The sequence below is a fragment of the Dulcicalothrix desertica PCC 7102 genome (genome assembly GCF_003991905.1).
Taxonomy (GTDB): Bacteria; Cyanobacteriota; Cyanobacteriia; order Cyanobacteriales; family Nostocaceae; genus Dulcicalothrix; species Dulcicalothrix desertica.
The window spans coordinates 81715-139385 of sequence record NZ_RSCL01000020.1 but is presented as its reverse complement, the minus strand read 5'-3'; the positions used below and the strand labels follow the sequence as shown (position 1 = coordinate 139385).

The 57671-nt window shown below is 39.7% G+C and carries 44 protein-coding genes and 1 pseudogene; 34 read left to right on the top strand and 11 right to left on the bottom strand.

Annotated elements, in window-relative coordinates; genetic code table 11:
* Positions 1-102: 102 nt before the first annotated feature.
* On the top strand, positions 103-996 hold the full coding sequence (locus DSM106972_RS34945; protein WP_127085008.1) for an SDH family Clp fold serine proteinase: 894 nt from the start codon (positions 103-105) through the stop codon (positions 994-996).
* Between the two features lie 124 nt (positions 997-1120).
* On the opposite strand, the gene DSM106972_RS34940 is transcribed toward DSM106972_RS34945, so the two are convergent.
* On the bottom strand, positions 1121-1873 hold the full coding sequence (locus DSM106972_RS34940) for a peptidoglycan-binding domain-containing protein (protein ID WP_127085007.1): 753 nt from the start codon (positions 1871-1873) through the stop codon (positions 1121-1123).
* A 228-nt stretch (positions 1874-2101) separates the two neighbouring features.
* Here DSM106972_RS34940 and DSM106972_RS34935 point away from each other — a divergent pair, with 228 nt between their 5' ends.
* The 6 genes and pseudogenes from DSM106972_RS34935 (at position 2102) to DSM106972_RS34910 (ending at position 10325) form a co-directional block, all read left to right on the top strand.
* A complete protein-coding gene (locus DSM106972_RS34935; RefSeq protein WP_127085006.1) occupies positions 2102-3532 on the top strand; it encodes a hypothetical protein in 1431 nt (476 codons plus the stop codon).
* Between the two features lie 195 nt (positions 3533-3727).
* Positions 3728-4195, top strand: coding sequence for a ribosome maturation factor RimP (gene rimP / locus DSM106972_RS34930; protein WP_127085005.1), 468 nt, complete (start codon positions 3728-3730; stop codon positions 4193-4195).
* 293 nt (positions 4196-4488) lie between these two features.
* Positions 4489-5838, top strand: a complete 1350-nt coding sequence (gene nusA / locus DSM106972_RS34925) for a transcription termination factor NusA (protein WP_127085076.1) — start codon at positions 4489-4491, stop codon at positions 5836-5838.
* Positions 5839-5931: 93 nt separating this feature from the next.
* Positions 5932-6208: pseudogene (locus DSM106972_RS34920) on the top strand (DUF448 domain-containing protein).
* A 465-nt stretch (positions 6209-6673) separates the two neighbouring features.
* Positions 6674-9814 (top strand): translation initiation factor IF-2, encoded by a 3141-nt coding sequence (infB, locus tag DSM106972_RS34915; protein WP_127085003.1) that lies wholly within the window; start codon positions 6674-6676, stop codon positions 9812-9814.
* A 316-nt stretch (positions 9815-10130) separates the two neighbouring features.
* Positions 10131-10325, top strand: coding sequence for a hypothetical protein (locus DSM106972_RS34910; RefSeq protein WP_019494266.1), 195 nt, complete (start codon positions 10131-10133; stop codon positions 10323-10325).
* Positions 10326-10327: 2 nt separating this feature from the next.
* On the opposite strand, the gene DSM106972_RS34905 is transcribed toward DSM106972_RS34910, so the two are convergent.
* A complete protein-coding gene (locus DSM106972_RS34905; protein ID WP_127085002.1) occupies positions 10328-10798 on the bottom strand; it encodes an alpha/beta hydrolase in 471 nt (156 codons plus the stop codon).
* 308 nt (positions 10799-11106) lie between these two features.
* Here DSM106972_RS34905 and DSM106972_RS34900 point away from each other — a divergent pair, with 308 nt between their 5' ends.
* A complete protein-coding gene (locus tag DSM106972_RS34900; RefSeq protein WP_411675363.1) occupies positions 11107-12819 on the top strand; it encodes a DUF1565 domain-containing protein in 1713 nt (570 codons plus the stop codon).
* Positions 12820-12930: 111 nt separating this feature from the next.
* Here DSM106972_RS34900 and DSM106972_RS34895 read toward each other — a convergent pair whose 3' ends face one another.
* Positions 12931-14916, bottom strand: a complete 1986-nt coding sequence (locus DSM106972_RS34895; protein WP_127085000.1) for a hypothetical protein — start codon at positions 14914-14916, stop codon at positions 12931-12933.
* A gap of 638 nt (positions 14917-15554) precedes the next feature.
* Between DSM106972_RS34895 and DSM106972_RS34885 the strand changes: the two genes are divergently transcribed.
* Both DSM106972_RS34885 and DSM106972_RS34880 read left to right on the top strand, forming a co-directional pair.
* Entirely contained in the window at positions 15555-16883 is a 1329-nt protein-coding gene (locus DSM106972_RS34885) for an efflux RND transporter periplasmic adaptor subunit (RefSeq protein ID WP_127084999.1), read from the top strand.
* Positions 16884-16955: 72 nt separating this feature from the next.
* Positions 16956-20180, top strand: coding sequence for an efflux RND transporter permease subunit (locus DSM106972_RS34880; RefSeq protein WP_127084998.1), 3225 nt, complete (start codon positions 16956-16958; stop codon positions 20178-20180).
* A 37-nt stretch (positions 20181-20217) separates the two neighbouring features.
* Here DSM106972_RS34880 and DSM106972_RS34875 read toward each other — a convergent pair whose 3' ends face one another.
* A complete protein-coding gene (locus DSM106972_RS34875) occupies positions 20218-21183 on the bottom strand; it encodes a glycosyltransferase family 2 protein (RefSeq protein ID WP_127084997.1) in 966 nt (321 codons plus the stop codon).
* A 315-nt stretch (positions 21184-21498) separates the two neighbouring features.
* Here DSM106972_RS34875 and DSM106972_RS34870 point away from each other — a divergent pair, with 315 nt between their 5' ends.
* The 8 genes from DSM106972_RS34870 (at position 21499) to DSM106972_RS34840 (ending at position 30339) form a co-directional block, all read left to right on the top strand.
* Positions 21499-22926 carry a YcjF family protein gene (locus tag DSM106972_RS34870; protein ID WP_127084996.1) on the top strand — a complete coding sequence of 476 codons (1428 nt, stop codon included), beginning with the start codon at positions 21499-21501 and terminating at the stop codon, positions 22924-22926.
* Positions 22927-23235: 309 nt separating this feature from the next.
* Positions 23236-24207, top strand: coding sequence for a DUF4351 domain-containing protein (locus DSM106972_RS34865; RefSeq protein ID WP_127084995.1), 972 nt, complete (start codon positions 23236-23238; stop codon positions 24205-24207).
* A 202-nt stretch (positions 24208-24409) separates the two neighbouring features.
* A complete protein-coding gene (gene dcm / locus DSM106972_RS34860) occupies positions 24410-25522 on the top strand; it encodes a DNA cytosine methyltransferase (protein WP_127084994.1) in 1113 nt (370 codons plus the stop codon).
* 37 nt (positions 25523-25559) lie between these two features.
* A complete protein-coding gene (locus DSM106972_RS55090; protein WP_267901199.1) occupies positions 25560-25685 on the top strand; it encodes a hypothetical protein in 126 nt (41 codons plus the stop codon).
* Positions 25686-25747: 62 nt separating this feature from the next.
* Positions 25748-26449 (top strand): deoxyribose-phosphate aldolase, encoded by a 702-nt coding sequence (gene deoC, locus DSM106972_RS34855; protein ID WP_127084993.1) that lies wholly within the window; start codon positions 25748-25750, stop codon positions 26447-26449.
* A gap of 11 nt (positions 26450-26460) precedes the next feature.
* Positions 26461-27411: a DNA repair protein RecO gene (gene recO, locus DSM106972_RS34850; protein ID WP_127084992.1), complete on the top strand. Its 951-nt coding sequence runs from the start codon at positions 26461-26463 to the stop codon at positions 27409-27411.
* Positions 27389-28951, top strand: coding sequence for an MFS transporter (locus tag DSM106972_RS34845; protein ID WP_170213624.1), 1563 nt, complete (start codon positions 27389-27391; stop codon positions 28949-28951). The genes recO and DSM106972_RS34845 overlap by 23 nt, the downstream gene beginning before the upstream one ends.
* A 245-nt stretch (positions 28952-29196) precedes the next feature.
* Positions 29197-30339: a glycosyltransferase family 4 protein gene (locus DSM106972_RS34840; protein ID WP_127084991.1), complete on the top strand. Its 1143-nt coding sequence runs from the start codon at positions 29197-29199 to the stop codon at positions 30337-30339.
* A 118-nt stretch (positions 30340-30457) separates the two neighbouring features.
* Here DSM106972_RS34840 and pgsA read toward each other — a convergent pair whose 3' ends face one another.
* On the bottom strand, positions 30458-30979 hold the full coding sequence (pgsA, locus tag DSM106972_RS34835; protein ID WP_127084990.1) for a CDP-diacylglycerol--glycerol-3-phosphate 3-phosphatidyltransferase: 522 nt from the start codon (positions 30977-30979) through the stop codon (positions 30458-30460).
* 116 nt (positions 30980-31095) lie between these two features.
* Between pgsA and DSM106972_RS34830 the strand changes: the two genes are divergently transcribed.
* Positions 31096-31623, top strand: coding sequence for a hypothetical protein (locus DSM106972_RS34830; RefSeq protein ID WP_127084989.1), 528 nt, complete (start codon positions 31096-31098; stop codon positions 31621-31623).
* 41 nt (positions 31624-31664) lie between these two features.
* Here the strand turns inward: DSM106972_RS34830 and DSM106972_RS34825 are convergent, their stop codons facing one another.
* Together DSM106972_RS34825 and DSM106972_RS34820 are read right to left on the bottom strand one after the other, a co-directional pair.
* The gene (locus DSM106972_RS34825) at positions 31665-31931 is read right to left on the bottom strand and encodes a hypothetical protein (protein WP_233787751.1); all 267 of its coding nucleotides are present in this window, start codon (positions 31929-31931) and stop codon (positions 31665-31667) included.
* 132 nt (positions 31932-32063) lie between these two features.
* The gene (locus tag DSM106972_RS34820; protein ID WP_127084987.1) at positions 32064-32609 is read right to left on the bottom strand and encodes a hypothetical protein; all 546 of its coding nucleotides are present in this window, start codon (positions 32607-32609) and stop codon (positions 32064-32066) included.
* A gap of 197 nt (positions 32610-32806) precedes the next feature.
* On the opposite strand from DSM106972_RS34820, the gene DSM106972_RS34815 reads away from it, so the two are divergent.
* The 8 genes from DSM106972_RS34815 to DSM106972_RS34785 all read left to right on the top strand — a co-directional run bounded on the left by DSM106972_RS34815 (position 32807) and on the right by DSM106972_RS34785 (position 39264).
* Positions 32807-33100: an AAA family ATPase gene (locus tag DSM106972_RS34815; protein WP_127084986.1), complete on the top strand. Its 294-nt coding sequence runs from the start codon at positions 32807-32809 to the stop codon at positions 33098-33100.
* Positions 33101-33239: 139 nt separating this feature from the next.
* Positions 33240-33374 (top strand): hypothetical protein, encoded by a 135-nt coding sequence (locus tag DSM106972_RS55085; RefSeq protein WP_267901198.1) that lies wholly within the window; start codon positions 33240-33242, stop codon positions 33372-33374.
* A gap of 79 nt (positions 33375-33453) precedes the next feature.
* A complete protein-coding gene (locus tag DSM106972_RS34810) occupies positions 33454-34869 on the top strand; it encodes an aspartate ammonia-lyase (protein WP_127084985.1) in 1416 nt (471 codons plus the stop codon).
* 13 nt (positions 34870-34882) lie between these two features.
* Positions 34883-35872: an Npun_F2552 family protein gene (locus tag DSM106972_RS34805; protein WP_233787752.1), complete on the top strand. Its 990-nt coding sequence runs from the start codon at positions 34883-34885 to the stop codon at positions 35870-35872.
* Positions 35873-36732: 860 nt separating this feature from the next.
* Positions 36733-36921: a TLTLP motif-containing protein gene (locus DSM106972_RS34800; RefSeq protein WP_127084984.1), complete on the top strand. Its 189-nt coding sequence runs from the start codon at positions 36733-36735 to the stop codon at positions 36919-36921.
* Positions 36922-37283: 362 nt separating this feature from the next.
* Entirely contained in the window at positions 37284-37796 is a 513-nt protein-coding gene (locus tag DSM106972_RS34795) for an inorganic diphosphatase (RefSeq protein WP_019494237.1), read from the top strand.
* A 157-nt stretch (positions 37797-37953) separates the two neighbouring features.
* Positions 37954-38343: an aspartate 1-decarboxylase gene (panD, locus tag DSM106972_RS34790; protein ID WP_127084983.1), complete on the top strand. Its 390-nt coding sequence runs from the start codon at positions 37954-37956 to the stop codon at positions 38341-38343.
* A 24-nt stretch (positions 38344-38367) separates the two neighbouring features.
* Positions 38368-39264, top strand: a complete 897-nt coding sequence (locus tag DSM106972_RS34785; RefSeq protein WP_127084982.1) for an MBL fold metallo-hydrolase — start codon at positions 38368-38370, stop codon at positions 39262-39264.
* 175 nt (positions 39265-39439) lie between these two features.
* Here the strand turns inward: DSM106972_RS34785 and DSM106972_RS34780 are convergent, their stop codons facing one another.
* Both DSM106972_RS34780 and DSM106972_RS34775 read right to left on the bottom strand, forming a co-directional pair.
* Positions 39440-40519: an anthranilate phosphoribosyltransferase family protein gene (locus DSM106972_RS34780; RefSeq protein ID WP_127084981.1), complete on the bottom strand. Its 1080-nt coding sequence runs from the start codon at positions 40517-40519 to the stop codon at positions 39440-39442.
* Positions 40520-40542: 23 nt separating this feature from the next.
* Positions 40543-41493 (bottom strand): LysR family transcriptional regulator, encoded by a 951-nt coding sequence (locus DSM106972_RS34775; protein ID WP_127084980.1) that lies wholly within the window; start codon positions 41491-41493, stop codon positions 40543-40545.
* A gap of 380 nt (positions 41494-41873) precedes the next feature.
* Here DSM106972_RS34775 and DSM106972_RS34770 point away from each other — a divergent pair, with 380 nt between their 5' ends.
* Together DSM106972_RS34770 and DSM106972_RS34765 are read left to right on the top strand one after the other, a co-directional pair.
* Positions 41874-44255 (top strand): MASE1 domain-containing protein, encoded by a 2382-nt coding sequence (locus DSM106972_RS34770; protein WP_127084979.1) that lies wholly within the window; start codon positions 41874-41876, stop codon positions 44253-44255.
* Between the two features lie 12 nt (positions 44256-44267).
* Complete coding sequence (locus DSM106972_RS34765; protein WP_127084978.1) at positions 44268-45560, top strand: hybrid sensor histidine kinase/response regulator; 1293 nt, start codon at positions 44268-44270, stop codon at positions 45558-45560.
* A 1013-nt stretch (positions 45561-46573) separates the two neighbouring features.
* On the opposite strand, the gene DSM106972_RS34760 is transcribed toward DSM106972_RS34765, so the two are convergent.
* Together DSM106972_RS34760 and DSM106972_RS34755 are read right to left on the bottom strand one after the other, a co-directional pair.
* Positions 46574-48124: a zinc ribbon domain-containing protein gene (locus tag DSM106972_RS34760; RefSeq protein ID WP_127084977.1), complete on the bottom strand. Its 1551-nt coding sequence runs from the start codon at positions 48122-48124 to the stop codon at positions 46574-46576.
* Between the two features lie 579 nt (positions 48125-48703).
* Positions 48704-49924 carry a HEAT repeat domain-containing protein gene (locus DSM106972_RS34755; RefSeq protein ID WP_233787753.1) on the bottom strand — a complete coding sequence of 407 codons (1221 nt, stop codon included), beginning with the start codon at positions 49922-49924 and terminating at the stop codon, positions 48704-48706.
* Between the two features lie 414 nt (positions 49925-50338).
* Between DSM106972_RS34755 and DSM106972_RS34750 the strand changes: the two genes are divergently transcribed.
* The 5 genes from DSM106972_RS34750 to DSM106972_RS34730 all read left to right on the top strand — a co-directional run bounded on the left by DSM106972_RS34750 (position 50339) and on the right by DSM106972_RS34730 (position 57366).
* Positions 50339-51886 (top strand): ferredoxin--nitrite reductase, encoded by a 1548-nt coding sequence (locus DSM106972_RS34750; protein WP_127084976.1) that lies wholly within the window; start codon positions 50339-50341, stop codon positions 51884-51886.
* A 91-nt stretch (positions 51887-51977) separates the two neighbouring features.
* A complete protein-coding gene (locus tag DSM106972_RS34745) occupies positions 51978-53306 on the top strand; it encodes a CmpA/NrtA family ABC transporter substrate-binding protein (RefSeq protein WP_127084975.1) in 1329 nt (442 codons plus the stop codon).
* A 104-nt stretch (positions 53307-53410) separates the two neighbouring features.
* Complete coding sequence (gene ntrB / locus DSM106972_RS34740) at positions 53411-54283, top strand: nitrate ABC transporter permease (protein ID WP_127084974.1); 873 nt, start codon at positions 53411-53413, stop codon at positions 54281-54283.
* A 159-nt stretch (positions 54284-54442) separates the two neighbouring features.
* Positions 54443-56446 carry an ABC transporter ATP-binding/substrate-binding protein gene (locus tag DSM106972_RS34735; RefSeq protein ID WP_127084973.1) on the top strand — a complete coding sequence of 668 codons (2004 nt, stop codon included), beginning with the start codon at positions 54443-54445 and terminating at the stop codon, positions 56444-56446.
* A gap of 89 nt (positions 56447-56535) precedes the next feature.
* The gene (locus DSM106972_RS34730; protein ID WP_186538909.1) at positions 56536-57366 is read left to right on the top strand and encodes a nitrate ABC transporter ATP-binding protein; all 831 of its coding nucleotides are present in this window, start codon (positions 56536-56538) and stop codon (positions 57364-57366) included.
* The last annotated feature ends 305 nt before the right edge of the window (positions 57367-57671 follow it).

Genomic DNA, 57671 nt, shown 5'->3' with positions numbered 1-57671 from the left:
TTGGAAAATACAAAGTTTAACTCTTTAGGTAGAAATGTGGTTAGCCAAAAATTGTGACAATAAGTTGCGGCAACTACTATTTTTTTACCAAGATTAATAATTATGGGCTTCGGTATCGGTGATTTGTTCTGGATTTTTCTTTTGCTCTCCTCGCTGCAACCTATCTGGCAACGGCGCCAAACAGAGTACCGTCGTTTCAGTTCGTTACAAAAGTTCCAGCAAGAACGTAAAAGCCGGGTGATTTTACTTATTCACCGACAAGAATCCATCAGTTTATTAGGGATTCCTTTATCTCGTTATATTACTATTGAAGATTCTGAACAAATTTTACGCGCGATTCGTCTAACTCCAGATGATGTTCCAATCGATTTGATTTTACATACACCTGGTGGTTTAGTACTAGCTACTGAGCAAATCGCTCGCGCGTTGATTCGTCATCCATCTAAGGTTACAGTTTTTGTACCACACTATGCGATGAGTGGTGGTACGATGTTAGCGCTTGCTGCTGATGAAATTGTGATGGATGCTAATGCAGTGCTTGGGCCTGTTGACCCACAGTTAGGTAATTTCCCTGCTGCTAGCATTATTAAGGTTGTTGACGATAAACCAATTGGCGAAGTTGATGACCAAACTTTGATTATGGCTGACTTGTCGCGTAAAGCTATCGCGCAGGTACAGCGGTTTGTACGGACATTACTTAAAGACTCCATACCTAAACAAAAGGTAAAACCAGAGAATATCGAAAGTATTATTGACGCTTTAACAACTGGACGTGTTACTCACGATTATCCTATTACTGTTGAAGAAGCTACCGAAATGGGTTTACCTATTACTGTTGGTCTTCCCCGTTCGATTTACAATTTGATGGATATGTACCCACAACCTCAAGGTGGTAGACCTAGCGTTCAGTATATTCCTATGCCTTTTGATGACAGGCGCCCGATGTTACCTCTTCCTAAAGGTAGACCAATGGAAGAACCTGTACAAAAGTATTGATTAACGTAGGTTATTTTTGGGAGACAGGCGCCAGAGTGTAGAGACGCGATTAATCGCGTCTCTACGTGTATATTTGGTAAATATAATTACATAAACTGCACAGGCAGGATGCCTGTGCTACGGGTTATCTGGTTGGTGTTGGTGTTGGTGTTGCGGTTGTTGTTGGGGTTGCTTCGGGTGTTGGTGTTGCTTCGGGTGTTGGTGTTGCTTCGGGTGTTGGTGTTGCTTCGGGTGTTGGTGTTGTTTCGGGTGTTGGTGTTTCGGTTGGGGTTGCTTCGGGTGTTGCGGTTTCGGTTGGGGTTGGAGTTGGTTTTGGTGTAGGTCTGGTTACTGGTTTGCCTGTTGGTCTTGTTGTTGGTTTAGTGGTTGGTTTAGTGGTTGGGCTGGCAGTTGGTTTTTTCTCTAGGATATTACTTGCTTCTTGGTCAAGCTTTTGTCTCAAAGCGAGGTCAGCTATTCCTGTTTCGGTTAGCTGGTTTTTCTTTTGATATGCTCTTACTACTGCTTCTGTTCTGGTACTGTAGTATTGGCTACGAGGTAAAGGAGGATTGGGTTTCATTACCAGGTTGAGGTTTGCTTGCAAAATTTGCATAATTTGCGCGGCAAAGTCCTGGGTTTTTGGGCCTGCTAATCCATCTACTGGTTTTAATCTATACCCTGTTTGAAATTCTGTAATCGCTTTTTTGGCATCGGCATTTGTTAAGGGTTCGTTAGAAACTTTTATGTCATAACCTAATCCACGTAACACTGCGCGAAATTGCTGCGGTGTATAATCACGTTGACGTACTGCATCAGCTGTATCGGATATTACGACTACTGCGGACACTAAACATGCTGTTGCTATGCTAAAACTAGATTTTCCTATCCCACACCACATGCTCAAAACTCCTGTTGATTAAATCTGTTGTTAGTAACTAGTTTTTCATTGATTATTGATGATTTTTGAATATTTTTACTGATGTTAATTTAATTTAAATAATCTATTGTGACTTTGCTCTGTCATCCCCCGATAGAGGTATCTTAAAATTAACGAAAGTTTTGCCATTAACTAGAAGTGTTGAGTATAAAAAATAATACCCCGTAGATTAAAGCGTAATTTAAAAAGATGATTAGCCGAAAACCCTTGAATAGATGGAGTCTGTGGTTTGAGCGATTAATGGCTATTACCGCCACAATTAATTTAGGATTTGTTTTATTTGATTTAGGTTACATTCCTTGGCGGGATTTTTACTTACGTAATTTACCTTCTTTGGCTCGTTTGTATGACCCAATTAAAGGTATACAACCTCATCGTGAGACAGAAGCTTATTTAGCAGCTGTCACAACTGTTTCTTCTCAAGTTAGTCAAACAGGGGTAGAGTCGAAAGTTGTTGGCGCCCTGTTAGAGGAATTACGGCGCACTAGTAGTGAGATAATCGAGACGAACCCGTTTGCACTGGCAGATAAAAGTGGAACGCTAGAAAAAATCAAGAACCGAATGCGTGACCATACTGGAGAAAAGTCTGCTAAGAAAGCATTTGCGTTTTTCTGGAGTCAAGCAAACCTACAGCAGAAGGGATGGAATCAAGAAATAGAATTTTTCAATCGTAGAATTAAACCGCTAATTGCCACCAACTACTACCGTCAAATTGGTGAGAACGGCGAATTTGTTGATAGATTTTTTTGGATTGACTTCCCCTTCACGTTAATATTCGGCATGGAACTGCTAGCCAGTAGCTTTTTTATCAAACGTCGTCATCCTGAGTTTAGCTGGCTTGAAGCTATTATTTGGCATTGGTATAATTTATTGCTAGTATTACCATTTTGGCGAATTTTGCGTGTGATTCCTGTTATCATCCGTCTTGATAAAGCCAAAATTATTAATTTTCAATCGATTCGCACGCAAGTACATAGAGGTATAGTATCTAACTTCGCAGAAGAATTTACTGAAATTATTGTGGTTCGGGTGATTAATCAAATTCAGGGTTCGGTAAAGCGGGGTGAATTAACTCGGTGGTTGCTTCAAAAAGAAAGTATTCGTCCTTACATTGATATCAATAATGTTAATGAAGTTGAAGCAATTTCTACGATTCTGGTGCAAACGGTAATTTACCAGGTTTTGCCAAAGATTCAGCCCGAAATTACCGCTATTTTACGCCACAATATTGAAGGCGCCTTAAATCAAGCACCAGTGTATAAAAATTTGCAAGTACTACCTGGTGTTTCGCAATTTCAAACTCAAATCAGCGAACAACTGGCATCTCAAATAGCCACAAATCTATATAATGCGATAATTAGCGCCGTCGAAGACCCAGTTTCAGCGACTCTTTCTAGCCAGTTGTTACAGCGTTTTACTGATACCCTCGGCGCCGAAATGCAGAAAAAACAGGTAATTACAGAACTGCAAAGTCTACTTTCTGACTTTTTAGAAGAAGTAAAACTTAATTATGTACAGCGTTTGTCCCAAGAAGATATCCAGCAGGTGCTTGAGCAAACGCGTTCTATGAAAGTTCAAACAGTGGTGCATTCAGAAATTGTGCTACCGAAGAGGGAATAGGGAGACTATGAAACAATACGAGTGCCATGTCGCGTTTCATAAAGAAAGTTAATTTATAGCTTCTCGCTCTGGAAGAAATGCGCTAAACTCGATTATAGAGGCGAACCATCTAACGGTTCGTCACAAGACTTCTTGAAAGATATCCTTATCGCAGGAAGTGGGTTGTAGCCCACTTTTTTTGTTGGAATTTATTGCATGACTCATCCGTTAGTCCCACAAGTTATTGAAATGGCGACACCAGTGGCAGAAGAACTGGGGTTAGAAGTTGTTGGCGCTGTTTTTCATACAAATCAGCGTCCTCCTGTTTTACGGGTAGATATTCGTAATAAAGAGCAGGATACTGGTTTAGACGATTGTGAGCGAATGAGTCGTGCGTTAGAAGCCTCATTAGATGCAGCATCGATTATTCCAGATGCTTATGTGTTAGAAGTCTCTAGTCCTGGTATTTCTAGACAACTAACTACTGACCGGGAATTCCTAACCTTTAAAGGCTTTGGTATTATTGTCTCGACTTCGCCACCCCATGAAGGACAACAGGACTGGGCAGGTCAACTAATTCGTAGGGATGAAAATAAAGTTTTTTTGAACCTAAAAGGAAGAATTGTTGAGATTCCTCGCTCTCAAATTACCAAAGTTCAACTTGACGAGCGTCGAGGTAAATAGAAGCGCAATTATTTTTTCTGTCACGCGGCGCCTATCTATATATTAAGGGTAGCTTTATAACTGACAGAATTTACCCGCGCTACTTGATTATTGGTTTGTTACTAGTCGGCGCGCGCTCATTGAAGTGCGTAGTTATTTCGGCTTGCACCTCAAAGTCAGAGATGCAAGAGTTACACGCACTCAACTTTCACGGCAAATTTAAATATCAACTATGCAACTCACAATTACTACCAACAACTAAACAACTAAACAATTAAATTAAAATCGATTCTTTGGAGATTTTCACTATGTCAATGATTGAGTTACAGGGATTAAAAGAACTTATCGAAAGTATAAGCCGTGAGCGTAATTTACCTCGTTCCGCTGTACAAGCAGCAATTCGCGAAGCATTGCTAAAAGGATACGAACGTTATCGACGCGCTCAAAATATGGAGCGTAGACAGTTTGACGAAGATTATTTCGATAATTTTGACGTTCAGCTTGATATCGAAGACCAAGGTTTTCGCGTCGTTGCTACCAAAACAATTGTTGAGCAAGTCGTTAACTCAGACCATGAAATCTCACTCGAACAAGTCAAAGACATGGGTGGTGAGGGAGCAGAGTTAGGGCAAGAAGTAATTCTTGATGTTACCCCTGACAAAAAAGAAGAGTTTGGACGCATGGCAGCGATGCAAACAAAGCAAGTGCTAGCGCAAAAGCTTCGCGACCAGCAGCGTCAAATGGTGCAAGAAGAGTTTCAAGACTTAGAAAGTTCGGTATTACAAGCGCGTGTACTGCGGTTTGAGCGTCAATCTGTAATTTTGGCGGTTAGCAGCGGATTTGGGCAACCTGAAGTCGAAGCTGAGTTGCCAAAGCGCGAACAATTACCTAATGATAACTATCGAGCAAACGCAACATTTAAGGTTTATTTAAAGAAAGTATCTCAAGGGCAGCAGCGTGGACCCCAGCTATTGGTATCTCGCGCTGATGCTGGTTTAGTAGTATATTTGTTTGCTAATGAAGTTCCCGAAATTGAAGACGAAGTAGTACGAATAGTCGCTGTTGCTAGAGAAGCGAATCCTCCTTCTCGTTATGTTGGGCCAAGAACCAAAATTGCTGTTGATACTTTAGACCGTGATGTTGACCCTGTTGGCGCCTGTATTGGGGCACGGGGATCACGAATTCAAGTTGTAGTCAACGAGTTGCGCGGTGAAAAAATTGACGTAATTCGCTGGTCTCCTGACCCCGCTACTTATATTGCTAATGCTTTGAGTCCTGCACGAGTTGACGAAGTGCGACTAATGGATCCCGAAACTCGTCAAACTCATGTACTAGTAGCCGAAGATCAATTAAGTTTGGCAATAGGTAAAGAAGGGCAAAATGTTCGGTTAGCAGCTCGCCTAACTGGTTGGAAAATAGATATAAAAGATAAAGCAAAGTACGACCGTGAAGGAGAGGATACTAAATTTGCTGCGGCACGTGCCAAAGCGGCAGAAGAAGCAGCACGACTTGAAGCTCTCGAAGACGAGTATGATGAAGAATATGAGGAGGACGAAGAGTATGACGAAAAAATGGCACTAGGGAGAGATTTTGAGGATTTAGATGAAGATTTGGAGGAATTAGACGAGTTAGACTCCGACCGAGAGGAAGATGTGCGAAGATAAAACTTTGACACTAAGTACCAATAGTAAGTAGAGTCAAAGAAACATTACATCTTTTTTTAAGTTTAGAGAGCGCGCAAAGAACGTATCACAATAATGAAACCTAATTATCGACGTTGTTTAAGCTGTCGCAAAATCGGTTTAAAGGAAGAGTTTTGGCGGATTGTCCGCGTGTTTCCTTCTGGGCAGGTACAATTAAATGAGGGCATGGGGCGTTCTGCCTATATTTGTCCGTCTTACGATTGTTTAGGAGCAGCTCAGAAAAAAAATCGATTAGGACGAGCGTTGCACGCAGCGGTCTCTGATGAAATTTATCAGAAGCTCCTGGCAACGGTTGACAGTGGTTCAACCTACAATCGTTAATATTGGTTAAAACCCCGCGCAACAGCGTTACCCCTACAGGCAGTTTAAGAACAGTCTTATCTAATTGCTCGTTTAAATAATGGTGCGTAGCTTCGGGGTTAATGCCACAATAGTAGTTGAGTAGTTGTTACTTGCTGATTATAAAATTGTTTAATCGCATAGGCTCTTGCTCAAACCTGGGTTATTATCGCTGTTTGATTGTGTCGAGTAAACTCAAAAAGAAAGTAACAAAGCAAAAAAGACATTAAATTGATACTCCTACTAGGTAGCGACAAAAAGCCGCAAGGCATTAAACCGATTAGGCGCGTGGGTAATGCCAGCATAAAAACAAACATCTCTCTTCCTATATATACTTGGAGGCACCGGCAAACAGTATTTAACGGCAACCTAAAAGCAGTAACCGAAGGATGGAGATGCGCGTCAAATAGCGCTGGCAACCATCCGCAAAAACTGTATTCTTATAGGGGAAGAGTGGATGAACAACGGCAAAGTTAGAATCTATGAATTATCAAAGGAATTGAATTTGGATAACAAAGAGCTATTAGCAATTTGCGACCAGCTCAATATCTCAGTTAAGAGTCATAGTAGTACAATTACAGAACCAGAGGCAGAGCTTATTCGGTTAGAAGCCGAGAAGCGACCACCTGCTCCTTCAAATATCAGAAAGGATAATGGCGCCAGTCAAAAAAATAATTTATCTTCGACTGGTAACAACCGACCGACAACACCAACCAAACAACAGATTTTAGAAATTCGCAAACCTAAATTGTTAAATAACTTTAATACCAACGCCGTTGATGCGTTTAGCCTCAGCAATAACCAATCCGCCAAATCTCCCTCAAACCCTCGACCTATCGCTCCAGCAGTCTCCCCCATGAAGCCGACGGCACCTATTCGACCCGTAGCCCGCAATACAAGCGATTCCACACAACAACCTGCACCAGCAGTAAACGTGGATAGCAAGCCCAGTACCAATCAGCCCGCTGAGAAAATCGCAGCCGAGAAACCCGAAAAATCGGCGCCTCCGCGTAACAAACCGGAGAAACCCCAGAAGCCACAGTTGTCGGCACCTCCAAGCCGACCCGAGGCGCAATTAGAGGGTGCGATAGCTGGTGCGCCGACCGAAAAACCGGTATTGAAACGCGACCGTAGCGAGGCGCCACCAAGTAAGCCAAAGGGCAACAAAGGTGGTGCTCCAACAGCTACAGAACAACAGTCAGGAACGCCAAAACCAGCACGTCCAGGTGGCGGTGGTGCAGGCAAACCAGAAAGAGGAAATCGACAACCCGCAGGTGGTGGCGCCCCAAGCGACGTAGCTCGCCCAAATCGACCTTCGCGCTCTGCATCAGAAGCAGTTCCCGTTGCAACTGCACCAAGGCTAGTTGCACCACCATCACGACCTGCTTCTGGTGGCGAAAAAACGGGCGATAAAACTACAACTACAACAATTCCAGACGAAACAATCGAACTTCGGCGCCCAAGTCCACCTCGTCCAAGTAAAGGTGGTAAAAAATGGGTTGAAGAAGAAATCGAAGAAACCAAAGAATCAAAAGCAGCTAAAGCAGCTAAAGCGAAGCGTAATAAACCCCTCATCGAAGAAGAATTTGACGAAGACGATCTTCTTGATGATGACGATCCAGATGCACAAACTGCGATTCAGGTTAGCAACGCGATTGTCCGTCCTCCAAAACCAAAATCAACTAAACCAATTCAAGCTCCAACAAGTGCAGCTGTTACCCAACAACAAAGAGCAGTAAAAAGAGCTAATGCTTCTTCTTCGTCTTCTTCTCGCGACCAAAACAAGCGCCGTAACGACACAGAAGTCAAGCGTGAGCGCCCTTCAACATTGATAGTAACTGGTACACTGACCGTACAGGAATTGTCGGATGCCATAGCAGTAGCTGATACCGAAATCGTTAAAATTCTTTTCATCAAAGGTATTCCAGTCAGCATTACTCAAAACCTCGACATCCCCACAATCACCTTAATTTGTACCGAGCTAGAAATTGCCGTCGAAACTCAAGAGAAAGAAGCAGAAGCTCGTAAAGTCACCGAAATGATTGAGGCTGGAGATTTAGATAATCTCCAACGTCGTCCGCCGGTTGTTACAATTATGGGTCACGTTGACCACGGTAAAACTACCTTACTTGACTCGATTCGTAAAACGAAGGTCGCAGCAGGTGAAGCAGGTGGTATTACTCAGCACATTGGCGCCTACCATGTTGACGTTGAACACAACGGCGAAATGCAACAAGTTGTGTTCCTTGATACACCTGGTCACGAAGCATTCACCGCAATGCGGGCACGAGGAGCGCGCGTTACTGACATCGCGATATTAGTAGTGGCAGCCGATGACGGTGTACGTCCACAAACAGTAGAAGCGATTAGTCACGCACAAGCAGCAGGAGTGCCAATTGTCGTCGCTATCAACAAAATTGATAAAGAAGGCGCCCAGCCCGACCGCGTGAAACAAGAGCTAACGCAGTATAGTATGACACCTGAAGAATGGGGTGGTGAGACCATTATGGTACCCGTCAGCGCCATCAAGGGTGAAAATTTAGACACCTTGTTAGAGATGATTTTGTTAGTAGCAGAAGTCGAAGAACTATCAGCGAATCCAAATCGTACAGCAAAAGGTACTGTTATCGAAGCGCATCTTGATAAAGCGAAGGGAGCAGTTGCGACTTTATTGATTCAAAACGGTACATTGAGAGTCGGCGATATTCTGGTTGCTGGTTCAGTGTTCGGTAAAGTGCGGGCAATGGTCGATGACCACGGCAAGCGCGTAGATGTAGCTTCACCGTCGTTTGCAGTAGAGGTATTGGGCTTAAGTGACGTACCTGCCGCAGGTGATGAGTTTGAAGTATTCTTGGTAGAAAAAGAAGCGCGCTCAATTGCCGCTATACGTGCCGAGAAGATTCGTCAATCACGTTTGATGCAAGGACGTGTCACTTTGGCGGGTATTTCCGCGAAAGCACAGGAAGGCGAACTGAAAGAACTCAACTTGATATTGAAAGGAGACGTTCAAGGTTCAGTCGAAGCAATTGTGGGTTCATTAAAGCAACTTCCACAAAACGAAGTGCAAATTCGCTTATTGCTTTCAGCCGCAGGTGAGATTACTCAAACTGATATTGACTTAGCAGCAGCGAGTGGTGCGGTTATTATTGGTTTCAATACTACCTACGCAAGTGGCGCCCGTTCTGCTGCCGACGAAGCTGGTGTGGATGTTCGCGAGTACAACATTATTTACAAGTTACTCGAAGACATTCAAGATGCGCTCGAAGGTTTGTTGGAACCCGAATTGGTCGAAGAAGCATTGGGGAGCGCCGAAGTTCGTGCCGTCTTCCCTGTTGGTCGTGGCGCCGTTGCAGGTTGCTACATTCAAAATGGCAAGTTGATACGCAACTGCAAAGTACGAGTACTACGTGCAGGCAAACAACTCTTCGAGGGTGCGCTTGACTCACTCAAACGTATGAAAGAAGACGCACGCGAAGTCAACGCTGGCTACGAATGTGGTATCGGCATCGACAAGTTCAACGACTGGGTAGAAGGTGACATCATCGAAGGCTTCCAGATGGTAACAAAACGCCGAACCCTAGCCTCCACCAAGAAATAGTAAATTTGAGATTTTAGATTTTCTCTAAAATCTCCAACTTTACTATTCCATTTATCAGTATTTAAGTGGGCACAATTATTCTTGTGCCCCTTATAATTTGAATTTAGAAATATAAATACAATTTTCAGAACAATTTTCCGAATTTACGTACTAATTTCCTCTGTTTAGTCATCAATGTAACAGAATTACTATGTAAACAAGATTAGTTTTATAAAGGAATAGTTAAAGTTAAAGTTAATTTTTGCTTTTTCAGGGTGCAAATTTACACTGCTTTGCCCCAATCGCTCTCGAAGTACAACTATCGGAGTTATGTATAATGGGTAACATTAATTTAGAATCAAATAACAATATAGCGGACACAGAAATTTGGAACAGCTTGCAACAAGCCATAGGCGCAAGCTCAGGATTTTTACGTTGGCAACTCGAAGCAGGTGCCAAGTATCAAAACCTGCGCCTAGAAGAACAAGTACAAAGGTATTTACGAGAAACTTTGGAAAATTTGGCGTACTAACCCTAAAAACCCAATATATTCTGCAAGCTCCCTTGCAAACTACGTAACTGGCGATAAGCTTTTTCAAGATTATCGCCATCTACCTCCACTTCTTTTCCTGGATAATTTCTAATAACTTCAATTAACTTAATATCATTATCCTTAGCCGCCGATAGTACAAGTGCAGTTCGCATAGCTTGTCTATCGGTTTTTCGCGTCGGTGTATGAATCACCTGACTAATTTGGTCTAAAATTACATTCCCAACAGGACTGTTCAATACCCTTTCTAAAATAACAGGATTGACTTTCACAGGCGCCGTCAAATAGTTACGAACTTTCTGAGGGTCTTGTTTCGCTAACGCTAAAGCTGCGCGTAGTGGCAGTGAAGGTTGCCCAGTATCAGCGAGAGTCGAAAGTTCTTTTACAGGAAACGGTTGACGGAAAGCGCGATATTTAAGAACAATCTGTTCTGCGGCAAATACGGGGACACTCATTGAAAACACGCACATGCTAGCAGCTATTATCAAGCAATAGCGCATTAATATAAATCGTAGCATTTACTTATATATATTTGAACCTAATTATCATGTGACGATAATTACACCTTATTAGTTGCATGTATTGCAGCAATAGCTTTTAAGGTCATTTACCCATAAATATAAATTCTGATTTTCGTAAGGAACTGTGCTGATAATGTGCGAGTCTTCCGGTATAGTTTTGCATGGGTTTGATAGCAATACTGCTGCAAAATAGACCCGACTCAAGATGCCAACTTTTCAGCAAATTTATAGACGCGAATCAGATGACACGTCAGGGTTTACACAATCAACGCAATAACAATTCCTTTTTCACACACAGCAACCGTATGACCAAGCAACGTGCGCTGCCCGCTATCTTATCCGCTTTAATCGTAGCTTCTGGCGCCTCTACCATCGTGCCAGCATTTCTCAACAATGGTGCTACCAACGCTCAAGTTCCAACTCGTACCGCTCAGGCTCCTGCTACTGGTACTATACTATACGTTAACTCAGCAACTGGCAATGATGCGGCAGGCGCCGGCACAGCTGAAGCGACACCATTTAAATCGATTAGTTTTGCCTTAAAAAGCGCACAACCAGGTACTATTATTCAATTGGCGCCGGGGACTTATAACGCCGAAAGTGGTGAAACATTCCCAATTGCCTTAAATCCAGGAATAACTCTACGGGGAGATGACAACTCTAAAGGTCAAACAGTGTTAATAAGTGGCGGTGGATTTTACACGAGCCGTACTTTTGCACGTCAGAATATTACAATTTTGGCAGGTAATGACGCGGTAGTTTCTGGAGTCACAGTTACTAACCCTAACGGACGCGGAACCGCAGTATGGGTAGAATCAACGAATCCAACTATTCAAAATAGTACTTTTACACAAAGCGTTCGTGAAGGTGTATTTGTCACAGGTACAGGTAATCCTAAAATCGAAAATAATATCTTTACTCTTAACCAAGGCAATGGCGTTTCAGTCGCTAAAAATGCCAAAGGTGAACTTCGTAACAACCTGTTCCAAAACACAGGTTTTGGAATTGCAGTTAGCGACAGCGCATCACCTTTAATTACTGATAACCAAATTACTCAGAACAACGGTGGGATTGTAATTAGTAGTACAGCTAAACCAGTATTGCGAAACAACGTCATTCAAGATAACCGTGACCACGGTTTGATAGCAATTCAAAATGCAGAACCAGACTTAGGTACCCAAGAAAGTCCAGGTAAAAACCTAATTCGCAACAACGGCAAAAAAGACCCGAAAAAGTTCTTTGATATTTATAACTTCACTACAAACAAAATTATTACCGCTGTTGGTAACGATGTAGACCCAACCCGGACTTCAGGTAAAGTCGAATTAGTTGTGGCAAAAGTTGAACCACCACCAGTAGTAGGAGGTGCAACAGCTTTCAAAGATGTAACTGGTGATTATTGGGCAAAAGCGCATATTGAAGCTTTAGCTTCGCGTAATATTATTGCCGGGTTCCCCGATGGCACCTTTAAACCAAACGAACCAGTAACACGCGCACAATTTGCGGCTATTATTGCTAAAGCCTTTAACCCAGCACCAAAGAGAGAAGCAGCTAACTTTACAGACGTAAAGAATGACTTTTGGGCGTTTCAAGTAATTCAAACTGCTGCACGTGGTGGTTTTATCTCTGGTTATCCTGACCGTACATTTAAACCAGCACAACAAATCGAACGTGTACAAGTACTTGTTGCACTAGCAAATGGCTTAGGTTTAACTGCTCCTAACGTTAGCGTTAATTCTTTCTTTAGCGATGCAGCTCGTATTCCTAACTATGCAGCTAGCCCAGTTGCAGCCGCAACCTCTAGAGGACTAGTAGTCAACTATCCTACCGTGAGACAACTCAACCCAACTCGCGAAGCAACCCGTGCGGAAGTTGCTGCTTTTGTTTACCAAGCTTTAGTTAATGCCGGTCAAGCGCAAGCTATTCCTTCCCCCTATATCGTCAGAACCCCCTAAATAATAATGTAGAGACGTGATAAATCACGTCTCCCTTGGGCGGAGTGTGGTTTTATATTGTGTGAGTTCATGATTTGATCCCCCCCTAACCCGGGGGGATCAAGACTTGTTTCAATGTAACAAATTTGCCTTAGCTGCTGCGCGCACTATACGGTTAGGGTCATTTTTTAGCTGACTCAAAATATCCTGTGGTGTATTAAGATGTTGAGCAACAGCGTAACGTTCGACCCATGATAAGGAGTCACTATTATTAGCCAAAAAATCACTCTTGGCGCCTACATATAATAATCCAATGAAACGAGAAAATGAAGGTGTAGGAGTATTTATATAAGTTTGTAAGTATAAACTTGCTTTTTCTGGATAATTAATTACTAAAACTTTGATTGCTGCTGTTTTGGCTGCTTGGAATTTTTTAGTTTTTGTTTGGGCTAATTTTTCGATAATATCTAAAGGTGTATTTGGGTTTTGAGCGGCGCCTATACGCACAGCGACATGTTTATCATTAGCTAATTTTGCTAGAATATCAGCAGGTGTATTTGAATGAAGTGCTACAGCTTCACGAATAATAGCATTTTTATGTTTTGCTAGTCTTACAAGTTGAGATTCTGAAATTTTGGGATTTTGTAATGCTTGCCAGTTCTCAAGCAACTTGTCTGAATTGGTTAAATATTTATCTGCATTTTCTTGATAATTTTGAATAGCCGCTAATCTGACATGATTATCTTTATCTTCTAATAAATTTGTTAAAACTTCAATTGATGTGTTTGCATGTTTTGCGACTAGAGTGCGAATACGAATATCTGAATCTTGTGCTAAATCATTTAAAATTTCTACAGATGTATTAGGGTAACGTGCAAGCGCTATTTTTATATCATATTTGTTCAAGTAAGAATTTTTTAAAATTTGCATCACATCGACGAATATTTTAGGATTTAATAACAATTTTCTCCATAAAAGTTCTAAAGCTTCTTTTTTCAGTTTACTATTACTATCATATATACATTTAACTAATAATTGTAATGGAGCATTCGGATGACAAATAATCCATGAGTAATATTTATTATCTTGCGCCAATTTCTCTAAAATATTATCCGCTGTACAAGGATGACAAACAATCTGCCAAATTACACTAGCATCTTTGGTATTCACTAGCTTTGTGAAAATACTATCTAGAAACTCAGATTTTTCAAAAATGTTTTTACATGTTTCCAATACAGCATCTTTGACTTGACTTGAGCTATCTTCTGCAAGTTTATCTAAAATATCTATTGGCGTGTTAGGATTTAATGCTACTGCCTTACGAATTAACCAAATTTGATCTTCAGCTAACTTTTTGAGAATATCTATAGAAGTATTAAGATTACAAGCAATATCATATCGCTCTCGACTTTCAGTATCTAAAAATTTTAATTCTAAAGTATGAACTTGTTGATTTTTATTATTTGCCAAATTTCTTTTTTTTTGAAGTTCTATTAAATTTGTGAATTTAGCTGTAGATTTTTGCTGACAATATTTTTGCAATAGTGATAAAGGAATTGTAGGATTATAAATAAATGCAGTAAAATCGACTTGATTATAGGTAGTTGCTAACTTGTCTATTGTAGATAGTGGTGTATTTGGATTTCCAGCTAACTTCGTTAAGATTGAGTCACTACGAGTGTTTTTTGCCAAAGTTTCTAAAGTATGTGCGGGTATTGTTAAATCATCCACAATTTCTAACTTGACTTGATGGCTTAATGCACCTAATAAAGATTTTGGAATAGTGCCAAATTTCCATAATTCAAAAACTGAATCGTCATGACAATATAATTCGCATTCTGATATTAAATTTTTAGCCGCTTCTTCCCATCCTTCTGTTATTTCTCCTGCATAGTTAACGTGCATTTGTGCCGATAAAGCAATAGTATCACCAATTTTATTTCCACTATCTTCAATTTTAAGTAATTTTGACAATGCGGATGCAGGTGTTCTTAAACTTTTTACTAAAGTCTCTAACACTGGATAATCATTTTTACTGTTACGATTAGCTGCCATTACCATCCAATCAGTAGGTATTGTATCTAACTCCAGTAATTTAACCAATGTCTCAACTGGCATTTCTTGTATCAGGTTTGGATTTTCTAATAACAGTAACGATAAAACAGGATTATCAAATAGTTCCTGTGGAAATTCTATACTATAGCTTATATTTATTCTAAAACTTTACTTTTAAATAAACGTGAGTATTTTAAAGATGCTTCGTTCCTCAGCATGACATATGACATATGAGGTTAGATGCTACCCTTCGGGAAAACTACCCTTCGGGAAAACTTCGTTTACGTTAACGTTCGCGACTCATGACATAAGTTTAGAATTTTACGAATAGGTATGGGGATGTCTATCAGCTACCAAATTATTGCTGATAAACATCGTGGGAGATTGGAGTGTTTTTCTGTGCTTGGACAAGGAACCGAGTTTTGTATTCACATACCCAAACAGCAAGTAGTTGACTGAACCTAAGAAATAAGCCTATTTTCAATCCTTTGATAGAGTTAACATAACTTAAGAATCTTTATAGTATACTTATATATAACCTGTCACTCAGTACATATTGTTAAGCACCCGTATTATTTGTACTAATAACGAATAAGCGAGTGTTAGTTGCTATAGGTAAATAAAACTCAAGTTCGTCGTTCGTTCGTATATTTGGTTTTTTATCAATGAAAGCTTATTCAGACGTTAGCTAGGTGATTAACGTGAAAATTGACGTGGGTAAATACGTTTACACTAAAAGGATACAAAGTAATAAACTATTAGTTACTTGTTTACTTGGTCTTGGGTTTTTGTGTGCAGGTTGCGGCGCCGGAGTCAAGGATAAAGCAGATGCACAATCACAGCAACCTGCTGCAGCTGCAAATAGAGCGACACCTGTAGATGTAGCTATAGCTAAAACAGGCGTACTGCAAGAAAAACCAGAGTTTACTGCGACAACGGCGCCATATCGAACTGTATCATTGCGCTCACAAATAGAAGGACAACTATTAGCGCTTTCGGTTGATGTGGGTAGCACTGTTAAGCAGGGACAAACGCTTGGACAAGTAGATGATGCACTGTTAGTAACAGCATTAAATCAAGCAGAAGCTGAACTTGCTTCGTTAAAATCAGAAGTTGCTAGGACGAATACACAAATAGTCAACCGAAAAGCTGAAGTTGAACGCTTACGGTTAGAACTAGTGCAAGCGCAATCTGATGCTAACCGTCAACAGCAATTATTTAAAGAAGGCGCCATTTCTGAACAAGTTACACAAACTAGTCGTACCGCAGCACAAACTGCTGCCCAAGCTTTGCGTGCGGCAATTTCACAAGTCAGTACAGAACAACAAGCTGTTGCAACTGCTCAAGGTCGAGTTGTTGCCCAACAAGCAGTTGTAGCCGAAGCTAGAAAACGTCGCTCTTATGCTAGGTTAATATCTCCTATTAATGGTGTAGTGGCAGAAAAAGTTTCCGAACCAGGTAACTTACTACAACCAGGTAATGAAGTTTTAAAAATTAGCGATTTTAGCCGCGTCAAGGTTGTGGTTCAACTCTCAGAGTTAGAAATAGGAAATATTCGAGTTGGACAATCAGTAAGAGTCAGTTTAGATGCGTTTCCTAATCAAACATATACAGGTAGAGTTGCCCGTATTTCCCCAGTTGCAGATGCTACCGCGCGCTTAATACCAGTTGAGGTGGAAATACGAAATAGCAATGCTAAGATAGGCAGCGGACTTTTAGCAAGAGTAGCTTTTGATACTAATACCGCACAGCAAGTAGTTATACCAGTGACAGCACTAGCTGAAAACGCATCAGGAAATAAAGCAAGACAAGAAGAAAATCAGAGCCGTCAAGGCACAATATTTGTGCTGCAACAAGGCGCCGCAAAACCAACGGTAAGCGCTAGACCTGTAACGCTTGGGCAAAGAAGTAATGGAAACGTTGAGATTTTATCAGGGTTGCAAGCAGGCGAGTCTTATGTTGTGAGAAGCGGTAAACCTCTCAAAGATGGTGAAACCGTCGGGCTTTCAATTCTTTCAGAGAAATCATAACAAAACGTAAATTAATGTTGGGTCTCAGCACTCAGCACTTTTGCACTCAGCACTCAGCACTTTTGACTCTATATGCAGCAAACTAACACCACAGGCTTTAGTATTAGTGCAATTTCGATTCGTCAGCATATTGGTACTTTGATGTTGACGCTAGCGGTAATTGTTATGGGTGTCTTTTTCATCCTGAAGTTACCTGTAGATTTATTACCTTCAATTACTTATCCCCGAATTGGTGTTAATATTACGGCGCCTGGAATATCACCAGAAGTGGCAATTGATGAAGTCACAAGACCTCTAGAAGAAGCTTTTTCGGCTACGGAGGGAGTAGTACAAGTATTTTCGCAAACGCGCGAAGGACAAATAAATTTGAATTTGTTCTTTCAGCCAGGGGGTAATATTGACCAAGCTTTGAATGATGCGACTGCTGCTTTTAACCGTGCGCGTAACAGACTACCTGACACTATCGAAGAACCGCGCATTTTTAAAATTGACCCTTCACAGTTACCTGTTTATGAATTTGCTTTGACTTCACCATCATTAGAACCTGTTCAGTTGCGGGTGTTTGCTGAAGAGGAACTCGCGCGTGAACTGGGTGTAGTTGCGGGAGTTGCGGGTGTCGATGTGTCGGGGGGGGTGCAAGAAGAGGTTAATGTCAATATTGATTTGGATAGGTTACAAGCGTTGGGTGTTGGTTTAACTGATGTTTTGGATGAATTACGAAACCGTAACCAAGATATCTCTGGCGGTAGAATATTCGGTCAAAATTCAGAACCTCTAACCCGTACTGTTGGACGCTTTCAATCTGCTGATGAAATTCGTAATCTTTCATTTGAAGTTTCTTCTCCTAGCTCGACTGCAACTCCTACTCCAAATAGACGTGTTTATCTTCGTGATTTTGCTGCTGTGATTGATGGTACAGAGAATCAACGAGTCTTTGCTTTACTAAATAAACAACCAGCAGTAAAAATTAGTGTTCAGAAGCAACCGGATGCTAACACTATTAATGTTGTTGATGGTGTTAAAAAACGTTTGAATGAACTTAAGCAGTCAGGTTTAATACCTGAAGAAATGACGTTAACAGCAACATTAGATGAGTCAAAGTTTATTAGTAATTCGATTTCTAATGTTACTAGTTCTGGTTTAATTGGCGCCGGTTTAGCTGCTTTAGCCGTTTTATTATTCCTTGGTTCGCTACGCCAAACTTTTATTATTGTTTTTGCTATTCCCCTTGCTACCCTTGCCGCAATTATTTTCATGGGGTTATTTGGTTTATCTATAAATGTATTCAGTTTGGGTGGTTTAGCTTTAGGTGTGGGTATTGTTGTTGATAACTCAATTGTGATGTTAGAAAACATTGCTGAGGGTGCTGGTGTAACTCCAGGCAAAGACAGCAAAACCCGCTTGAATCAACAGGAAATGATACATCAAGCACAGAAAAGTAGTAGTGAAGTGGAATCGGCACTTATTGCTTCTACGAGTACTAACTTAGTTGCTGTGTTACCGTTTTTACTTATTGGTGGATTTATCTCGCTGTTATTTAATGAGTTGATATTAACAATTAGTTTTTCTGTTGCAGCTTCAATTTTGATTGCTGTAACGGTGGTGCCAATGTTAACTTCACGAATGTTAGCTTGGCGCCTTTCTAGTGGAATAGGCAAATTTTGGTTTTTGCGCGAATTTAATCGTCGCTTTGAAGGTGCAACTAGAGGATATGGTGGTTTCTTAAATCAGGTGTTACGTTACCGCTTATTAGCTGTGGGTCTTGCTATTGTGCTTTTTGGTGGTGGTAGTTTGTGGATGGCGCCGCAAATTCCTCAAGAAATTTTACCCCGTATCAATACTGGACAAGCAACTTTATTCGCTCAGTTTCCTCCTGGTACTCCTTTGGAAACTAACCGTAAGGTGATGAGAGCGGTTGATGATATTGTGACGAAACAACCTGAAACCGAGTATGCTTTTTCTACAGTTGGCGGATTTTTGTTTGGTAGCAATACGAACGAAAACCCATTGCGGAGTTCGAGTACTATTACCCTCAAACCAGGAACTGATGTAGAAGCATATGTTGAAAAAGTCAATAAACAATTTAACAAACTGAATTTAGCAGGAATTCGTCTGCGTCTGGCGCCCGGTCAAGTTCGAGGTTTAATACTAAATAATTCGCCGATTCGTGGCGCCGATATTGATGTCATTCTTCAAGGCAATGATGAGAATAGTTTACAACAAGCAGGTCGCCAAGTTTTAAGTGCTTTAGAAGATAAAGTGCAAGCTGCGCGATTCCGTCCTGATGCTGACGCACGTCAACCAGAAATTCAAATTCGTCCCGACTGGGAAAGAGTTGCTGCTTTAGGATTAACAACTACAGATATTGGCAACACAATTCAAACTGCAATTGAAGGTAGTATCCCTACTCAGTTGCAACGCGGCAACCGTTTAGTCGATGTTAGGGTACAGTTAGATGAAGAGTCTATTAGAAATAGTTCGCAATTAGAAAGAATACCTTTATTTATTGATAGTAGTCGCCAAGTTCGTCTGAGTGATGTTGCTCAAATAGTTGAAGGTCAGGCGCCAGGGGAAATACAGCGGATTAATCAGCGTCAGGTGTTCTTAATTGCTGGTAACTTGAGTGAAGGCGCCAGTCTGGGTGATGCGATTACCCAAGTTAATCAAGTATTTAGTAATCTTAAACTACCACAAGGCGTGACAGTTTTACCTAGTGCTGCGGTTGAATCAAATCGACAGTTGCAAGGTTCACTCGGATTATTAGGAGGATTAGCTGCATTTCTCGTATTTGTGGTAATGGCAGTACAGTACAACTCGCTCATCGACCCGCTAGTAATTATGTTTACAATTCCACTTGCGCTAGCTGGGGGAATTTTCGGACTTTATATTACTAAAACTGCTATTGGCGCCACGGTTATAGTTGGAGCAGTTTTACTAGTTGGTATTGTAGTGAACAACGCCATTATTATGGTTGAACTTGCAAATCAACTTGGGGAACAAAAAGGTATTAATCGTCGAACTGCAATATTAGAAGCTGCACCACAACGTTTACGTCCAGTTTTAATGACTACAATTACTACTGTGTTGGGTATGTTTCCCTTGGCATTGGGAATTGGTGAAGGTTCTGAGTTTTTACAACCTCTTGGTGTAGTAGTCTTTTCAGGGTTATCTTTAGCAACAGTATTAACACTGTTTATTATTCCCTGTTTCTATGTTATGCTGCACGATTTTTTCGATTTACGCTCTTGGAAACCTATTTTATCTCGTTTAGGAGTGCCGAAGAAATTTTTTGGGTAGAAATGCTCCGGAACCGGAGACGTGATTAATCACGTCTCTACGAATGTATTAAAATGAATTTACGAATTTGGGTATTTTGATGGCGCCAGCGTCGAATCAGTAAAGCGCTAATTAGTAACCAGCAAGCGCTTTGAGATAAAATCGCTGGCTCAAATATTTTGACGACAGTGCGAATATTTTTGTTTTTAAGTGCCACTAGCATCCAATGCAGTTTGAGATAACTTCGTATATTTTCAAGCTTTGGAATTTTTTGACTATGAGTCGCATCCACCAAAGCATAAATTTTCTCTTTCATCAATATATTTGTATCAAGTCGCTTCAAATAAGCTATTTTTTGGTCATACCCCCCATCCCATTGGGTGCGATACGCAAGACATTGATTCAAAAAAATCGCATCACCAAATTTACTAATGCGAATCCAAGAATCTATATCATCACAAGAAGTCATACTAATATCCCATCCACCCGATTCTAAAAAAGCTTGGCGCCTACAAGCTACTTGTACAGGTGTACCAAAAGGAATAATTTCCAGCAGCATTCCATAATGAATGTCAGCTTGTGGGATGTAATATGCTTTGCCTGGGCCAAGTTGTGGAGTGCGACTTTTTTCAACACCGTCCTGGTCTACCTGAGCGGCAACACACGAGCAAATGGCAGCATTTTCATTAAGTGTAATTGCTTTGCTCATTTCTTCTAAACAGTTAGGCGCCAAGTAATCATCATCATCTAAAAACTTTATCCAATCTCCACTACTTTTCTCAACTCCAATATTTACCGTCGCTGCATGTCCTGAGTTTTCAGAATTACGATAGTAAATTAACCGAAAATCTTCGCGTGCGTACATTTCGTCACACAAAGTCTCTACAAATTGGCGTGTTCCATCAATAGAGCAATCATCCACAACTACTATTTCACAGTCCATTGTTTGCTGCAAAACTGAGTTTATTGCCCTTTGCAGTAATTTCAAACGGTTATACGTCGTAATTACGACACTAAATTTCATAAACTGAACACTTGCCTCAGATGTACAGAACTTGTCGCTTATTACACACTTCTATTCCAATTATTTCACTACCGGATAGTTGATTGTCCAGAAATCAGGCTTCTTTACGACAATTTTCATATTTAGTGTAATTTATAACAAGAAGCCTGGTTTCTTTGGCTGATTTACAGCAGTGGAAATACTGACCTATCGACGGCTGTGATACTTAGTGTAATTTATAACAAGAAGCCTGGTTTCTTTGGACTGAATCGAAGCTATGGATAATGGACTATCCTGTAAGAGAAACCATTTGTCTGGTGAACGGAGAATAAAACTGTGAAGTTGCAGCGACCGATATTAGTAGGAGGACTGTCCCTTAGCTTTGCATTGTGGCTGTTCGATAGCTTGCAAGACTCATTCGTCTTTCTTAGTGAGTTTAGCTTATTGGGTTTAGTCGCTGTTGGTGGTTCTTTATGGCTATTTAAGCAGCGTAGTACTAGTCCCAACGTACTGCTTGAAGAATTACCTAGCGACCGTGCGGCTGTTGAAAAGGCGATATTAAAGGCTTCTGCTGTTGTCAGTCAGTTAGCAGGCGCCTGTGAAGATGATGTAGAGACAAAAAACTTTGCGTTTCTGCTGCAAAATCAAATCTCTAAACTAGAGAAAGAAATTGACAGGGAAGAAATGCAACTAGCTGTGACTGGTGGAAAATTTGTAGGTAAATCTACGCTAATTAACACTTTACAGCAAAACTGTGAATTATTACCCGTTACCAAGGCGAACTTTTACGAAACGGCGCCTTTGTTTATTGAGGCTTCTAACACTGATAATGAAGTTTTAAATAATACTGTAACATCTGACTACGTGTTATTTGTTACTAACGGTGATATTACTGATACAGAATATCAAACGCTTCAGCAACTGAACGCTACCAGTGGTCGCATCATGGTGGTCTTCAATAAGCAAGACCAATACATTCCGGATGAGCGTGCAAGTATCTTGTCATCTTTAAAACAACGGTTGCAATGTGATGTTACTGCAACATCGGTGGCGCCTGTACCAATTAAAGTTCGCAAGCACAACGCAGATGGTACGACTAGCGAATGGATGGAACAGCCGGCGCCTGATATACAGCAATTAACAACTCAATTGAGTCAAGTATTTGCGACTACAGGGCAAAAGTTGATATGGGCAACTACTGTTAGAAAAGCGAACTTACTCAAAACTGAAGCTAAAACAGCATTAAATATAGTAAGACTGTCACGCGCTACTCCAATAATTGAACAAAATCAATGGATAGCTGCTGCTGCTGCGTTTGCTAACCCCTTACCTGCGTTAGATATTTTAGCGACTGCTGCTATTAACGCACAAATGGTTATGGACTTGGGTAATGTGTACCAGCAAAAATTCTCCCTTGACCAAGCCAGAACTGTGGCAGCAGAAATGGGAGGGTTAATGCTTAAACTTGGTTTAGTTGAACTTTCGACGAAAGCTGTTAGTACTGTGTTGAAGACTAATGCTGTTACTTACGCTGTGGGTGGTGTTATTCAAGGTGTAAGTGCTGCATATCTAACGCGCGTTGCTGGGTTAGCTTTGGTTGAGTATTTCCAAGCGCAGGAAGTTTCTATTGAAACTGGAAATGCACTGAATTTGGATAAGTTACGTTCGTCTTTGCAAAATGTTTTTCAGCAAAGTCAACAAGTGGCTACTTTACAAGGGTTTGTTAGTCAAGGTGTTAAAAAGTTAGTTCCTGAAGGTGTTTGATCTCCCCCAACCCCCCGTGTAAATTTGGGGGGCTTTGATTTTAATAAAACTATATAATTTGACATAGCTTTTTTTACTTGTGGTTTTTACGGTGATACTAAAATTACCAATCATTTAGGGTTTTTTGGATGTGGTTTATTCGATATTGCGTAATATTTTGACACTAAATTAGACTTTTATATCGCTGATACTGATTAAAATTTATACTAACATTGAAGTTCATTTTTTAAATTATTTCATTGATATTGTTTAAATGCAAAGTTTACCCTTTAATGGAAAAAACATTTGCACTACCAATGAAATAAATTTATGGCTGCAACTACGAAAGCTACTAAAAAAACTACTAAGAAAAAGCGTGCTGATAACGATTCACCTTGGAAAGAAATTCTCGAAATTTACTTTCCCCAAGCGATGCAGTTTTTCTTCCCAGAGGTTGCATCTCTTATTAACTGGAGTCGTAAACACGAGTTTTTAGATAAAGAGTTTCGCCAAATTTCTCGTAAAGCCAAACAAGGTAAACGATATGCAGATAAATTAGTCAAAGTATGGGGACATAAAGGGGAAGAATTGTGGTTACTGATACATATAGAAATTCAGGCCCAACCGGAAAAGGGCTTTGAAAAACGCATGTTTGTATATAACTTCCGAATTTTCGACCGTTTTGATAAACCAGCAATTAGCTTGGCGATTTTATGTGATAGTAGCCCAAACTGGCGCCCGAAGGGGTTTAGTTTTACTTACCCAGGTACAAAATTGGATTTTCAATTCGACAGCGTTAAGCTTTTAGATTACCAAAATCGCATTGCTCAACTTGAAGCTAGTGATAACGTGTTTGCTCATGTTGTCATGGCACACTTGAAAATGCAGCAAACCCAAGGAAAACCTAATCAACGAAAAGAGTCAAAATTTGGCTTGATACGTCAGCTTTACGAAAAAGGGCTAGACGAGCAGGATATTCGTAACCTCTATAGATTTATAGATTGGGTTATGATTTTACCAGAGAGGTTAGAAAACAAGTTTTGGGAAGAATTAAAACAATTTGAAGAGGAGCAAAGTATGCCTTATATTACCACAGGTGAGCGGATTGGTTACAAACGCGGTAGACAAGATGGTGAACAAGGATTAATTTTACGCTTACTGTCACGACGATTTGGAGAATTATCGCCCCAAGTGCGCGCGCGTGTTGAGTCTATGAATTCAACTCAGTTAGAAGCACTTGGCGAGGCTTTGTTAGATTTTACTAATATTGATGATTTGAACAACTGGTTACAGGAGCATTAAACAATAGTTTGGCGCCATTTGTAGGTTTAGAGACTCCCTTGCTCAAAAGTTTCGACTTATATGTGAGGGGGCTAAAAAAATATTTGTAGGTTGGTTGGAGAACGGAACCCAACAAAACACTAACAAAACATTATTATGCTAAATATTTTTTTACCACAGAGACTATTAGACCACAGAGAGAGGAATTTATATAATTAAGTAAATGGCTGTTAAACCGAAGATTTTTTCTTTTTTTGCTGGCTCTGGTTTTTTAGATTTTGGATTTGAAGTTTGTGGGTATGAGATTGTTTATGTAAACGATATTTTTAAGCCTTTCATGGCAGCATATAAATACTCACGTGTAAATCTAAATTTGCCTTTGCCTGAATATGGATATCATGACGGGGAAGATAATGATGTTAATAAGCTGATAGAATCTTCTCATGCTAATTATTTAAAGAATTTTGTAAAAGATTGTCGTACAAACGATACAAATGTAATTGGGTTTATTGGTGGACCACCATGTCCTGATTTTTCTATAGGTGGCAAAAATCGTGGTTATTTGGGTGATAATGGTAAGCTGAGTAGTGCATATGTTGAATTGATTTGTCAACAACAGCCTGATTTGTTTGTGTTTGAAAATGTCAAGGGTTTATGGAAGACAAAAAAGCATAATTTATTTTATCAATCTCTGAAGGTAAAATTACAGTCAGCTGGTTATATATTGACAGACCGCTTAATTAATGCTATCGAATACGGCGCCCCACAAGATAGAGACAGAATTATCCTAATCGGCTTTCGTAGTCATTTTTTAAGCAAGATTGGAGTTTTTGAACTTGAATTCCCTTGGCAAAAATATATTGTGTATCCTCGAAGTGTTGTTTTTTCTTATCCCTGGCGCCAGTGCGAACCTTTTGAAGTAGACTCTGTTATACCTTGTCCTTTAACAATTCCAGAAGAGCTAACAGTCGAATTTTGGTTTAGAAAAAATAATGTTTTAAATCATCCTAATTCTCAACACTATTTTCAACCGAGAGCGGGAATTAGTAAATTTGCTTCAATTGCAGAAGGAGATGATTCGAGAAAATCTTTTAAACGTTTACATCGTTGGCGTTATTCTCCGACTGCTTGCTATGGTAATAACGAAGTACATTTACATCCTTATAAAGTTCGGAGAATATCTGTAGCTGAAGCTTTGGCAATTCAATCTTTGCCACAAAGTTTTGTTTTGCCTGATGATATGTCACTTACTAATATGTTTAAAACTATTGGAAATGGTGTTCCTTATTTAGCATCAAAAGCTATTGCACAATCTATTATTGACTTTATTAATTAGCTATTTTTATAAATACATGGATTAGGAACGGGCAGGGATGCCCATTCCACAAGAAACCATTCCACAAGAAATTATTCCACTCTTAGACTTGACAAGGCTTGTATTTTGCCAGTTTGGCATAATTTTATGGAAATTTATCCGTAAAATCCGTAATAAAAGTTAAAATGATTAAAGGACTCTTAAGTTTTGATAAGATTTAGTAATATATAGTTGATTAAAAACGTAATGGCAGCAAGATATTCAGATACGGAGTATTCGGACATTGATATTGCGCCATTTATCGACCATTCGCTGCTGGTTCCGACGGCAACGCCAGATATGGTTACTCAATGGTGTGAGCAGGCTGATAGATATGGCTTTGCGTCAGTATGTATATACCCTACTTACGTTAAGTTGGCAACGGAACTTCTCCGTAATAAAAAGCCTGTTGTTTGTACTGTTATTGGTTTTCCTACAGGAGCAGTGACGAAAGCGACGAAGCTTTATGAGGCACAAGAAGCGGTAGAAAACGGCGCCACTGAGTTGGATGTGGTGTTAAATTTAGGCTTTTTGAAAGCTGGTAAGACCGATGATGTACACCGTGAAATTGCTGATATTTGTGAAGCAACTGGAAAAACTGTTAAGGTAATATTAGAGACTACGCTACTCACGGATACTGAGAAAGTTTTAGCTGCGGAAATTGCAATGGACGCTGGCGCCGCGTTTTTGAAGACTAGTACAGGTTGGAACGGTGGCGCCACGGTAGAGGATGTACGTCTTTTGAAAGAGGTTGCACGAGACAGGGTAGGAATTAAAGCCTCGGGGGGTATTCGGACGTTACAAGCAGCTTTAGACTTAATATTAGCGGGGGCAACTCGACTGGGAACTTCCCGCAGTGTCGAATTACTCAAAGGGTACGATACGCTGGAACAAAAGGGTAATTACTGATTCGGTGGCTAATGAGTAAAACCTATAAGGCAACTGGTATTAATCTGAAAACCCAAGTTTTTGGGGAATCAGATAGGTTAGTGACTATTTTGACAAAAGAGTACGGTTTACTCACAGCCATTGCACCGGGCGCGCGTAAGCACAATTCTAGTCTAGGCGGCAGAAGCGCAATGTTTGTAGTAAACGAAGTACTGATTGCCAAAGGGCGGTCACTAGACAAAATTACACAAGCAAATACTGTAAAATCATATCCGGGGCTGGCTAAAGATTTAGGGAAATTAGCCGCGAGTCAATACTTGGCTGAAATTGTTTTGTCCCAAGCATTGAGCGAAAACCCACAAGAAGAACTATATGAATTACTCAACGAACATTTATCCCGTTTGGAAAATGTCAGTAGTAAGAACCCATTACAAGTAGTCGCTTTCCTTTGCCATGCAGTATTCCAATTTATGGCTTTAGCGGGGTTTGCACCACAAGTTGATGCTTGTTGTTTGACGCAACGTCCTCTAATTGCTGATTTTGGCGCCGCTCGTAACCAAGTCGGGTTTAGCATTAATGCTGGTGGAGCTATTTATTTGGATGCATGGGAAAAACTACGTTCATCACAAAATCTTTTAAAGCAGGAGGAGGAAAAAAGTACTGCACGCGAAGTTGAGGGATATACATCCCCACAACAATTGCCCCACGACACATACGAAACTTACGAAACAATTCACCACTCGCAGGAATTACCTACCTTGAGTAGGCGCCTAAATGCGACAGAATTATTTCTGTTTCAGCAGCTATCACAATTAGATATTTCTAACAGCGATGCTGTGGGAAATACTCAAGACCAAAGTTGGTTATCTGTTGAGCAGGTATTGCGCCAATACGCTCAGTATCATTTAGGACGTTCGATTCGCTCTGCTGCTTTAATCGATTCATTTTTTGCCGCTAATTATGATACAACCGTCTTCCAGTGAAAGAAAAACCAATTACTCGTTACCTAGCCATCCTGCAAAGCCAAATCGAACACCCATTAGTAATAATTCACCCGATTCTAAATCGTCCCCACAGGGGTTTAGCAAAAATGTCATCCCTCTAGATTCGACTAAAAATGGCGCCTCGGTTAATTCAAAAACTGATGCGAGCGATTTGGTACATGTCAGTAAAAATGGCGCCACATCTTCTAATAATGGTAAGACGAGTGTAGATTCGATTGACGTTAAGCCAGATAGTAACCCTATTGGCTTTTTGCCTGTATTGAAGAATCCAAACTTCCTTGCACTTTGGGGAGGTCAGGTCTTCTGCCAATTGGCAGATAAAGTTTATTTAGTACTAATGATTGCCATAATCAAAACTCACTTTCAAACAGGTGAGCAAACCATAAGCGGTTGGGTTTCGGCAATTATGATGGCGTTTACTATTCCAGCAGTATTATTTGGTTCGGTCGCTGGTGTATTTGTAGACCGCTGGTCAAAGAAAGCTGTATTAGTTAGTACTAATATATTGCGGGGAATGTTCGTTTTTGCCATACCTATATTGTTATGGCTGACACATGACTTTCAACCCGTTGGCGCCCTACCTGTAGGATTTTTGATTATTTTGGCAGTGACTTTTTTAGTCTCTACCCTCACTCAGTTTTTTGCACCTGCTGAACAAGCTGCAATTCCTTTAATAATTGAAGAAAATAATTTGCTGTCGGCAAACTCGCTGTATACAACCACGATGATGGCATCGGTAATTATTGGTTTTGCAGTCGGAGAACCGATGCTGAACTTTGCCGATAGAATTTGGTGTCAGGTCGGTTTGTTTGGAAGTTTGGGTAAAGAATTTGTGGTTGGTGGAAGTTATGTGATAGCTGGCGTAATTTTATTGCTGATTGGCACGCAGGAAAAGCCTCATCCTGATACTGAGGCGCCTCATGTGCTTTCTGATTTACGCGACGGTTTACGATATTTGAAAGGCAATCATCCGCTTCGCAGTGCATTAGTACAATTAATAGTATTATTCTCTGTGTTTGCTGCACTGACTGTATTAGCAGTGAGGCTAGCAGAAATTATCCCGAATATGAAAGCTGAACAATTTGGCTTTTTACTTGCTTCTGGAGGTGTAGGTATTGCTATTGGCGCCATGCTTATTGGGCAATTTGCCGCGCGCTTACAGCATAGCCAGATGAGTTTGTTGGGATGTATTGGGATGGCGGCATCGCTGATTGGATTGTCAATATTTACAAAACAACTTTATATAGTAGTAGCATTAATTATGTTGCTGGGAGTATTTGGAGCGTTAATTGGGATACCAATGCAAACAGTGCTACAAACTCAAACCCCACCAGAAATGCGTGGCAAAGTCTTTGGTTTACAAAACAATGTGATTAATATTGCTCTTTCTTTACCTTTAGCATTAGCAGGTGTAGCTGAAACATTTTTTGGACTAAAAACTGTATTTTTAGGACTTGCGGCAATAGTGATTTTAAGCTGTGGTTTGGTACTGTTTAAATCTGAACCAACTACAAAGTAGTCATTGATTAATTGATGTTACACGCAATCTCAAGGAATTTTACTGAGGTTGAATGTAATCTATTTACCATTGGTGATGTACAAAGACGATGAGGAGCGATTGACAAAAGTTAATTTTTACTGGTTATTATATATTTCGGCGGGATTTTATGATAATAAAAGTCCATAAAGTGTACTTCTTATCGAAGCACAGTGCTAAAGACAGAATTTAATATTTACCCCCCGCAAGTTAATAACTAATAAAGAATGCGTATAGCTTGGATTGGAAAAAAAACGCCCTTTTGTGGTAATGTCACCTACAGTCGAGAAATTACAAATACATTACTCGACCGAGGACATCAGGTAAGTTTTCTACATTTTGCGACAGAATCTCGTGCAGATAATTCATGGAATTGTCAAGAGGTTCCTTTACCTTTCATTTATAAATCTCAGGTTTATACAATTCCCTCGTTCAAAGCGACTAAGTTATTAACGCAGTCGCTGCGACGCATTAGACCTGATGTTGTACATGCCTCGCTAACGCTATCACCTTTAGATTTTGTACTACCAGAAATTTGTGAAGAGCTAAATTTACCACTAATTGCGACTTTCCACACACCATTTGCGGGCAAAGGCGCCAAACTTGTATCAGGAACTCAGCTTTTAGCGTACCAACTCTATGCACCATTTCTGTGTAACTACAACTCAACAATTATTTTTTCGCAAATACAGCGCGAGTTATTAGCACGCTTAGGAGTCCCCGAAGATAATATTGCTGTCATCCCCAACGGGGTAGATACCATTAAGTATTCTCCTGGCACCTCTAGAATTAAATCTGAATTTAGAGCCGAACGTTTGTTTGTGTATCAAGGACGTATTGCCGCAGAAAAGAACGTAGAGTCATTACTGCGCGCGTGGAAACAAGCACAAATGGGACCACAAAGCAAGCTATTAATAGTTGGTGATGGACCATTAAAAAATTCCCTCGAACCATTCTATGGCGCCGAATATAATATAACTTGGTTGGGTTTTGTCGCCGACGAACTGCGACGCATCGAAATATTACGAGGAGCAGATGTATTTATATTACCTTCGCTAGTTGAAGGGTTATCATTGTCTTTACTCGAAGCAATGGCGTGTGGAGTAGCTTGTATTGCCACTGACGTTGGTGCCGATGGTGAAGCATTAGAAGGAGCAGGCGTAGTAATAGATACAAAGACTGTGCGTTCACAACTACGAACTTTACTGCCTTTATTCCAAGACCATCCAGAAATGGCAACTATACTTGGACAAAAAGCACGAGCGCGCGCTATCGAACGCTATACCCTCGATAAAAATGTTTCAATGCTAGAAGAATTGTATACTCAAGTCCTACAAAGACCTCGCTTACAATTATTCCGTGGCGCCTAACTTCCCTCTTATCTCTGTGTCCTCTGCCTTGTGGACTTGTGGAACGGGCATCCCTGCCCGTCTCATACCAAGTTTCTTACCTTATTAGACACAGAGTTAAAGATAGTTCACTCCACAATTAGGACTGACTTTTTAGAGGTTCAGAAGGCAACAAATAAATAACCCCAGAAATAACAGTCAGTGCCACACACACCCAAAAAGCAGCAAGCGCAGGAACTCTCCAACTTTCTCCAAGTGGAGCAATTAAAAGCGCGATAGCAATAATTTGACTAACCGTTTTGAGCTTACCCCAAATATTGGCGCCAGATATAGTAGCTTGATTAACACGCCATCCAGCTATCGCCAACTCCCTACCCAAAATTACAAATACTCCCCAAGCTGGTATTTGCCCAAGCTCAATTAACGAAAGTAAAGGCGCCAGTACAAGTAACTTATCAACTAAAGGGTCGAGAAACTTACCCAAGTCAGTAATTTGATTTAACTTACGCGCGAGATATCCATCTAACCAGTCAGTAAGCGCGCATACTAAAAAAATAACCAAGCATATCCATCTTGCTTGTGATGTCGGGTTCTGCAACCCATACAGTAGAAACGGTATGCCCAAAAGTCGCGAGAAAGTAATTAAATTAGGAATATTCATGAATAATTCTAGCTGATGGCACAACTTTATTATCGGGGAATGGTAGAGAAAAATAGTAAACCTAAAATAGGGGGTACTCGTTTGATGGTTTAATAATAGTTAATAGGAGAATATTAATGGCATGGGTATTTAGTTTGTCTGCCGAATGTGGTTCTGAGCAAGCGCTAGCACAAGAGTTTTCGCAACATTTTGATGGTATTTACTGGACTCTCTCAAATGGTACTCAGTCCCAATGTCAGGTAAGTATTTTTCAAGATATTGAGGACAACTGGTGGTGTCGAGTTTGCCCTAGTAACATTAGTGAAGTAGGAGTAAGTACACCAGAAACAGCTTATTTGATGACTGAACTAGGTTTATTGCTGTATAAACGTTTGCTTTCTGCTCCTAATTTCCGTTACGCTTTGGTGGGTGTAGAAGTTGATGAATTCAGAACTTATAACGAATTATTAGAAGATTTACCAAATTTTGCTTTTCCAGGTTTAGTCCTAGCTCTTAGTATTTGGCAAGAAACAGGTTCACCTCAAACTTTTCATTATTTTAGCTCAGGATATGTCTGGAAAACTTATGAAGGTGAAGTCTATAAACCACTTTTAGCATCGTCAGATTTAAAAATTAAACTTAATCAATTGCTGACTGTGCAGTAATATAAATGTATGTTTTGCTCATAAAACGGTTCTTCTAAGACTTAATTACTTTTTAGCTTTAATAAAGCTTTTGCTTTTACTTTTCTAACTAAATGCTCTAAATATTCGTACTGCTGCCATATTTGTTCTTCTTCTGGAGTCAAGCCAGTATTCCGATTTTTTTCAAGCAATGTGTCTATTTGTGTTCGCAATTCCTCTGATGGACGTAAAGCGAGAATCTCTTCAGGACTGGGAAGTTGTGCAAGAAATTCTAATATTTGTGTAGTACCGCTAAAGCCATTTTGCGAAGAGGCATTTAGTTCACGCAATCCTAATTCTAATATTTGCGGCGAAATCCTGTGGGACTTAATTGCTCCAGCAGTTCCTACTGATACATGGGAAGTACTTCACTAGAGCTAATAGTTGATACTTACATCTAGTTTATAATCGTAATTAAAATCCTATCTATCAGGTAAACTTGCATCATTAAGTACACGACGGAAGTACTCTCCTGTTGCACCTGTCGAAGTTAGACAGGGAATTCCAGCACGCAGGTCAAAAATGTAGACAATATATTTTGTTTGAGTGCGAGGTTTTAAATCACGAAATCGAGCAGTAGCCAAGCTGCTAACATCAAAGTCTCCTTTAACCACTACAAGCATTAATGGCGGTTCTCCACCAATAAAGTTAATTTTACCAAGACCTGTAGAAGGTATTTCAGCATTTGTAATTGAGCGAGTAAAGGCTACTGTCGGCGCCCCACTCAAAATGTTAAATTTAGCTTTAGTATAATCAAGAGCTGCTTTTCCAACTTCTTCATGTGAAGCATCTACTAGTAAACGGGCTTGAAATAAAGATTCAGACCTTCTGGCTCTCTCAAGACGCTCCTTTTCATGAGGATTATTCGGTTGATTTTGAGTCATAGCACGCTTTGACCAAAAAATTACAGTTGGTACTACACCTATAGTAACCAATAGGAAACTAAGGATTATTAAAGTTTTTTTCATTATTTTTTAAATATATGTATGCTTTTGGGAGGCGCCTTTAAATATCTAAATATAATAGTCGTACAATACGTAACATCAGTTCCAATTTAAATTGTCGAAAAAACAAAAATTAGCCGCGATATGTAGTATATATGTATATATTGGAAAAATCTCCGCGCACTAGAACTAAGCTTTCCCTCAACTTTGGCTTGATATAAATGAAACCCAACGCCATAACGGCTTTACGACTTGGTAATTTTAAAGCATTTGGTGATACTCAACGTATACCACTTCGACCCCTGACGTTGATTTATGGCGCCAATAGTGCAGGTAAATCGAGTATTATTCATAGTTTGTTACTAGCACACCACGGTATTAATACTGGAAAATTAGACGTTTACCGTACCAAAATAGGTGGTGAAGCTGTTGATTTAGGTGGTTTTGGGCAATATGTATATCAACGTAAACGTAATAATGTGGTTGAGTGGGCTGTTGAATTAGACCCGATTTAAGAGACTTTCTACTACTTTAGTCACGGCTAAACTTAAGATTGAAGTTTTTGTCTGGGATGATTTTCATGACCGCTATCTTATAAGTAACCTCATTGGCATTAATCTTAATAACGGTTTTGATATTAGTACAGCTAACGATATGACAACGTGGAGTAAATTAAGTCGTCAAATTAGAGAAGATATTAATAAGGAGTTTACCCCTGACTCATTGGGTAAAAAATCGTTAGTTGGAGAGCGTAAGTTAATATACAGGTTTACTATTCCAGATAGGTAGTAGTCTCAAATCATACATTATAGAGATGCTTCGTTCCTCAGCATGACATTATAGAGATGCTTGGCAATCCAAAATTATTATGTCGCAAACACAAGATTCTCAATTCCGTATCGAACGCGATTCGATGGGAGAAATGCAAATACCTGGTAATGTTTATTACGGTATTCAGACGCTGCGTGCTGTTGAAAACTTCCCGATTAGCGGGATTAAGCCTTTGCCTACTTACGTAGATGCTTGTATTTATATTAAAAAGGCTACGGCAATTGTAAATGGTGAGCTTGGTTGTATTGCTGAAGATACGAGTAAAGCTATTATTCAAGCTGCTGATGAGGTTCTTACTGGTAAGCTTCGTGACCAATTTGTAGTTGATGTGTACCAAGCAGGCGCCGGAACGTCGCATCATATGAATGTTAACGAGGTTTTGGCGAACCGTGCGTTAGAACTTCTTGGTGATGAAAAAGGTAATTATAAACGAGTTAATCCTAATGATGATGTAAATTATGGTCAGTCTACTAATGATGTAATTCCAACTGCGATTAGAATTGGTGGGTTGTTGGCTTTGATGCAGACGCTACACCCTGCTTTGGATAATGCTGTTGAAGCTATGAATGTTAAGGCTGTGGAATTTGAAAATGTGATAAAGTCGGGTCGTACTCACCTGCAAGATGCTGTTCCTGTACGCTTGGGTGATAGTTTCCGCGCATGGGCACAAATTTTAAGCGAACACCAAAACCGTATTTATACCGCTTCGAGTGATTTGATGGTGTTGGGGTTAGGGGGTAGTGCTGCTGGTACGGGGTTAAACACTCATCCCAAATATCGGGCGCGTGTGGTAGAAATACTTTCACAGCTTATTGATTGTCCTTTACAACCAGCATCACATCTAATGGCGGCTATGCAAAGTATGGCGCCTTTTGTTAATGTATCCGGCGCCCTTCGTAATTTGGCTCAAGATTTAGCTAAAATATCCCATGATTTACGGTTGATGGACTCAGGCCCAAAAACTGGGTTCAAAGAAATTCAACTTCCACCCGTACAACCTGGTTCTTCGATTATGCCAGGTAAATATAATCCTGTTATGGCAGAAATGACTAGTATGGTTTGCTTCCAGGTTATGGGCTATGATAATGCAATTACGTTTGCGGCTCAAGCTGGACAACTTGAACTTAATGTGATGATGCCGCTTATTGCTTATGATTTAATCCATAGTATTGAAATTCTTGGTAATACTATTGGCGCCTTGACTGAGAAATGTATCAAAGGTATTACTGCTAATACTGAAAGATGTTTGGAATACGCAGAAGGTAGTTTAGCTTTGGTTACTGCGCTAAATACCCATATTGGCTACCTTAATGCTGCTGCTGTTGCGTCCGAATCACTACAAACAGGGAAATCTCTTCGCCAAATTGTGTTAGAAAAGGAACTAATGACTGAAGCTCAACTTGCCGAAGTTCTTAACCTCGAACAAATGAGCGCAATTGTACCATTAATTTAATATTAGACGTGACATGTCACGTCTCTACAATAATATGGCGCCTTCTGTTAGTTTAATTCGTGCTACTTCTTATGAACGTGAGATGTTACGAGCGTCTCTTGAAGCTCTGCTTGAACCTTTGGGTGGGATGAGAGCGTTTGTTAAACCTGGAAACCGTGTTCTTTTAAAACCGAATTTACTAACAGGCGCCCGTCCTACCAAAGAGTGTACCACCCGTCCGGAACTTGTATACGCTGTTGCCAAAATGGTTATTGACGCTGGTGGTAAACCTTTTTTGGGTGATAGTCCAGCGTTTGGTAGTGCTAAGGGTGTGGCCATAGCGAATGGGTACCAGTTTATTTTGGATGAACTGAATTTGCCTATCGTTGAATTTCATGGCAAACGTTACCAAGCAGCAAGCGAAGATTTTAATCATTTGTTGCTGTGTAAAGAAGCTATGGAAGCTGATGTTGTAATTAACTTACCAAAAGTTAAATCACACGTTCAGCTTGTTCTCACGATGGGAGTTAAAAATTTATTTGGCTGTGTTCCTGGCAAGATGAAAGCTTGGTGGCACATGGAAGCTGGTAAAGATGCTAATCGTTTTGCTGATATGCTGGTCTCAACTGCGCGTGTTATTAACCCTGATTTAACTATACTCGATGGCATTATTGGACACGAAGGTAATGGACCTAGTGGGGGTGAACCACGTCAACTCAATGTTTTAGCTGCATCTGATAATGTGTTTGCTTTGGATAGGGCAATAGTAGAAATACTGCAAGTTCCACCCAATCAAGTACCTACTCTCGCTGCTGGACAACGTGCTAATTTAGTCCCTGAGTTTACAAATATTAATTTTCCGCTTCTAGAACCTCATACTTTACAAGTCTCGGATTGGCGCCTGCCTGATAAAATGGTAGCCATTGATTTTGGAATGCCTAGAGTAATTAAATCGACCTTTAAACATCTTTACATTCGATTCATCTTTGAACCAATGCGTGCTTACAATATGCGCTCAGAGTGATTTTAATATTTGTATTCCAGTCCCCAAGTGATAACTTGGCTACAACAATTCTACTCGTGGGCAGAGTAAGCTATGAATACCCTCCGATTGCTTAACTAGACTGCCCCCCAAAATTCAGTGGGGGCAGTTTTTTTGTTATTATTATTTGGCGCCTAAATCTGACTTATCAATTAACTTATAAACTAAATTCAATCTATCTTAGGAAGGATTGCTTATTTTTTGATGTAGTGCATATTAAATGAGTGTAGATTTAAATTTGAAGTTTTGTTGACTTTAGTAAATAGATAATTATTTTTACTCATAAAGTTTTGTGTGTATTTATTCGTACTGTTTGGTAGCTATAACCGCAGTTGCTAAGTGATTTACGGAAGTATGATTGATTTTGAGTATAACTACTTATATGATTAATGTGAAGGTTGCTGTCTCAGTATTTTTGCGAATGTATTTGGTTAACTGTGACAGCAGTAAATTTGGTCTTTGTGAGTAAGAAATTAGTGCTGAAAGCATTTAAAATACTGGCTTAAGTAGATTAATGTTGCTGATTTGAAAATTCGCAATTAAAATAATATATGTACAGTTAGTGTAAATTGTAATGCTAGGAATAGCTTTAAAATAATGGGTAATCAGGATAGGGTACAGTAATGCATCTAAGGTTATGTATAATAAAATTGAAACACAGAATACAAATTTTGCAAGTGCAATTGAAAATTTGATGTGTAATATTTTTGATTACAGCGTCCGTGTGAGAGTATTTGAAATGCTCAAATGCTAGGTAATGCTCGCGTCGGATATTGGTTAAAATGGTATCAAGACTCTCAAGCTAGGGAGTCAGTGCAATAATGTCACGGTTTTGGTTTTTTATGAATTCTAATAGTCAGTCTGCTAATGTTGATAGTTCATCTCATCGTTTGGCAGACATTGTCGGAACTTTCATTGCAATTTTAACTTTAGGCTTGCCTATGTTTGTTATTGCTCATTATTCATCAAATAATGTCGAAATTAACACACCGCAGCCAATTACGTCTAGCTTGCAACAAAGTCGAGACTAAATCACGTACAACAGCATGTTTTCAATCAATAACTCAATAGTTTAGCATTAGCTAATTTTTCGCGCCACAAGTGCTTGTGTGTAGAGTATATAATGCAGAACTCATCAGAAAGCGAAGCGCGCGTTTTCAAGAAGCCTTTTTTATACATGCACGATTTAATGTAATTTGTCAACTCCCTAGTTCTCGGACGGGGAGTTATTTTTTGACTTGGACATAACTTAAAAAAAGCTTGCCAAAAAGCTTGAAAACAAAGTATTAAAGATATCACGTCAACAAAAGTACATTATTCGCCTTAAAATTTATTACGGGTAGCTGAAAAACACTACCCATATATTTGTGTGTATGAAGCAAGGAGATTTTTTGTGGATTTGTCCCGTATTCCAGCCCAACCAAAACCCGGTATCATCAACGTATTGATTGAAATTACAGGCGGGAGTAAAAATAAATACGAATTTGATAAGGATTTGAATGCTTTTGCTTTAGACCGCGTATTATATTCGTCAGTACAATATCCTTACGATTACGGTTTTGTGCCCAACACTTTGGCTGATGATGGTGACCCATTAGATGGAATGGTAATTATGGATGAACCAACCTTTCCTGGATGTGTCATTGCCGCACGACCAATTGGCATGTTAGAGATGATTGACGGTGGTGACCGTGATGAGAAAATTCTTTGCGTTCCCGACAAAGACCCACGCTATGCTCACGTTAAATCTCTTAAAGACCTTGCTCCGCACAAACTAGATGAAATTGCCGAATTCTTCCGCAGCTACAAGAATTTAGAAAAGAAAGTTACTGAAATTCTTGGTTGGCAAGATGTTGCAATGGTTCAACCTCTAGTTGACAAGTGTATTAAAGCTGGCAATAAATAAAGTTAGGAGGAGCGTCGAGGCGGGTTTACCTATATCTTGGTGAATAATAAAATTTAGCTCCTACCTCCTATTTCCGGTACGGGCGGGTTAACATAAATTTCTCATTGTTTACTAGGATATAGGTAAACCCGCCCCTGCTAACTCCTAACTATTAAAAATGTATCGTACAATTCTTTTGGCGAAGATTCATAACTGCACTCTGACCGCAGCAAATATCAACTATGTTGGTAGTGTTAGTATTGACCAAGTATTATTAGATAAATCAGGGATTTTACCTTACGAGCAGGTACAAGTTGTCAACATCAACAATGGTGAGCGTTTCACGACTTATGCAATTCCCGCAGCGGCTAATTCAGGAGCGATAGAACTAAATGGGGCTGCGGCACGTCTAGGCATTTTAGGGGATCGCTTGATTATAATGTCTTACGGGCAGTTCACAATGGATGAGTTAAAAACTTTCTCTCCGACGGTTGTACTTGTAGACGAAAAAAATCGACTTTTAGAAGTGCGACGTTATGATGACCTGCTATCGTCATACCATTCCTGAACATGAAAAGTAAGAATGAAAGAGATGTCAACGACTCGAGATTACCTACTTAAAGATTCTTCAAGGGTTTCTTTGTGCGAAAGACAAGTGGGGAATTTTGCCGTACAATTTTGGGGTGTACGGGGTTTAATTCCAACACCTGGTAGTAGCACTGACCGCTATGGGGGAAATACTGCTTGTGTCGAAATGTTTGTAGCTGGTAAACACTTGATTTTTGATGGTGGTACTGGTTTAAGAAGTTTGGGCAAAAGTTTGCTGTTTAGAGATGCTCCTCTCAGCACGCATTTATTTTTTACCAACTCCCAGTCTAATCGCATTCAAGGGTTTCCCTTCTTCGCTCCTGCGTTTGTGGCTAATAATAATCTTCACATTTATGGTAGCGCTGCAAGTAACGGCGCCTCAATTAAACAGTGTTTGGGAGACCAAATGCTACAACCTCACTTTCCATATCCATTGCAAGTAATGCAATCAGAGTTAGCATTCTGTTATCTAACTCCAAACCGTGTAATTACTTTAGATGATGTGACAATAACTACTGCTTTAATTAATCATACTCAGAAATCGATTGGCTATCGAATTACTTGGCAGAATTATAGCGTTGCTTATATTACAGATTTAAGTAATAGTGTTGATGACGTTGAATTAGCAAACGTGATTCAATTAGTACAAGGCGCCGATTTGTTGATTGCTAACTCGACTTATACAGAACTGACACCACGAAACCATCAAAATGATGATTTACCCTGGCAAGCTGCTGTTGACTTAGCATCCAAAAGCGAAGTTAAACGTTTAGTTATTTCACATCATCACCCTGATGATAATGATGATTTTCTAGATGGAATGCAAACAAAGGTGAAATCAGTCTTTGATTCAGCAGTACTAGCACACGAAGGTTTAGTATTAAATATAGATAAGTTTTAAATATATTAAAAAATGTATGAAAGCTCCTGCATCTCAACTTTCATTGGCATCGGGAGGTTTGTTACATTTATGACAAAAAATAGTATTTATACTTAAATGGAAATCTGGTAATTAAAAATGTCCACAGCAAAATGTCCACCATTGGTGGACATTTTAGACGGCGCCGAAATAAAATTTAAGCTGGTTGAAACATATTTTGGCAGACTGTAGTAATTGCACGAGATACTTCTTCGAGTTTTTTAAGGACAGTTCCATTGCTAAGGAGTTGTTCAGTTTTGGCGATACCTGCTTGGATATCCTCACATATACCACTACGCCACAAATAAAATCCTCCATTCCATAATGTACTTTGCATAAGTTCACAATTTGAACCTGTCAGCGTTGCTTTGATGTCTATAATTAGTTGTTCAGTAGATGTTAATGGAACATCTTGGGTTGTAAAGTTGTAATCACGAGGCGCCATTATTAAGCGTTCGATGGATGCAGTTTGAGATACAGTAGAGCCTAAACCGATTATGGCACTACGGTCGCGTGCTAAATCACAACTACCTTCTAACCCCTTAATAGTAGTAAATTTAGTAATACCTTGTAATCCTAAAGCCGTTTGAAACATTCCCTCGGTAGGAGGATGAACGAATCCAGAAATAATATGAGCATCACCATCATAAGGGTTCCATATTAATTCCATTGTGGCAAATGGAGGTCGTTTACCCAATTGGTCGCGGTATTCCCAAATTGCATTAGTTAAAGGAAAATGTTTGGGTGTGTATACTAGGGCAATACCTGTTTGCTCAAATACTTGAAGAAGTTTCTCGAATGACATCAAAGTCCAGTCAACTCCTAATGACTGCCATACTTCTATTAAAGGTAAACCATATTTAGTTGGCAAACGATTTCCACCATGCATAACAACCGGTTGTCCTGCTGCTGCGAGTAATAAAGCTGTAATGGGACTAATTGGATAAGTGCGGGTGCGACCATCATAAGGTATACCCAAAACTATGACCTGACGTTGACTCTCAATTTGTCTAAGTTTTGGGCCAAGCTCATTATACGCATCTAACATACCCGCTAATTCCTCGCCAGTTGGGCGCCGAATGCGGTGAGCAATCAAAAATGCACCAATTTGGGCTGGTGTTGCTTCACCCAGCAGCATCATTTTAGTAGCTTCTGAGGCCTCATTACGAGTTAGATTTTCAGAAGTATGGTTTCCACTGCCGACTTTTTTTAGCAAATCCCGAAATTTATTACTCATATTATTTACCGTTTCACCAATAATTAACTTGCGTTTCGCATATCCAAAGCAAACTGAGGTGGTATATGTTTACGCACCAACTGCCAGAAATGTTGAATTGGGGGAATTTGCAAACGGTCATTAGTAGTTACCATAACGACTCGACGGGTCATACTCGATGTGGTCTCGTTTAAAAGACTACTGTTACCAGCAAGGGGACGAACTGCAAGGGTGGGGTCATTGCGTGCTTCGACTAAAGCTGAATATGGCAGTAACGCTACAAATTCACCTTGTCGAACCACTCCTCTAAAAGCATCAAGCGTATTTACTTCTAAAGCCGCTTGTAAAGTTGCTTCGAGTCGCTCAAACTTATCTTGTACTAACCTTTGCATTCCATATCCATCTTTAAACACAACTTGCGGATAATTCACTAACTCCGACCAAGGAACCATGTCATATTGTGCCAAAGGATGGTTAACTGCTACTAAAACCTCAATTGGTTCCTCGTATAGCGTTTCTACAATCATTTCGCGACCCGTAGTCAAGAAACGATTGTTCATTACAATAGCCAAATCAACCAAACCATCTTTGAGAACTTTTAATGCACGGTCACTCCCTAACGAAGTCACTCGCAATTGAACATCCGGGTAATCGTGGCAAAATTGCTGTAATACTGGCGGTAAGTAATAAGCACATAGCGAGTGAATAGCTGCAACACATAGTTCTGGTTGCTTTCCAGAAACCAAATCAGCTATTTCCTGCGTCGCGCTTTGCCATTCAGCACATATTTTACGCGCGCGTGGCAACAACCGCTCACCCGCAAGCGTCAATTTTGCCTGACTTGTACGGTGAAATAGTTCACACCCCAAGTCCCCTTCTAATGCCTGAATTTGACGACTGATAGTAGATTGTGTTACACCGCATTTACGCGCTGCTCCTTGAAAACTACCAGCTTCAGCAATACCCAGAAAAGCTTGCAGCTGCTCTAGTCGCATTGTTTGTGTAGCCTGAATTACATTTGTGGCTGATATCAACTTAGCTGATTTGACACTAAGTTTTAGTAGATTTTGTTACATCTTGCTCTTTCGCTGCGACTTTCTACAGTACCAACGATGTTGGGTTATTTACCTTCAAAACGGTAAAATAACTGAGATTTTGACGAAATCTGACTATCAGAAAATTCTAAATATTTTCTTAAAAAATAATTCAGTTTCAAGAAAAAATTTACATTTCATAACAATTACTTAATCTATAATTAAATATTTTGTCTTGTAGCACAGGCATCCTTGCCTGTTCCATGTTACTTTCAATATTTTTTGGGAAGTATAAAAATGAAAGTCTTGCACGTTAACTCGTTATTCTACCAAATAAATCAATGGAACAAATTGTCAATAAAAAGCAATTTAAATTTACATTGGACTGGACGGTGCTTATTTCGGCAGTTGTACTTCCAATTATTGGCTATACTCTAATTTATTTATCCAAAACACTGTACTTTAAAGATGGCGCCATAGCATGTTGGCCTACAGGTGGTGTTTACTTAGCGGCAATGCTGCGTCTGGGATACCGCATTTGGCCTGCTGCCTTACTGAGTGAATTTACTATCAACCAATTACTATTTTCTGATGGTAAATTATCGACATTTATTGTCAATACGTTGATATCGCCAGTTACAGTTATTGACGTTTTAGTAACAACTTTTCTTATCCATCGCATTATTAAACGTCGTAACCCCTTAGAAAGGTCTGAGGACATTTTTAAATTTGTCTTATTACTAATACCTAGTCCTCTTGTTACTAATACTTATGGGGTCACGGTACAAGCATTAGCTGGAATTACTCCTTGGGCAAGTTTTGGAGATGTATTGCGAAATTGGTTGATACAGGGTTTTACTAGTTACTTAGTCATCATTCCAATGCTGTTAACGTGGTCTCAAAGATATGTAGATAAGCAAAAATCTTTAAAAAAGTTCGCAGAGTTGGGATGCTTACTTCTATTAGTAATTATTATTAGTTGGACTACATTTTCCAGCGGATATCCTTTAGAGTACATGTTAATTCCACCGTTGATTTGGGCGGTATTTCGGTTTGGGCAACGGGAATCAACGACACTTGTTTTTATTATATCAGTAATTGCTATTTATGGAACGGGTCATGGTTTTGGGTCGTTTGCTAAACACTCAGTTGTTTTGTCTTTATTTCTGCTGCAATCTTTTATTTGTGTTGTTGCCTTAACTACTTTAATACTTTCTGGAGTAATTAACGAAAATAAAAAAGCCGCAGCAAAACTCAAGCGAGCTAACGATGAGTTAGAACAAAGAGTAGAGGAACGTACTCTAGAATTGCAACAAGCAAAAATTATTGCTGACACTGCCAACCAAGCAAAAAGCGAATTCCTCGCTTCGATGAGTCATGAATTGCGTACTCCTCTCAATGGAATTTTGGGTTATGCCCAAATTCTCCAGCGTTCTAAAGTTATACCAGAGAAAGAACATAAAGGGATTAATATTATTCACCAGTGTGGTGAGCATTTGTTAACTTTAATTAACGATGTCCTTGACCTCTCAAAAATTGAAGCCAAAAAAATGGAGCTTCATCCAAAAGATTTCCACTTTCCGTCTTTTTTACAAAGTGTCGTGGAAATCTGTAGCATTCGTGCAGAACAAAAGGGTATCAGTTTTGATTATCGGTTAAACAATCAACTACCTATTGCTATTTGTGCTGACGATAAACGTTTGCGGCAAGTTTTAATCAATCTTTTGGGTAATGCGATTAAGTTTACCGATACTGGAGGAGTAACATTTAAAGTTGAGGTATTAGAAAACGGGATGATTCGTTTTTTAATTGAAGATACTGGTGTGGGGATGGCGCCGGACGTTATGGAGAAAATATTTTTACCATTTGAGCAGGTTGGTTCATCTGAAAAACAAATCGAAGGTACGGGGTTAGGTTTAGCTATTAGTCATAAGGTTGTGAGTTTAATGGGCGCCACAATTAATGTAGAAAGTCAATTAGGTGTAGGCAGTACTTTTTGGTTTGACATAGAATTTATGGAAGCAAAAGAATGGACGAATACTCACAATACCCAAAAAGGTACTGTTATAGGATTTGAGAGCGAAAAACGCAAAATATTGATTGTGGACGACCGTTGGGAAAATCGTTCGGTTTTAGTGAATTTACTTCAACCAATAGGTTTTGAGGTATTGGAAGCAACTAACGGTGAGGAGGGATTAGAAAAAGCTATTCAAGAAAAACCTGACTTAATTATTACAGACTTAGCAATGCCTGTGATGGATGGGTTTACAATGACCAAGCATCTGCGAGAGTTAGAGGAATTTGAAAATTCACTAATTATTGCCTCCTCTGCTAGCGTGTTTGATTTTCATCGGCATGAAGCAGTTTTATCTGGCTGTAATGATTTTCTTCCCAAACCTGTACAAGTAGAGGAATTATTTTCACAGTTACAAAATCACTTACAATTGCAATGGATTTATGAGCAGAGTCAGAAATTAGCAACCAATTCGTTATATTTAGCTGAAACAAGTGTGATGGACATTCCTCCTGCATCTGCACTCACAACATTGTATGAAGCTGCACAACGGTGCGATGTTGCTGATATTCAAGCTGCTGTCTTAGAAATTGAACGGCTAGATAAGAAATATAAAGCTTTTACTGAGAAAGTTTTGTTTTTAGCTGATGAATTTGAAATGGAAGCGATAGTTTCTTTAATTAATATTTATATTATTGACTGTAACTAAAAGAAGGTAGTAGTGAAAAACTCAATTTTGATTGTTGATGACAATCCTAATAATATACGTATATTATTTGATATTTTACATGAAGCTGGATTTAAAGTGTATGTTGTCAAAAGTGGCGAAATGGCACTTGAAAAACTACCAGTTATCCAGCCAGATATGATTTTATTAGATATTATGATGCCTGGAATTGATGGTTTTGAAACTTGTAAGCGGATAAAAGCCGATTCTAGGATAAAAGAAATACCAGTAATTTTTTTGACGGCACTTTCTGATACTGAAAATAAAGTCAAAGGTTTGCTTGGAGGCGCCGTAGACTATATTAGTAAACCAATTCAAGTAGAGGAGGTGCTAGCGAGAGTCAACATTCACTTAGCGCTAAGAAACACAGAGCTAATGTTGAAGAAGGAAGTAAACGAACGTACTGAAGCACAAAATAGACTTGAGCAAACTTTAACAGAGTTGCAACAAGCTCAAACCCAAATTATTCAGAGTGAGAAAATGTCTAGTTTGGGTCAATTAGTTGCAGGTGTCGCGCATGAAATTAACAACCCAGTTAATTTTATCTCTGCTAACCTTACTCACGCTAACGAATATGCTCAAGAATTACTGAGAGTAATTAACGTTTATCAACATCACTATCCCAACCCTTTACCAGAAGTCGAAGCTGAAATAGAAACAAGCGAACTAAATTATTTAATAGAAGATTTCCCCAAGCTACTTCAGTCAATGAAAGTAGGTGCAAAGCGCATTCAAGAGATTGTGCTTTCTTTACGAGTATTTTCGCGACTAGATGAAGCTGATATAAAACCTATTGATATCCATCAAGGAATTGATAGTACTTTGATGATTCTAGGACATCGACTTAAAGCTAATTCGGAACGTCTTGCAATTGAAGTTATTAAAAAATATAACGAGCTACCTCTTATTGAGTGCTATGCAGGACAGCTAAATCAAGTATTTATGAATCTTCTTAGCAACGCAATTGATGCAATAGAAGAGAAAATTACGAAAAGTGTACTCCCAAATCCTGAAATATCAATTTCTACTGAGTTAGTCGAAAGCAATATTGTTAAAATTTGTATAGCTGATAACGGTTTGGGAATACCAGAACAAGTCAAACAAAAAATATTTAACCCTTTTTTTACTACAAAACCCATTGGTGTTGGTACAGGTATGGGTTTAGCTATTAGCTATCAAATTATTACCGAGAGACACGCTGGTTCGTTACACTGTGTTTCTGAGTTAGGACAGGGAAGTGAGTTTATTATTCAAATTCCTTTGAGAGTCGGTAGTTATATTGAGTGAAGTTGCATTATACTCCAAACGAGTAAAATGTGAACTTTTGTCATGCTGAGGAACGTAAACGTAGTTTTCCCGCAGGGTAGCATCTTTGTCATGCTGAGGAACGTAAACGTAGTTTTCCCGCAGGGTAGCATCTTTGTCATGCTGAGGAACGTAAACGTAGTTTTCCCGCAGGGTAGCATCTTTGTCATGCTAAGGTACAAAGCATCTTTGTCATGCTGAGGTACGAAGCATCTTTGTCATGCTAAGGTACAAAGCATCTTAAATATTTTGAGGATATATTTATCGAATTTATCCTCGCTTGAACTCTACCACTTCCACATAGAGACAAATATGAAGCTGTATAAAAACGATACTTTTGTAAATATTAATTTTCTAAAATAGCGCTTTTTTTGCAAAAAATACTTAATTTTGATTAAAAATAGTAAAAATAATTACTGTAGAGGCAGTATTGTGTTTCGCTAATTTTCCTAGAGGATATATTTGCCGGGATTTATCCTCTAGGAAATGGTTTGCGAATTTTCAGGCGAGGATATATATTCTCAAACTGGTTATAAGTTTAGTTTTAAACAAGCATCAAAATCTTTTAGATGCTACCCTTCGGGAAAACTGCGTTAACGTTCCTCAGCATGACATGAGTTGTAGATTTTAGATGCTACCCTTCGGGAAAACTGCGTTAACGTTCCTCAGCATGACATGAGTTGTAGATTTTAGATGCTTTGTTCCTCAGCATGACATGAGTTACAGATTTTAGATGCTTCGTTCCTCAGCATGACATGAGTTACAGATTTTAGATACTTCGTTCCTCAGCATGACATGAGTCAAAGTTCCAGTGTTTGTCAGGGGTAAACTAAATCTACTTATTCCTATGCAAACCTTTATATTTTAAATATAATGTTTACCTAGCTTTCAATAAATTTGTCGTTAATTGCTGCTATCTTCACGCATTGGTTAGTGCTTTTAGACTATGGTTGACGTTTGGTCTTGTCTACCAATGGTGGGCTTAAGCGTACTCTCTACCCCTGAGAGTGATAAATAGTTTCAAGTTTTAAAGCTTTTGCTTTAAACTTTGGGTTGAGCCAACCCAACTCTAAAGCATCACTTATAGACTTCCCAATCGAAACTAAATACCGAATGGTACGATTCAGTAACACGACCAAAACTTCCTCTGATTTCATGAACCTTTGGATTTCATAATCTGTACCACGATTACGAATATTTATGGCCGCATTTTTGTCAGCGTGCAGCACAACCCCTGTGTGGCAGGTAAAACGATCCCCTTTTCTAAAACCTAAAAGCGTTCCAGTCAGAGAACACATTTGCGATGTGTAAGCACAGTTGACTAACGTAACTTTTGAACCGGTCTCCAGAGCGATCTTATCGACTGAAGTCTGTAACTCTCCTTTCATCCATTGATTTAGCTTGCGATTAACTGATTTCGCACCTGTCTTGCTTTTTATTGGAGAGGATAAATCTTCGCAGAATAATTCTACATTCGTTGTAATTACTCGTCTTAAATCTCTGCGAATAAAATTTTTAATTGTGTTTTTCTCGTTTTGTAGCTTTCTTTCTTTTACTTTATAACCAAGATTATTTTTGAAAATACGTGCTGAAGAAACGGGGTCATGTTTCTTCAATGATTCAGAAAAAGCTCGAATTCGGTAGCGATTACGATTTTTTGCTGTAATGCGATTAGTTTTATTAGACATTAACTTACCTAAACCAGGCGCCACTTGTACACCATCTGATGTATAAAAGCCTTCTGTATAACCTTTATCGAGACCAATGAGTACAGGTAACTTAGATTGTGTGGGTAAAATGATAGTTCTAGTTCTTGTCCAATGAACTTCGAGTACTTGAAGCTCGTTACGAATTAATCGAATTTGTCCTTTTATGATTTGGCGGCTACGTAATTTTAATGTAATCTTTTGACGTGCGTCTTCACCCATTACAGTCAATACTACTGAGTGTCGATTAACTCGCTGACACTTATAACCGGCACCTTGGTAAACTATTTGATTACGTTTATAAGTATGTCCTCGTTGAAAATGTTTTCTAACACGTCGATGCAACCAATTGACCTCTGTTGGGTTTGTATATAACAGATTTAATAATTTTTCTCTTGATAACTCTATTTCACATTTGGGAAATAATATTAATGCCTGTTCATGGAGTTTTTTGTTTTCTTTCTCTAATAACCAGGCAATTCGTTTTTGTTGATTGACTTGCATTGGCAATTTCTGCCAGATTTCACGGATAATCACAGCGATTGCTGCTTCTTGCTGCGCGGCAATCGCTTTCATGCAATCGTTTACAGACCATTCCCAAATTTTCCTGCACTTCGACATTCCAACTGACTCTGGAGGCAGTATTGGTTTAATTTGAGGCGCTGCAAACATCCAATTTAAATTCCATCCTTGTAGTGACCCTAGTTTATTATAAGTTACTGCTCTTACAACTCCACAAGCATTCATTAATCTGTCTATTTGTGGTTCATCTGAGCAATAAATCACAGGCGTAATTACTGTATAAGACTCTTCAGTTGTTTGTTGCTTGTTTGCTTTCATAACAACTAATTAGTTAGATTTTGTTCTCATAAAGTTGATGAATTTACTCTAACATAATATCTGGATTTTCTGAAAGCTTAATTATTAAAAATTATGACAAAATTTTCTGACACTAAAAAACATCTAGAATTGATAATAAATTGTTTTCACTTCTTAACTTCCCTTAAACAAATCTAGACTTTCCCGCATCTGTAAAGATTGTTGTTTTGAACCAACACGCACTTGAACTTACCTTTGGTAGCGCTCTAGCACCATGCACTCTTTGCGGAGTTGATATATTGTGTATAAAGGTGTCTTACATATCCCGGAACTCACCGGAATGCACCAAGAACAATTGATGTTTTTTAAGCACTCAGTATTAAAGCTAAAGTTCTTGAGTTAGCGATAAAAAGCAATGAAGACAATGTAGCTTTATTACGATGATTCTTACTTAGCTTGAGTATTATACGGAGAAGTACATTCCGGTAAGGGAACGGAAAAAGGGTACATAACAGTCCAGCTTCCTGCGCGCGTATTTACGATTTTCTTAAACCTATGTATCTTCTGAAAATAATGACATATGTATAGATTTACATAGATTTAAGGCAAATAGTTTAACCGCGCCAAGTTCTTCAAAGCTGCTAGAGCGTGTAGGCGTACTTGAGTATTACTATCATTAAGTAGGGTAGTTAATGGTTCAACAGCATCAACTCTACCAAGTTGTCCTAAAGATAAAGCGATTGCGCTTCTAACGGTATCTATTGAACAAGCTGGATGCTTTTGATGTAGCATTTCTAATAAAATATCGGCGGCTTTATGTATTAAATCTGATTGCTGGACTCGTCCTAAAACAGTGACAATTTGCTCGCATAGTGTTTTTGATCTAATTATATTTAGGGCTTGCTGTAGATATTCTAAGCCGGAAATTGTACCAACCCATGTTAGCGCGCGGATTGTTTCGATTTGTAATTGAAGCGGCGCCTTTTGTGATAATAGAAACTGATACAAATGATGTGCAGCAGCATCATTACCCATCCGTGACAACGCAACAACAGCTGCACTCGCGACTATTGAATCACAATCGTAAAGTTTGGGTTGTAATAATGCGACTAAATCTAACTCGGAGTTATGCAAATCACGACGATAACCTAATCCTGTAACAACTGTGCGTCTTACTTGTGCTGATTCATCATCTAAACTACGTAAAAGTACTGCAAGGACACGCGAGTCATGAAAACTACTCAACGCTTCAATCGCTGCTACCCTTACAGCGACTTGGGAATCTTCAGCAACGCTCAGTAAGGGTAAAATAGTCTCTTTGTTACGGATGTAACATAATGCCTGCGTAGCTAAGAACCGCGTATCCGAGTAAGCTAACAAAGAAGAGAGTGATAAAATTGCTTTGGAGCCAAGTTGCCCTAATGCGACAGATGCCATTGACTTTAATTCTTCCGAGTCGTCGGTTTGAATTAACTCTATTAATACTGGAATTGCTGACTCGTTTTTGAGTTCTCCCAAAATTCGCACTGCGTACCAACGTAACTCTTCATCTAGCGTATCATCGGACAATATTTCTACGAGCTTTGGAATTGCGACACTCCCCAAACGTTTAAAGACTTTAGCAACTTCCCAACGAGAATGAAAATCACTATGCTCGAAAATCAAAAGCGCTAATTCCAACAAATCTTCTTGACGCTCGACAGTCTCAAGGTAATTTGAGTTTTCCTTTAGCAATTGCTCTTTGCATTGATTGAATGACGACCAGTTATGTGTATCACGTGCTGCGATAGCTTGCATTAATAGTTGGTTGATGTTGTTCACGTCTTAATGTAATGAAAGGTATTCAGGAAATTTAGAGTTCAAAAATTTGCTTGTGTACTTTTGGGGAAAATGTACGCACGTTCTTAGTACTCATTATCTCTTAGCTGTCCTGTACTTCCCAATAACAAGATGCTTTTTCCTTAAAATTTGATTAATTTTATGCGGATGTTACATAGATGGCATCCGTATTGTGCATTTTTTCTAACAAATCGTAACAATTTATACGATTTTTGCTCTCACTCAACATTAACTTAAGTTATGTAAAGAGTTACTAACCCAGTATCTAAGCCTCGCTCTTAACGTACAAACGTGTATATTTCATCCCGGTAATTTGGGTGCAATAGCGCAAACCAAAACGGTTGATATTGGGATACGGTCACCGGAGCATTGAACTACGACGTAATGGAAGCGATTATGACAGCAGCCACTATCAATACTACCAGTCAAAACAAGTTTGAAAAATTAAAAGCAGAAAAAGACGGACTTTCCGTTAAGGCAGAACTTGAAAAATTTGCAACGCTAGGTTGGGAAGCGATGGACGAAACCGACCGTGACCATCGACTGAAGTGGTTAGGTGTGTTTTTTCGCCCTGTTACACCTGGTAAATTTATGATGCGGTTACGATTGCCGAATGGTATTCTTAATTCTTCACAAATGCGGGTGTTAGCCGAAGTAGTTCAGCGGTACGGTGACGATGGTTGTGCTGATATTACTACCAGGCAGAATTTTCAATTGCGCGGTATACGAATCGAAGATTTACCAGAAATTTTCAATCGATTCCGAGAAGTTGAGTTAACTTCTGTTCAATCTGGGATGGATAACGTCCGTAATATTACTGGCGACCCAATTGCTGGATTAGACGCTTCAGAATTGTATGATACGCGCGAGTTGGTTGAACAAATCCAGGCGATGATTACCAACAATGGAGTTGGTAACGCCGAGTTTTCAAATCTGCCGCGTAAATTTAATATCGCAATTACTGGAGGACGGGACAATTCGGTTCATGCAGAAATAAATGACTTAGCATTTGTGCCTGCATTTACAGATGGAAATTTTGGATTCAATATATTAGTGGGTGGATTCTTCTCAGCTAAACGTTGTGATGCTGCTATTCCTCTAAATGCTTGGGTTCCTCCACAAGATGTGGTAGCTGTATGCCGAGCCATTTTGGAGGTTTACCGCGATAATGGATTACGTGCGAACCGTCAAAAATCACGTTTAATGTGGTTAATTGATGAGTGGGGTTTAGAAAGGTTTCGTGAAGAAGTCGAGTTGCGTTTGGGTAAATCACTTTTACCAGGCGCCGCACACGACGAAATCGACTGGGAAAAACGAGATCATATTGGTATACATAAACAAAAACAATCAGATTTATACTACGCAGGATTGCAGATTCCGGTGGGTCGGTTGTATGCAGAAGATATGTTTGAAATTGCCCGTCTAGCAGAGGTTTATGGGACTAGTGAGATTCGGCTCACTGTAGAACAAAATATTGTTATTCCCAATATATCTGATGTGCGTTTGGCATCATTTTTTACAGAATCTCTGCTTGGAAAGTTTAAAATTAATCCCGAACCACTTACACGCGCTTTGGTATCTTGTACAGGCGCCCAGTTCTGTAATTTTGCGTTGATAGAAACCAAAAACCGTGCGCTAGCAATGATAAAAGCGTTAGAATCTGAGTTAGAAATGACTCAACCAGTACGCATTCATTGGACAGGGTGTCCAAACTCGTGCGGACAACCTCAAGTAGCGGATATTGGCTTGATGGGAACCAAAGCGCGTAAAAATGGCAAACCTGTCGAAGGTGTTGATATTTACATGGGTGGCAAAGTTGGCAAAGACGCGCATTTAGGAACTTGCGTTACCAAAGGAGTTCCTTGTGATGATTTACAGCCAGTATTGCAAGAATTGCTAGTTACACACTTTGGCGCCAAACCAAAGGTATTAGTTAATACATAGTAAGGGTTGGAACGGGCAAGGATGCCCATTCCACAATGGATGCCCATTCCACAAGATTAATAATTCAACTACTAAACAAATAAACAAAGTAATGACAAATCTCTCCAGAAGAAAATTCATCATCACCGCAGGTATTACCGCAGCGGGCGCCATTATCGCAAACGGTTGTTCATCAAATGGGTCTAATGCTGACAATTCTGGAGCTTCGACAAGTAACACAGCAAAACCAGCAGCAAATGTGACGACTGTTGCAAATGCTCCCAAAGTTGAAACCAAATCAGCCAAACTAGGATTCATTGCTTTAACCGACTCGGCGCCGTTAATTATTGCTTTTGAAAAAGGACTATTCCAAAAATATGGAATGACCGATGTTCAAGTTGTCAAACAAACATCTTGGGCAGCAACACGCGATAACTTAGAACTCGGTTCTGCTCAAGGTGGCATCGATGGAGCGCACATTCTCAGCCCAATGCCTTATTTGATGACTGCTGGCGCCATTACTAAGACAAAACAACCGTTGCCAATGCAAATTTTGGCACGCTTGAATACCAACGGTCAGGGAATTTCGGTATCAAATAAATATAAAGACTTAAAGATAGGAAAAGATAGTTCACCACTGAAGCAAGCTATAGCTGGTGGTAAAAAGCTAACTTGTGCAGTCACATTCCCAGGTGGAACCCACGATTTGTGGATGCGTTCGTGGTTAGCAGCAGGTGGTATCGACCCCGAAAAAGATGTAGAAATCATAGTTATCCCACCACCACAAATGGTTGCCAGTATGAAAGCAGGTAAGATGGATGCTTTCTGTGTTGGAGAACCTTGGAATGGCAAACTCATTCAAGAACAAACTGGCTATTCTGCGTTAGTGACTGGTGAAATGTGGAAAGACCACCCAGAAAAAGCTTTGTCAATGCGCGCTGACTGGGTAGAAAAGAATCCCAATGCAGCTAAAGCAATATTAATGGCAGTGCAAGAAGCGCAAATTTGGTGCGATAAGCCTGAAAATAAAGACGAAATGTCTAAAATAATTGCAACTGGTAAGTATTTAAAAGTAGATGCTCTTGCTATTAGCGACCGTTCCAAAGGTAAAATAGACTATGGTACAGGTCGAATTGAAACAGCAAGTCCAGTAGCAATGAAATTCTGGAATGATAATTCTTCATTCCCTTATAAGAGTCACGATACCTGGTTTATAACTGAAAATATACGCTGGGGTCAACTTCCTGCTGACACTGATGTTAAAGCTTTGATTGCAAAAGTAAACCGTGAAGATATGTGGAAAGAAGCAGCTAAAGCTATCGGACAAGAAGCTGCAATTCCTGCTAGCGACTCGCGCGGTGTTGAAGATATTCTCGGAATTAAATTTGACCCCGCTGACTCCGCAGGTTATCTCAAAGGATTAAAAATCAAGAAAGCCTAGGCAACGGATGCAACGGATGTAACGGATGATTGCTTCTTCCTATCCGTTACATCCGTTAAAATTCGTTGCAAATCCCCACTACAAAAATAAGTAAAATATAAAAGATGGCAGTACAAGCAGGCAGATTTTCTACTAAGAATAGTAGCAGTAAACTAGTTGCTCAAATCGGAAAAAATTCTAAAAAAGCAATTCCTCCTTTAGTTGCTGTTTTAATTTTCTTAGTCGTTTGGCAAATACTTTGTTCGGCGCCTTCTTCTGAATTTCCTGGGCCAATCAAAATTCTTTCAGACCCCACAGTTCAAAAACTTCTGTTCAATCCTTTTCTGGATGATGACGATGGTAAAGGTTTGGCATTCCAATTACTTGCCAGTTTGCAACGGGTTGGTTATGGGTACTTCTTCGCAGCTACTATTGGTATTGCTTTAGGTGTGCTAACCGGAACTAACCGTTTAATGTTTGAAGCACTAGACCCTATTTTTCAAATATTACGAACAGTTCCTCCGCTCGCTTGGTTGCCTATTGCTTTATCTGCTGTACCCACTTTGGGTGGTATTAGTAAAAGCGAAGTTGCAGCAATCTTCGTAATTTTTATCACCGCTGTTTGGCCAATTGTGATCAATACCACAACTGGAGTACAGCAAATTCCTCAAGATTATCGCAACGTCGCAAGAGTGTTGAGATTAAAAGGAAGAAAATACTTCTTCAAGATATTATTTCCCGCAGCAGTTCCTTATATTTTCAGCGGATTACGAATTGGGATTGGTTTAGCATGGTTAGCTATTGTTGCTGCCGAAATGGTTAACGCAGGTAGTAGCGACGGCGCCGGCGGTTTAGGTTTCTTTATTTGGGATGCTTACAATAGTGGCGATATGGGTCAAGTTGTATTAGCACTAGTTTACATAGGTGTAGTTGGTCTTTTGCTCGACCGCGCCATTGGTTTTGTTGCCAGCTTGGTAATTCCAGCAGAACAAAAATAAAGTTAGGAGTTAGGAGTGAGGAGTGAGGAGTTATATTCCGTTCCTCCCAACTCCTAATTCTTAACTCCTAATTCCCAACTCCTAACTCCTAATTCCCAACTCCTAACTCCTAAATCCCAACTCCTAATTCCTAACTCCTAACTCCTAACTAAAATTAAGATGACAACTTGTTTTGTTGAAGTAGACCATATTGACCGCGTATTCGATTTACCCAATGGTAAGACTTATATTGCCCTCAAAAATATTGAATTGAAGATTCAACAAGGTGAGTTTATTTCACTAATTGGGCATTCTGGTTGTGGTAAATCGACTTTACTTAATATTATTGCGGGGTTAGACCGTGCCTCGATTGGCGGTGTAACACTTGAAGGACGTGAAATACGCGAACCTGGACCCGACCGAATGGTGGTGTTTCAAAACTACTCGTTGCTGCCTTGGTTGAGTGTTCGTGATAATATCGCTTTGGCTGTTGATGAAGTTTACCAAGACAAGCCCAAAGGTGAGCGTCGCTCAATTATCGAACACAATATTGATATGGTGGGACTACGGCGCCATGCAAATAAACTACCATCAGAATTATCTGGTGGTATGAAACAACGGGTATCAATAGCGCGCGCTTTGGCAATTCGTCCAAAATTACTATTACTCGATGAACCTTTTGGCGCCCTCGATGCATTGACAAGAGGTGGGTTGCAGGAACAGCTAATGAAAATCTGCAACGAAAACAAATTAACTTGTGTGATGGTAACGCATGATGTTGATGAAGCATTATTGCTTTCTGACCGCATTGTGATGTTGACAAATGGACCAGAAGCACATATTGGTCAAATTTTAGAAGTAGACATTCCGCGTCCTCGTCAAAGAATGGAAGTTGTTAATCATCCAGATTATTACAACATGCGGAATGAAATAATAAATTTCCTTAATCAGCAGAAGCAAGCTAAGAAGCGTCAACAAGCGAAACTTGTTCAAAAGACCGCTACACCAATATTAGTATCCCGCAACGGTTTAGAGAAAATCAATCTCGATATTGGCTTTTTACCTTTAACTGACACGGCGCCTTTAATTGTAGCTAAAGAAAAAGGTTTTTTCGCTAAATACGGATTAGAAGAAATTAACCTGACTCGCGAAACTAGTTGGAAGGATATCGCATTTGGGGTTGGAACTGGTAGACTTGATGCTGCTCAAATGGTAGCAGGAATGCCCCTAGCCTTAACTTTAGGCGCCGGTGGTAAAACCCCAATTCCTGTAGTTAACGCGCTTAATCTTTCCCGGAATGCTAACGCAATTACTTTAAGTAAAAAATTATACGACCAGGGAGTTAGAACTGTCTCAGATTTGAAAGCTGCAATTAACGCGGATGCTGACCATGTTATGAATATGGGAGTTGTGCATCCTACGTCAATGCAGAACTTTATTTTGCGTTATTGGTTAGCTGCTGGTGGTATTGACCCTGACCTAGATGTGAATTTGACTGTATTACCACCAATGCAAATGGCTTCGCAACTTCAAGCTGGAACACTAGATGGTTACTGCGCTGGTGAACCCTGGAATTATATGGCAGTTCACAAAAAGGCAGGTTTTGTTGCTGCGACAGCTTTAGAAATTTGGGCGGGACAACCTGCTAAAGTTTTGGGAGTGAGAGAAGAATGGGCGCAACAATATCCCGAAACTTATCTTGCTCTTATTAAAGCTTTATTAGAAGCTTGCGAATATTGTGACGACCTTCGCAACCGAGAAGAAATTCTTAAAATTATCTGTCGTCCTGAATATCTTGATATAGACCCTGTGTACGTCCGTCCTGGTTTTGTAGCACCTTACGAACGCGCAGATGGTAGTAAACCGCAAGAGTTAACATCATATATTAGATTTTTTGTCAATAAAACAAATTGTCCCAACCGTACAGAAATACTGTGGATGATGACACAGATGGCACGTTGGGGTTTAATACCATTCCCAAAAAACTGGGTAGAAGTCATTGAACGAGTTTGCCGTCCAGACATATTTGGCGCCGCAGCACGCGACTTAGGTGTTCTTGATATTGGATGGGATAACCCAATTCATTTATTTGATGGCAAAGTTTTTAACCCATCAGACCCAATTGAATATCTCAACAGTTTAGAAATCAAGCGCCAAATACGCATCGAAGAAATGTTCTTCTAGAAACCGGGTTTCTAGAAAATTTTTAATTGTACGAACAATATCGAACCAGAAACCCGGTTTCTTAATTACCCATCATTACCTTAAATAATATGCAAACAACAATTCAATCGAATCAACAGGACACGAGAGCATCCGACAATTTTTTAGTCGTCGAAGGCGTTAGCAAGATTTACCCAACTAAAGATGGTCCTTACACTGTTCTTGATGGAATAGACCTTAAGGTTCGTGAGGGTGAGTTTGTTTGCTTAATTGGTCACTCTGGTTGCGGTAAGTCAACGCTGCTAAATATGATTTCGGGTTTCAATACTCCTACTGAGGGTGTTGTACTGCTGCAAGATACACCCATTACTGAACCCGGCCCAGACCGGATGATGGTATTTCAAAATTACTGTTTGCTGCCTTGGCTGTCGGTATTTGAAAATGTGTACTTGGCTGTTGATGCGGTTTTCCCCGAAAAAATCGAAGCTGAAAAAAGGGCAATTGTTAAAGAGCATTTAGCACTGGTAGGTTTGACAGAAGCTGCTGAAAAAAGACCTTCACAAATTTCTGGTGGGATGAAACAACGGGTTGCGATTGCCCGTGCGCTTAGTATTCGTCCTAAAGTATTAATTCTTGATGAACCTTTCGGCGCCCTTGATGCTATTACTAAAGAGGAGCTACAGGAGGAACTACTACAAATTTGGCGTGAGCATCAAGTTACTGTGTTGATGATTACGCATGATATTGATGAAGCTTTGTTTCTCGCTGACCGACTGGTAATGATGACCAATGGGCCTGCTGCACAAATTGGCGAGGTTCTTGATATTCCGTTTTCTCGTCCCCGTAACCGCAAGCGTATTATGGAAGACACTAAATACTACGAGCTTCGTAATTATGCTCTCGATTTTCTCTATCGTCGTTGCGCTCATGTAGAGGAATAGAGCTTTAATTATGTGAGTATCTTTTATAACGCATTGCTTCAATGCGTTTTTTTCATGGATACTTTCAAACGGTTACAGGTGATACCAATATAGTTGCGTCTTAGTTCTAATTTGTATATAAGAAAGCTTTTTAGATTGTTCATTAATACACAATACTTATGTGTAAGATAAGGAACCACGAAGAGACAATGGGCACAATGTAGTAAGGTGGGCAATGCCCACCCTACTGTGAACTACTAGCACCAAATTTTTGGTTTTATTTGAATAAGTAGATAAGACTATTTGCTGAATAGTCTTGATTTTGG

Coding starts and splice junctions, on each gene's coding strand:
- DSM106972_RS34820 (WP_127084987.1), bottom strand. CDS start 32,609: ATGAAAAAAACTTTAATAATCCTTAGTTTCCTATTGGTTACTATAGGT.
- DSM106972_RS34770 (WP_127084979.1), top strand. CDS start 41,874: ATGGAACAAATTGTCAATAAAAAGCAATTTAAATTTACATTGGACTGG.
- deoC (WP_127084993.1), top strand. CDS start 25,748: ATGGCAGCAAGATATTCAGATACGGAGTATTCGGACATTGATATTGCG.
- DSM106972_RS34805 (WP_233787752.1), top strand. CDS start 34,883: ATGTCACGTCTCTACAATAATATGGCGCCTTCTGTTAGTTTAATTCGT.
- DSM106972_RS34730 (WP_186538909.1), top strand. CDS start 56,536: ATGCAAACAACAATTCAATCGAATCAACAGGACACGAGAGCATCCGAC.
- recO (WP_127084992.1), top strand. CDS start 26,461: ATGAGTAAAACCTATAAGGCAACTGGTATTAATCTGAAAACCCAAGTT.
- DSM106972_RS34875 (WP_127084997.1), bottom strand. CDS start 21,183: ATGAAATTTAGTGTCGTAATTACGACGTATAACCGTTTGAAATTACTG.
- infB (WP_127085003.1), top strand. CDS start 6,674: ATGAACAACGGCAAAGTTAGAATCTATGAATTATCAAAGGAATTGAAT.
- DSM106972_RS34905 (WP_127085002.1), bottom strand. CDS start 10,798: ATGAGTGTCCCCGTATTTGCCGCAGAACAGATTGTTCTTAAATATCGC.
- DSM106972_RS34940 (WP_127085007.1), bottom strand. CDS start 1,873: ATGTGGTGTGGGATAGGAAAATCTAGTTTTAGCATAGCAACAGCATGT.
- DSM106972_RS34935 (WP_127085006.1), top strand. CDS start 2,102: ATGATTAGCCGAAAACCCTTGAATAGATGGAGTCTGTGGTTTGAGCGA.
- DSM106972_RS34880 (WP_127084998.1), top strand. CDS start 16,956: ATGCAGCAAACTAACACCACAGGCTTTAGTATTAGTGCAATTTCGATT.
- DSM106972_RS34780 (WP_127084981.1), bottom strand. CDS start 40,519: ATGAGTAATAAATTTCGGGATTTGCTAAAAAAAGTCGGCAGTGGAAAC.
- DSM106972_RS34810 (WP_127084985.1), top strand. CDS start 33,454: ATGTCGCAAACACAAGATTCTCAATTCCGTATCGAACGCGATTCGATG.
- DSM106972_RS34815 (WP_127084986.1), top strand. CDS start 32,807: ATGAAACCCAACGCCATAACGGCTTTACGACTTGGTAATTTTAAAGCA.
- DSM106972_RS34830 (WP_127084989.1), top strand. CDS start 31,096: ATGGCATGGGTATTTAGTTTGTCTGCCGAATGTGGTTCTGAGCAAGCG.
- DSM106972_RS34910 (WP_019494266.1), top strand. CDS start 10,131: ATGGGTAACATTAATTTAGAATCAAATAACAATATAGCGGACACAGAA.
- DSM106972_RS34745 (WP_127084975.1), top strand. CDS start 51,978: ATGACAAATCTCTCCAGAAGAAAATTCATCATCACCGCAGGTATTACC.
- DSM106972_RS55085 (WP_267901198.1), top strand. CDS start 33,240: ATGACAACGTGGAGTAAATTAAGTCGTCAAATTAGAGAAGATATTAAT.
- DSM106972_RS34800 (WP_127084984.1), top strand. CDS start 36,733: ATGAATTCTAATAGTCAGTCTGCTAATGTTGATAGTTCATCTCATCGT.
- DSM106972_RS34845 (WP_170213624.1), top strand. CDS start 27,389: ATGATACAACCGTCTTCCAGTGAAAGAAAAACCAATTACTCGTTACCT.
- DSM106972_RS34865 (WP_127084995.1), top strand. CDS start 23,236: ATGGCTGCAACTACGAAAGCTACTAAAAAAACTACTAAGAAAAAGCGT.
- DSM106972_RS34750 (WP_127084976.1), top strand. CDS start 50,339: ATGACAGCAGCCACTATCAATACTACCAGTCAAAACAAGTTTGAAAAA.
- DSM106972_RS34735 (WP_127084973.1), top strand. CDS start 54,443: ATGACAACTTGTTTTGTTGAAGTAGACCATATTGACCGCGTATTCGAT.
- DSM106972_RS34775 (WP_127084980.1), bottom strand. CDS start 41,493: ATGCGACTAGAGCAGCTGCAAGCTTTTCTGGGTATTGCTGAAGCTGGT.
- DSM106972_RS34785 (WP_127084982.1), top strand. CDS start 38,368: ATGTCAACGACTCGAGATTACCTACTTAAAGATTCTTCAAGGGTTTCT.
- rimP (WP_127085005.1), top strand. CDS start 3,728: ATGACTCATCCGTTAGTCCCACAAGTTATTGAAATGGCGACACCAGTG.
- DSM106972_RS34760 (WP_127084977.1), bottom strand. CDS start 48,124: ATGAAAGCAAACAAGCAACAAACAACTGAAGAGTCTTATACAGTAATT.
- dcm (WP_127084994.1), top strand. CDS start 24,410: ATGGCTGTTAAACCGAAGATTTTTTCTTTTTTTGCTGGCTCTGGTTTT.
- DSM106972_RS34900 (WP_411675363.1), top strand. CDS start 11,107: ATGACACGTCAGGGTTTACACAATCAACGCAATAACAATTCCTTTTTC.
- DSM106972_RS34895 (WP_127085000.1), bottom strand. CDS start 14,916: ATGCCAGTTGAGACATTGGTTAAATTACTGGAGTTAGATACAATACCT.
- pgsA (WP_127084990.1), bottom strand. CDS start 30,979: ATGAATATTCCTAATTTAATTACTTTCTCGCGACTTTTGGGCATACCG.
- ntrB (WP_127084974.1), top strand. CDS start 53,411: ATGGCAGTACAAGCAGGCAGATTTTCTACTAAGAATAGTAGCAGTAAA.
- DSM106972_RS34840 (WP_127084991.1), top strand. CDS start 29,197: ATGCGTATAGCTTGGATTGGAAAAAAAACGCCCTTTTGTGGTAATGTC.
- DSM106972_RS34945 (WP_127085008.1), top strand. CDS start 103: ATGGGCTTCGGTATCGGTGATTTGTTCTGGATTTTTCTTTTGCTCTCC.
- panD (WP_127084983.1), top strand. CDS start 37,954: ATGTATCGTACAATTCTTTTGGCGAAGATTCATAACTGCACTCTGACC.
- DSM106972_RS55090 (WP_267901199.1), top strand. CDS start 25,560: ATGCCCATTCCACAAGAAACCATTCCACAAGAAATTATTCCACTCTTA.
- nusA (WP_127085076.1), top strand. CDS start 4,489: ATGATTGAGTTACAGGGATTAAAAGAACTTATCGAAAGTATAAGCCGT.